Genomic DNA, 57,671 nt, shown 5'->3' with positions numbered 1-57,671 from the left:
ATGTTACTGTCGCATTTGTATTTTGGATAGAGTAGAAAACAAAAGAGCAGGAATTGGTTCTGGTTATCCAAGTCCTGCTCTTTTAAAACTACAGTTGTTAACTACTCTTTACTTTCTGAATCTGTGATAGCCTGATAAACAAGCTCCCGGAATTTATCCTCTAAGTCACCGTGGCTATTCGGGTACTTCTGTGTGTAGAGTAAAGCTACTATACCTTCTTTAGGATCAACCCAGTAGGTAGTGCCGAATATGCCACCCCAGCCAAATGTGCCAACCGAAACTGGCGATTTGGCAGCTCCTGCTTTGGTGGTAACAGAAAAGCCTAAACCGAATTTGTTGTCTCCCTGGTTTACCTCTCCAATTTGGTTTGAAGTCATGAGGCGGACAGTAGCTGGTTTCAGAATGCGTTGGCCGTTGTACTCCCCGCCATTTAGCAGCATCTGTAAGAATACAGCATAATCGTAAATAGTAGAAGATAAGCCTGCTCCGCCAGAAAAGTAAGTGCCTTTTGCTTTCGGGTACGCTGGTGTCATTTTACCTATGGCAGGCATAGGTACCATTTGTTTATTAGGACCTTCTGTATATAATTTAACCAGGCGATCCTGTTTTTCTGCTGGTAGGTAAAACCAGGTGTCGTTCATATCAAGGGGGGCAAAAATGCGGTTCCGGAAGTACTGGTCAAGCGGTTGGCCTGAAATAACTTCAATCAGGTAGCCTAATACATCCGTATTCAAACCATAAGTAAAACGTTCTCCTGGCTGGTGTACAAGTGGTTGCTTACCTAAAGCGGTGATAGCTTTGCCTAAGCTGCCCATAGGGGTGCCAATTCCACTCGGAATGTTACTCTTGGCATAAATAGCTACAATTTCGCGGTTTCCGATGGTGGCATAGCCAATGCCGGAAGTATGCGTAAGCAGGTCACGGATAGTGATTTCGCGTTTAGCTGGTTTAGTGGTATATGTTGTATCCTTTGGGTTAAATTTATCTAATACCTGCGGATTTTTAAAGCTTGGAATGTACTTGGATATCGGGTCTTCGAGTTGCAGCTTACCTTCTTCGTACAGCATCATAATGCCCACGCTGGTGATAGCCTTTGTCTGTGAAGCTATTCTAAAGATATCATCGCGTTGCAGCTTATCTTTAGCCTCTGCATCGTCATAGCCTATAGCCTTATAATAAACTATTTTTCCATTACGGGCGATCAAACCAACCGCACCAGGTACATAGCCTTTGTTTACATATTCCTGAAGTGTCTGATCAATGTTTTGCAGGCGTTTGCTACTCATTCCTGCTTTTTCAGGGTTTGCTTCTGCCAGAGTGGTAGAGGCAGAAGTAGTCTTCTGAGCTAAGGTGATAAAACTGAAGCATAAGCAAAGCAACAGTGTCAGCGTGTGTTTATATAACATACAGTAGTTCTTGGGTTTGTTTATTTTGCAGTAAGATAAATATTATATAGCACATTTTGAAAAACAGTTGATAGAACAAAAGGAAGAAAATATACTGATATATCTTATATATAATGTTTTATCCCGTAAGAATATCCTATATTTTAACTTCTGTATTTTAATATATGCTTAGTGGATAGTTCAGCTTCATGAGAGGTTCTGACAATATATCTTCTTTTAATATTACTGTAGCAACAACAAACCTGTAAGATCTTCGCCTATGCCTAAAACTACGCTGGAAAGACGCCTTGGCCTCAGGCAGGCTACTGCCATTAACATGATAGATATGGTAGGTATTGGTCCTTTTATAACATTGCCTATGGTAATAGGCATGATGAACGGACCTTACTTTCTGTATGCCTGGCTGGCAGGAGCTGCATTGTCTTTTGTAGATGCGATGATCTGGAGTGAATTGGGTGCTGCGTTTCCCAAAGCAGGCGGTAGCTACAACTTCCTGAAAGAAGCCTACGGGAAAAATGGTGCCGGCCGCTTTATGAGCTTTCTTTTTGTCTGGCAAACCATGATTCAGGCACCGCTTGTAATAGCGTCTGCTGCTATTGGCTTTGCGTCTTACTTCTCGTACCTGGTGCCTTTAACTCCTGTTACTTCTAAAATGGTAAGTGGCGCTGTGGTTATTTTAATCGTTATTCTCCTTTATCGTAAAATTGAAGCTATTGGTAAAATAAGTGTTCTGCTGTGGTGTGGTGTAATTGTTACCATGCTCTGGATTATTGGAGGCGGCATTGCATATGGTAATTTTGTACAGCCGGTTAGGGAGATGAATGATGGCCTTACCTTTAACTATGCCTTTGTAACAGCCATTGGCTTTGCCAGCGTAAAAAGTGTTTACAGTTACTTAGGTTATTACAATGTATGCCATCTGGGAGAGGAAATTATAAATCCGTCGAAGAATATTCCGCGCAGCATGTTTCTGTCTATTGCTGGTATTGCGGTGTTGTACCTGATGATGAACATTAGCGTGGTGAGTGTCATACCCTGGCAGGAAGCAAAAGAAAGTGAGTTTGTAGTGAGTGTCTTTATCCAACAATTAGCAGGAAGTACGGCAGCTAACATTGTGACATGCCTGATTCTATGGGTAGCCTTTGCTTCTGTTTTCTCTGCCACACTAGGCTATAGCCGTATACCTTATGCCGCTGCCGCAGACGGCGCTTTCTTTAAAATATTTGCCAGGTTGCACCCTACAAAACACTTTCCGCATGTTTCGCTTCTGTTTCTGGGAGGCGTGGCTTTTGTGTTCAGTATGTTGTTTAAACTTAGCGATGTAATTAGTGCCATTCTTGCCATGCGTATCCTGATTCAGTTTATAGGACAGGCTTTCGGCTTACTTTTACTTAGAAAGGCGAGGAGTGAGAGTCAGTTTCCTTACAAGATGCCTTTGTTCCCTTTGCCTGTTTACATTGCCATTGCCATGTGGGTTGGTATTATGGTATCGACAGGTATTACAATGGTTGTGTCTGGTTTAGTGGTAATTTCGCTAGGTACAGTGGTTTACTTTATCAAGGCAAAAGTGAATAATGAATGGCCGTATCGTAAGGTAGAGGCAAGTGAGGAAGAACTGTAAACTTTCTTAAACAGCTGCTCATCTATTTGCTTTTGCATCTCTAATGCCAGCTAAAGTATCTCCAGGGCTTTCAGAATTTGTTCTTAAAGCCCTGGAGATACGGCTTTCTACTACTTCAACTTGTTCTGAAAGAAAGCCAGTGTCATGGCCCACGCTTCTTTGGCGGCTTCCGGGTTGTAGCTGCCTCTTTCGTCGCAGTGGAAGCCATGGTCGGCGTATGATATTTCTACATTTATGTATTCCTTGCCTGCCTCTTTAACAGCACTTATGATAGATGTAATCTGTTCCTGCGGGATATGCTTGTCTTGTCCGCCCCAGAAAAATAAATGAGGTGCATGAAAATTTACTGCCTCATCCAGCAACGACTGAATTCCTCCTCCATAATAGGAAACAGCTGCTGATAGAGGTAAGATCGCATTGGCCAGGAAAGAAACTCTGCCGCCGAGGCAGAACCCGATGCTGCCTACCTTTTCGCGTACCACATTTTCCTGCTGTTGAAGCCAATCGTATGAAGCCTGCAAATCTGCCGTAAGCCCTTCTTTACTAATGGCCTGATAATGTGGCATGGCAGCGGAAAAATCATCATAAGGTATTTCGATACGCTTAGCTGTACGATGAAAGAGGTCTGGTGCAATAACTACGTAGCCCTCACCTGAAATGCGTTCAGCAACATTTCTGATATGATGATTTACACCAAATGCTTCCTGCAGTAAAATAATGCCAGGGTAAGATCCTTGCTTATCGGGCATGGCAATGTATGCCTCCATTTCAGACCCATCTGATGGTTGCAGTGGAATAAAGGTGTTGTTGTTCATGCGTGTTTTTGATGATTATTTAGTAGTTGCTAACTTTAAGATTTATCTACCATTTTCATAAGGGCTTCGTTGTAGCGGTTGCCTGTGTTCGGGTACTTAACGAGTAAGTCATCCAGCACCTGTAGGTCGGCAGTGGTTAACGCAACATCTACGGCACCTGCATTCTGTTCCAGATACTTTCGGCGTTTAGTGCCAGGTATCGGTATAATGTTGTCGCCTTGAGCCAGCACCCAGGCCAATGCCAGTTGGGCAGGCACACAGTCTTTAATGGCGGCATATTCAGAAAAGGCCTTTGCCAAGTTCTGGTTATTTTCCCAATGCTCGTCCGCAAAGCGAGGCAAAGACTTACGCATGTCGTTGTCTGGCAGACTGTCTTTATCTATGGTGTTCGTTACCAAGCCTCTGGCTAGCGGGCCGAACGGCACAAAGGCTATGCCTAACTCTTTGCAAAGCGGAAGAACTCCCTGCTCCACATCACGGGTAAGGAAAGAGTACTCCGACTGCACCGCTGCGATAGGGTGTACAGCATGTGCTTTGCGGATAGAGGCAGGTGCTGCTTCTGATAAACCGATGTGACGGACTTTCCCCTCTTTTACCAGTTCAGCCATAGCGCCAACCATTTCTTCTACAGGCACATTAGGATCAATCCGGTGGGCGTAATAGAGGTCTATTACATCTATGTTCAGTCTTTTCAAGCTGCCTTCCACAGCTTTTCGCATATAGGTAGGAGAACCGTTAAAGGCCATGTTCCCATTTTCGTCTCTGGTAAAGCCAAACTTGGTAGCAATGAATATTTTGTCGCGGTTCGGTACGAGCACTTTCGAGATAAGCTCCTCGTTATGATGCGGCCCATATACATCGGCGGTATCCCAGAAGTTAATACCCAGGTCTAAGGCTGCGTGTAAAGTAGCTGTGGATTCTTCGTCATCGCGGGTGCCATATGCCTGGCTCATGCCCATACAGCCTAAGCCAATGGCTGAAAGTTGTTCTTCGGTAGAGCCGAATTTTCTGTATTTCATAGGATTATGTTAGGTGTAATTGAATAAAGGTGATTACTTATTTACTGTAGTGCTTGTACTAATGTTTTTGTTATGTAATAAAGGTTGTACCAAAATAATGGTCACCTTTAGTGATTGATATTAATTAAATTGTTATTGTGTCTAAAGCAGGAACATAACCTGTGAAACTTTATTAAGGTAGGAGCCTCAGTTATTATATAAATCTAATTTATGGAAGAGAGAGAGGCGAGTGATATTTCTTTGATAAAACTCTTTTCCGGATGGCCGCTGCTGATACCAGTTCATATAGCCAAGCTCAAGAGCCATCTGCGGTGATAGGCCCCATTGCAAGCCTGCATAAATCCTGTTCTGATCAAAGGTGTTTAACTGCACATTTTTACCGGTATTTAACATCACTTCATCATTCAACACCATTTTAAGCTCATTTTTAGCAGTTTTAAATACATGAATTTCTCCCTGAAGCCTATACCTGAAGCGAAAGTTAAAAGTATAGGTCTTTGATAACTGTTCCCCATCGGCTTTTCTAATGAATCGCTCGTCCACCTGGTAACGATGTGAGAGGATAACTTTCCCAAGTGTTTGTTTAAGAGTAATATCCTGCTGTGGACGGAGTTCCGGCACGACAAGGTCACTTTCAGAATCAGGATTCTGAGGGTGCTGTAAAGCATAGGTAAGCCCCGCGCCAAGTGTTACAGCCGGGTTTAATGCATATCTTGCCTGTGCCCTTGTTACCAGGTGGTGTTCCTTTACCGGAGACAGAAACATTCGATTGTCCACTTCAGACTGTATAATCCATTTCTGGTTTAATATAAGTTGATTGTTATACCGCATCCAGAATAAGTTCTGATGGATAACTTGTTTGCCCGACTGAGCTTTTGATAAAAATGGAAACAGAAGAAACAGTATTAATGCTTTTCTCATTATGATATCTCATAAATTTCTGTAAATATATGGAGTCTATAGGTTTAATATATATTAATTAAATCTACGTTAAGATAAAATCATTTATAACTCCCTGAACTCCTAAACTAGTCTAACATTTACCTCTTTCCTCTCAAATTCGTAGCTTTGCTATCAGTCTATGTTGGGCTGAAAGGCAGAGAAAAGAATGAATCATCCGAATATACCGCTGGCCGAGCGAATGCGGCCACATACCCTCAATCAGTATTATGGACAGAAGCACCTGGTGGGGCCAACAGGTATTTTGCGGCGCTATATTGAAGGCGGAGTTATACCTAGTATGATCTTGTGGGGGCCCCCGGGTGTAGGGAAAACCACCTTGGCTAATATTATTGCCAATCAACTAAAAGTGCCTTTTGTCGCGCTAAGTGCCATTAATTCTGGTGTAAAAGACATACGGGAAGTGATAGACCAGGCAAAGAAACGCCTGGGTACTGTATTATTTATTGATGAGATTCACCGCTTCAACAAATCGCAGCAGGATGCCCTGCTGGGGGCTGTGGAAAAAGGTACTGTAACGCTGGTGGGAGCCACCACAGAGAATCCTTCTTTTGAGGTAATCTCAGCTTTGCTGTCGCGTTGCCAGGTATACATACTCAAGCACTTAAGCAAAGACGAACTGATAGAGTTAGTTGATAAGGCTCTAACAGAAGATGAATGGATGCGTCACAGAAAAGTGAGGATACAGGATTATGAAGCATTGTTGACCATATCAGGAGGTGATGCCCGTAAACTCCTAAACCTGTTAGAGATAGTAGCGGAGGGTGTGCAAGCCGATGAAGTGGTTGTTACCAATGAACTGGTGAAACAGGTAGCGCAGCAGAACATAGTTATGTACGACAAATCCGGTGAAATGCATTATGATTTGGTGTCTGCCTACATTAAATCGATCAGAGGCTCTGATCCGAATGCCGCAGTATACTGGCTTGCCCGTATGATTGAGGGTGGCGAAGATCCTAAATTTATTGCACGGAGGCTGCTGATTTCTGCTTCAGAAGATATTGGCCTGGCAAACTCCAATGCACTGCTTATGGCTACTTCCTGCTTTCAGGCAGTACAGATGATAGGTTACCCTGAGGCAGAAATAATACTTTCGCAGGCTACTGTTTACCTGGCCACATCTCCAAAGAGCAATGCTTCGTACAAGGCCATCAAACAGGCGAGACAACTGGTGCAGCAAACAGGTAACCTGCCAGTGCCATTGCATATCCGTAATGCGCCTACCAAACTCATGAAAGAAATTGGCTACGGAAACAATTACAAATATGCCCACGATTATGAAGGAAACTTTGTGCAGCAAGAATTTATGCCTGATGGCCTTAAAACAACTATCTTGTATGAACCTGGTCAGAATGCTCGTGAAAATGAGATGCGGAAGCAACTGAAAGGGCAGTGGGGAGATAAGTATCGTTATTAGCTTTCGAAAGTTTCGGGATCTATACCCGAAGGCTATTGATGTTATATAATTAGCTGTTATGTGGCAACACTTAATGTACTAACCATTGGTCTATAAAAAGGGGGTATTAGTCGAGAAGTAGTTAAACAGGTGAACTTTAAGCTTTAACTTTGTTATTAATTAGCGGAGTTAGTAAAATTTCCGCATAGTCATTTAAAACAACCCATAATTCTATATGTTAAATTTTCTAAAGTATGTGCTTGCCACCATTGTTGGTCTGCTCATATTCTCTTTCATCAGTATACTGCTGCTGGTTGGTATTGCCGCCAGTTCAGCGTCAAAAGAGGAAGTAACTGTTACTGATCATTCTATCCTTGAACTAAAGTTTGATAAACCCATTGCAGAACGTGAGCCGGAAAACCCATTTGGAGACCTTGGCTTTTCTTTTGGTACCTTCTCCAATGCCGATGGCTTAGATAAGATTAAAGCCTCTATCCGTAAAGCAAAAACTGACGATCACATTGAAGGAATTTTCCTGAACTTAGGTTTTGTAGATGCAGGGATGGGTAAACTGGAAGAGATTCGCAAGGAATTAATCTCTTTTAAAGAGTCTGGTAAGTTTGTTGTTGCTTATGGTGACGTAACAACAGAAAAGGCTTATTACCTGACTTCTGTAGCTGATAAAATCTTCCTGAACCCCATGGGAACACTGGAGTTTAACGGCATGAGTTCAGAAGTAATGTTTTTTAAAGGGCTTATGGATAAGCTGGACATTCAGGCGCAAATATTTAAAGTAGGAGACTACAAAAGTGCTGTAGAGCCATTCTTCCTGAAAGAAATGAGCGATGCGAACCGTGAGCAGCTTAACTCTTTTCTTAACTCTATTAATAATTACCAGTTGCAGAACATTGCTAAATCCAGAGGTAAGACATTTGAGGAACTGAAAAATATTTCTGATAATATGCTGGTGCATGATGCAGCGGGAGCAAAGCAGTATGGCCTGATTACCGACGTTGGTTACTTTGACGAAGCCATCAGTTATATGAAATCTCAGGTGGGACTTGGTGAAGATGAGGAGCTGGTCACGATAGGGCTTGATAAATATAAAAAAGTAGCTGATGATGTGGAAGGTGGTTCCTCCAGAAACCGTATTGCTGTTATTTATGCGGAAGGTGATATTGTAGATGGCGAAGGAGACGCAGGTAACATTGGCAGTACGCGCTTTGCCGAAGCTATACGCACGGCACGTCAGGATGAGAGAGTAAAAGCAGTGGTGTTGCGTATCAGCTCACCAGGCGGTAGCGCGCTGGCTTCTGACGTTATCTGGCGGGAGATTCAGCTTACTAAAAAAGAGAAACCAGTTATAGCCTCTATGTCTGATATGGCTGCTTCTGGCGGATATTATATTGCGATGGGCTGCGACACCATTGTAGCCCACCCGAACACGATTACAGGTAGCATTGGTGTATTTGGTATAATACCGAACTTCCAAGGGTTTCTGAATAATAAATTGGGTATTACAGTAGATCATGTCAATACTGGTAAATTCTCTGATGTGCCTACTGTAACACGCCCTATGACAGAGGCAGAGCAGCAGGTTATTCAACGCGAGATAAACCAGATTTACGAAACTTTCACAGGCAAAGCTGCACAGGGCCGTAACATGAGTCAGGATCAGCTGAAGCAGTATGCTTCAGGCCGTGTATGGTCTGGTGCTGAGGCAAAAGAACGTAACCTGATAGACATATATGGAGGCTTAGATAAAGCCATAGAAATTGCAGCTGCCAAGGCTGGTATCGAAGGAGACTACAGACTTAGGTCTCTTCCACAACAAAAGTCTTTCTTTGAGGAGATGTTTGAAGGGATGGGCACCCAGGTTAAAGAAAGTTCAATGAAGGCTGAGTTAGGTGAGTTTTACCCTTACTACAAACTTTACAAGAAAGTAGAAAACATACAAGGCTTACAGGCTCGTTTGCCTTACGAACTAAGTGTGCAATAGCAATATACCTGCACACCTCGAGCAAGAGTCTTAAGACAGTTTATAGGAAAGCCATTGCAGATACAGTACTGCAATGGCTTTTTGTTTTAAAGGCCGTCTATTTTTTGCAACTTTACCGCTGCACAGAATAAATGTATACTGACATACTCAGCATGTACATATTTATAATGTAGTGTTTCTGATTCGGCTATACATTTATCTGATGTTTAAAATTTATTCGCTTATTCACTCATTCAAAATTGGCAATTATTATGATGCAGCAATTACAGGACGCCACGGGGTATATTATAGATAAGACTGGTGGTTTTGCACCGGAGTTCGGTATTATATTAGGCACAGGTCTTGGTGCTCTTGTAAACGATATTCAAGTGCAGCATAGCCTTTCTTATGCTGATATTCCACATTTCCCGGTTTCTACGGTAGAGAGCCACTCCGGTAAGCTTATTTTCGGACAACTGGCAGGAAGGTCTGTTGTAGTAATGCAAGGTCGTTTCCATTATTATGAAGGCTATACCATGGAGCAGGTAGTGTTCCCGGTGCGTGTTATGAAGTTGCTGGGTGTGAAAAAGCTGTTCGTGTCTAATGCTGCCGGCGGGTTGAATCCTTTGTTCAGCACTAGTGAACTAATGGTGATTACAGACCATATTAACCTACAGCCAACCAACCCTTTGGTTGGTAAAAACCTGGATGACCTTGGGCCACGCTTCCCAGACATGAGTGATGTATATAATGAAGAACTGGTACGGCAGGCAATGGTTATTGCAGAGGATGCTGATTTTGACTTGCGGGAAGGAGTGTATGCTAGCTTACCTGGCCCTATGCTGGAAACGAAAGCAGAGTACCACTACCTGAGTGTAATAGGGGCCGATGCTGTTGGGATGTCTACTGTGCCGGAAGTAATTACGGCCCGACATATGGGTATGCCTGTATTTGCCGTGTCTGTTATCACAGATATGTGTACACCGGATCGCATCAAGAAAGTAGTGTTAGCAGAGATTCTGGAAGCTGCTGCTATAGCCGAACCTCGTATGACCATGCTGATCCGTGAGCTGATCAGGCAGCAATAAATTTGGAAAGGCAGATAAAGATTACAATAAAAGGGAGCTGTGGCACAATCATCGCTCCCTTTTCGTTTTGCTATTTAAGCATACAACCGTGTTTGCAGTACTATGTCTTACTCTAACTTAATTTGCTTTCTATCTAGTGCTAAGTTTGTAAAAATACCGATTCCGCCGGTTACAGAAGACTTAATACTAGTAGGTTGTGCAAAAGGATTACCGTTAGCATCCTTGGCGCTATAAGCTGAGTTTAAAAAATCATAGTATTGTTTTTCTATATTGAAAAGCGAAATAACAACGGTGTCATTTCTGTTAAATTCGTAAGAAGAGTTAAGTGAAATGCGTTTGCCATTATTAAGGTTATCGTCATGAATTTCGTCCTGCTCAGGGCTTGTATCCAAGTTATATGGGTTTGCCATATAGCGATAGTAATTAGCAGTACTGGCAACATCCTGAAAAGAAGTTATTAAAATTGCTTTTTCATTATCGTCGCTAAATCGCCATTCTACTGTATCAATTGGTACTACAGGAAGTATAGTTGTGGTACCTGTAACTTTTCGCCCCTGATTGTCTGTAACCTCCAGTGTATATATATCGCCTGGTTCTCCAGTCATTAAAACACTACTGGTGTGTGTATAAAACTTATTATTCAGTTTATTTACCCCAGGTTTATAAGTAAGCTCTACACGTTGATCTTTGAACATGATAAAAACTTTGGCATCAGGCACCAACGGAGGGTCTGGACTTGCAAAATAGCTGGCGCTTTCCAGTACTGTCAATCTAAAAGGCTGGCCCGGTTCCAGATAACATTCTACTACCAACTGTGGTGTGTGTGCAGGGAGGTCTATATAAATTTCCTTATCACGGTCACAGGCTGTAAACAGTAACAGGAGGATGATATATAGGTAAGACTTTAGTTTCATCAGAATTTAAAGTTATAAGTAACAGAGGGTACAACGGGGAATAGAGAAACCTGCTTTGCTCTAAAACCCAATGTTTCGTCACGGTCACTGTTCCTGACCTGCTCAAAGTAAACGAAATATGGGTTTCGCCGATTATAGACATTGTACACGCTGAAAGTCAGGTCTGATTCTCCATGTTTTGGCTTCAGTTTAAGCACTGCACCTAAGTCTAAGCGATGGTAAGAGGCAAGTCGAAAGCTGTTTCTATCAGCATAAATAGGAACAATAGTGGCAGCATCTCCTTCAATATCCTGAAAGGCGAACCTGGCTACTGGTAAAGAGTAAGCGTTTCCGGTACCGTAAACAAAGGCTGCTGTTAGGTGGAGGCGCTTGTTTAACTTGTGTAGCAACACAATACTCAGGTCATGGCGACGGTCGAAACTGGTAGGAAAGCGGCGACCGCCATTTATTCCTTCAAACTGCCGGTAAGCCCAAGACAGAGTGTAGCCTATCCAGCCGGTAGTGCGGCCTTTCAGCTTCTCCAGGTATATTTCATTGCCGTAACTTTCGCCTTTCCCAAAGAGGAATTCATTTTCGAGATTATCATTAATAAAAAGGTTTGCCCCGTCTTTAAAATCAATTTGCCGGTGCATCCATTTATAATACAGCTCATTTGAGAACAGGTACTTGCCGTGGCCGAAAATGTAGTTAACCCCTGCAGACGTTTGCTGTGAGCGCTGCGGCTTTGTGCCTTTAGTGGAAGGAAACCAGATATCGGTAGGCATAGAAGCTCCGGAGTTCGATACTAGGTGTAGATACTGCATCATGCTTGCATAGCTGGCTTTAACTGAAAGGTTCTCGTTTAAGCTGTATTTAGCTGAAGCACGTGGCTCTAATGCAAGATAAGTTTTGCCACTACTATTGAACCCTGAGAAACGCATGCCATAGTTAAACGATAACAGGGCGTTTACCTGGTAATCATCAGAAATATAAGTTCCGAATTCAGTAGCCTTATAATTACTGCCTCCTCCATAATCCTGGGTATCATCATCGCTGTCGTAGGTAACGCGCCCTACACTAAACGCATGCCGTGTAGCCATAGCTCCAAACTTGAGGCTGTGCTCTTTGCTCAATAGTAAGTCAAAATCAGTTTTAAATCCTACGTCTCTAATGCTGGAGCTAAGGCCGAGGCTATAACTGTCTATTTTGTTGGAAATGTTGTATTGGTAACTGGTGGTGTTGGCAGAGGTTCTCATATAGAAGTGAGAATTGAATTTATGCTGCCAGCTGATGTTAGCTATTCTGTTACCCCAATCGAACCCAAACCTGAAATCCTCGTCGTTAAAACCAAATGAGTCGTGGCCATAGTAACTGCTGACCGACAGTTCGTCCCGTTTATTTATTTTATAAGTAAGCTTACCGTTAAGATCATAAAAATAGTAGTCTGGTATGGGGTTGAAGTCAGCGTTGTCTGCCTCCATCTTATTTATCATTCTGGTAAACACATCGAGGTAGGTTCTCCTTCCTGAGAAAATAAAAGAGGCTTTATCTTTTGCGACAGGTCCCTCCACTGTAAGGCGAGAGGAAATAAGGCCTAAACCTCCGCTTACTTTTACTTCATCATAATTACCTTCCTGTAGCCTTACATCTACTACAGATGATAACCTGCCTCCAAACTCAGCCGGAAAACCGCCTTTGTAAAGTTCTACACTTTTAACAGCATCTGAGTTAAAAGTGCTGAAAAAGCCGAGCAGGTGAGAAGGGTTGTAGAGCAATGCATTATCTAAAAGCACCAGGTTCTGGTCTGCACTGCCGCCCCGGACAAATAAGCCGGAAGAACCCTCTGTTCCTGACTGAACCCCAGGCTTAAGTTGTAAAACCTTCATTAAATCTACTTCACCCATCAAAGCAGGCAGTAGTTTGGCATCGCGTGATGCCAGAAACTCTACGCCCATGCGGGTATCGTTTAATTTCTGCCTTGCAGAAAATGCCTCTACCTGCACCTCAGTCAACTCATTGGTTGCAGCATCGAGTATCAGGTTTACTTTTTTATCTGTATTTGTAATGGTAATTGTACGGCTTGTATTCTGGTAGCCAAGGTAAGAAGCCTCTAAGGTATGCTTACCTGGTGGCAAGCTCAGCGTGTAGAAACCTTCAGCGTCTGTAATTGTACCACTATTTTGTTCATGCACTGCCACAGTGGCTCCAACTAGGGGGCCGCTTTCTGAAGCATCTTTTATATAGCCACTAACATTAAAGGTTTGGGCATAAGCAGGTGCTGTGAATAACACTAGTAAAATTAAAACCCAACATGTACATGCAGGTATAAAGCGCATAGAGCCTCCCTCTGTTTTGTCCTAAAGTGAATATAAATAATAAAAAAATGTATTCTGGAAAAATATAGCTTTCGGGCTAACGCTGATTTGTATATAATGTTTACGTACTATATCTAAAAAAAGATATATAAATAACAAACCCACTCCTGTTTAAAGAAGTGGGTTTAGTATAATATGCTGGTTATTAGGCTTTAATGTTGTTTATTAAGTCTGTTTACAGCAATATAAGATTTTTTATTTTTAATATAGCTTATCCTTTCTTTGTGCCGTAACCTCTTCACCTTAGCTGGTGTAACTTTGAAACTTTTCTGCCAGCATTATGCAATACTGGATAACGCAGGCAGGTGACAGATCAAGCTCTTACTTATTCAGCCAGGCTGCACGGAGCTCTTTCTGCTGTTGCGTTGCCATAGGATCTACTTGCAGCACATGTGGCAGTTCTCGTTCAATCTGTGTTACCTGCCCTTTTAGCTTTTTCTCTTTTATTTTGCCCGATGCCTTTTTACGGCCTACTGTTATGGTAATTCTTTCGCCAGGCTCCATTTCCTGAAGTCTTTCCCCAATAATCTCCCGGATATTTATAGGTGTGATTTCCGTACCGTTGAAGGCCAGTAGTTGGTCTCCTTGTTTAAAGCCCATCTTTTTTCCGAAAGCATCCATGTCGGCTGTGTCTTCTACTATTATCTTTTCCTGTTCTCTGTCATAGCCTGGTATAAAACTACCGTAAGAATTTATTTTCTCTGTGGAAGAAGGTAAATAGCTGATGCCAACTTTCTGTAAAGTCTCCTGAAGCGGCAGAGGCTCGCTCCCTTCTACATAGCGGGTAAAGAATTCCCGAATTTCAGGGTAAGTTATTTCGGCAATTTTATCAAACAGTTCTTCGTCTTTAAAAGATTGTTCCTTGCCGTATGTTTTAGAGAGGTCCAGCATCAGATTACGCAACCCATATTGGCCATCAGACAGATCCCGCAGCTTTATATCCAGCACTAAGCCAATCAGAGCACCTTTTTGATATACGTTGCCATATTCTTTCTCATATTCATCCAGCACCTTAGCACTCATCTCTGTGAAAGGAAGTGTGTCGTTATAGTAGGACCTTGATGTAATAATGTACTCCCGCAGTTTTTCCAGGTATTCATCCAGATCATACAAGCCCTCGTAAATCTGTACATGGGAGGCAAAATACTCTGTCACGCCTTCGTACATCCACAGGTGTTCCGACATTTTAGGGTTAATATAGTCGAAATTACCTATCTCTTCAGAATGAATAGTAAGCGGGGTTATAATGTGGAAGAACTCATGCGCTGCTACATCGCGTACTGTACTGCTAAACTGAGCCTCCGGCATTTCAGGAAGGTAGTAAACAGAAGAATTTGAGTGCTCCAGTGCGCCAAAGGAACCGGATTTGCCCACTTTTGCAGGCACATAAATAATAAAGGCATATTTATCTACTGGTAAGCTCCCGCCAAGGTACCTTCGCTGTGCCTCCAGTATGTCTTTTACATTAGTGGCGGCAGGTTTTGAGGTAACGCGTCCTGAAGGATTATAAACCGATACCAGTACTTCTGTGTTACCAATGTATAGCATGGTGGTGTCTGGCTTATTATACATCAGGGGAGAATCTGCCAGTTCCATGTAATCAGCAACTGCATAAGTATCGGAGGTATCTGTAGAAGAAGTGGCTTTTAAGGGAGTGGAGCCGTAGAAGCCTGCGGGCTTGGTTACATGCAGGTTATAAGGCACGTTCTTCATACCTTCAAAATATCCTATAAAGCCAAACGTGTTCAGCAGGAAGTTCTGGTCTTGTTCAATGTTAGTGCCGCCCGGTTCGAACAATACATCTTCCTGTTTGGGTGTGTCAAAGCTGTCATCGGTCCAGTATGTAATTTTGTCTAGCGCAGTAGCATTACTGATTTTCCAGCGGTTTATATCTAGTGGCTCAACTTGCAACAGATTACCGCTGTTATCATACGCCTTAAAATCAGACACAAATTTACCAAAGTCAGAAACTGAGTAAGTGCCAGGCACAATTTTAGGCATAATATAGACTACCACATCCTGCTCAATAGCCGGAGCGTTTACAGTAACATTCACTTTATCATTTTCTACGCTGGTCAGATCAATAGTTACATTGTATTTTTCAGCAGTAGTTGTTTGTGCATAAGATGCAGAAACGAGAGGCAGGCAAAGGCCAAGTATAGTGAGTATTCTTTTCAGCATAGTTAAATTTAAAAATTCTGATTAAAGATAGGTCTCTGCCTGCAGAATAAGAACCTTTTTCGACCAGAAGGTAATATTTATAGATGAGACAGCAGCTTTGACTCTGATTCATCCAACTGATGCAGGCGACCATTCATCAACTGTGCATCCTGCTTTACAGAACGGTCTGCCAATATCTTACGCTTGTTCAAATATTCATACTCATCTTTAGCAGCTGCATACTCTTTCTGTGATATTACCTTTTCAGCAAACAGCATTTGGTTCCGCTCAAACTTTCGTTTTGCCAGGACCAGATTGTACTCTATCTCTGCCAGTTCATTCTGCTTTCGGATCAGGTCCTGTTTCATGGTGATCTCTGAGTTTTGGCGTTCGTTCATCAGATCATATAACTGCGTTTCACGCGTCATAAAATCTATTTGCAACGTAGTATTAGAGGGCTTTAATATGGTATCTCCTTTCTCAACGGGCTGGTCATCATCTGTATAGATTTTCTCCAAACGGCCACCTTCTGTTATATCAAGGTAAAAAGTATTAAGCGGATCTACAGAACCATCTATGGCAATAAATGCCTGAAAAGTACCTTGCTGCACATCGCCAATTGTTACCCGCTCCGTATCTACATTCAGTTTAGAAGTATGCTCTGCAAAAAGCATGTTGTAGATAACAAGAATAAGCGCCAGGGCCACAGCGGCTACTGTGATTATTTTGGCAGGAGATCTTTTCTTTTCAATTACCTTGTCTATGAGAATGTGGTGTAGTAATAAGTACAGTTTATTTTATAGTTCTTTTATTTGTTGCCAATAAATATGCCATTTTAATTAGGCGGCTGTTCGTGAGAGTGTTATGTTGGTATTAGGCTTAATGGCTGTATTCCCATTGTCCGTTTCCGTACAGTTGGTGTCTGCTACCGAACATTAAATGAACAGTATGTATGCTATGTATAATATGGCTGTTACTGTTTTTAAGTTATGCTTTCTAATTCATATCTTAGGCGAACACAAATGCTTTTCTACTATGGCTAAAATGTCTTGTAAAATACTGATTGTAGATGATGAAGAAGATATTTTGCTTGTTGGAAGATTGCTTCTGAAGCAGCACTTTGCCACAGTCATGACTGCATCAGACCCTTATAAAATTCCTGCCTTACCGTAAAGGTAAATGAACTGCTGCGCAGCGTGTACAGGTTATTGCAGCCTGACATGGAAGCTCATAGCATTAAGTTAGCTATGTATTTGCCTGACGATACGATACAACTATTGGCTGACCCGGAGATGCTGGAACAGGTACTCATTAATCTTATTCAAAATGGAATGGAAGCTTGTCAGCACGCAGCAGAGCCATGTATAGAAGTAATAGCTTATTTAGATTCAAATGAGAAAGATCGGCTTTGGGTTGATGTAACGGATAATGGAGCAGGTGTACCAGACGATGTGATAGACAAGATTTTCACACCTTTCTATACGACAAAAAAGCAAGGCTCAGGCATAGGTTAAGCCTGTCGAAGCAGATTTTGCGACAGCACGGAGGCAGCGTCAATACTAACAGCAAACCAGACGGACCAACTACATTTAGTCTGCAGCTAAAAACCATGTAATACAAAATCGGAGGTAACAAGCTACTAACATACCGCTCTTATACTCGCTGCTGGTAACAAGCTTTTTATTGATGAATACTTACTTATAAAGGTTACTTCTGCTTTAAAATTATCTTTTAAAAATTTGAAGATAAGTTTGGGAAGTTAAATGAGCGGTGGATGCAGGAACTTAAAGTTTAAAAAAGGACTACAGATTAATGAACAGGCCCAGCAACAATGAAGAAGCAGAAGTTGCACTGCTGAGGCATTGCAAAAATAAATTAAGTTTTTTTGTACATTATTAAATAAAACAGCTGAGATATTTGTTGCTACATGAAAGACGAATCTGAGGACTGCTTTTAAGGCATATAAGCTGTAAAATCGTTAAAACAGAATGGAACGCATCATACTAGTATTTACATTGGCAGCTTTCGTGTTGCTGGGTTGCCAGAATAAACCAGAAGCAAAGGAGTATCAAGGTACACTAAAGGAGAATAGCAGTACGGTAACAAACGGTAAAAACAATCTACAGAAAGAGAATCCCTATTACTCACGCACAGATACAACTAAACTTGACCTGCCTGATGAGGTGTGGAAAAAGGTTCTGTCTGAAGATGTGTATCAGGTAGCAAGAGGCAAAGCCACTGAACGGGCCTTTACAGGTAAATATTGGAATTACACTGGTGTTGGTACTTATTATTGTGCTGCTTGTGGTAATGCTTTGTTTCGCTCCGATGCTAAGTTTGCAAGCGACTGCGGTTGGCCCAGCTTTTTTGAAACAATAAGAAAAAATGGTGTAGTGTATGAAACAGACACTACTTATGGTATGGTAAGAACAGAAGTACTATGTGGACGTTGTGATGCGCATCTCGGGCATTTGTTTGATGATGGACCGCCACCCACAGGAAAACGTTTTTGCATGAATTCTCTCGTACTTGATTTTGAACCTGGTAAGCATCTGGGTTTTGAATAGTAAAAGAGAGGCTATCTTTCTTGGTTTAAAAGGCAGCCTCTCTTTTTATAATTTAAGTTTTATACAAGTTAGCTTACATACTGCTTAATTATTTGTGCGAGCTGGTGCCCAGGCAAAGCTCCTGACTGGCGCCAGACCTGCTGCCCTTTGTTGAACAGTACAAAAGTTGGCACCCCCTGCACCCGATACTGTGCTGCAGCGCCCTGGTTCTTATCCACATTTACTTTAATTACCTTAAGCTTTCCGGCAAACTCACCAGCTATTTGTTGTACAATGGGGCTCATCGTTTTACAAGGGCCACACCAGTCGGCGTAAAAGTCAACCAGTACGGGCATGTCTCGCGCATTTATAAGTTCTGCAAATGTTTTTTTAACCATGTTTATCTCGTCTTTACATCTCTTTTTACGCAGACTTAAATGAAAGGGTGAGCTACACATTTGGGAGCTTTCCAGCCTTGTTCTTTATCAGTTAAAGCTTTCTTCTGTTGCAATTTTGCTTTCAGGATGTAATTGTTTTATAACTAATTAGTAAGTGGGTTTTTATGGATTAATTAAGTAAGAATAACTATTGAATGTTCAATTAAATATATTGAATTCTTACTTAATTAAGAATTCAATATATTTGAGCTTTAACTTTTAAGCCAAAGAAGATAAATAATGCCAAAGTACGATGGAACGGAAGGAGCTCCAATAGAATTAGCCCAAGCTGCTAAATGGACCAAAAATTTCCGGGAAAAGATTAAAGATGCTGAAGAAAGTGAAAAGATAAAAGCACACTTTTTTGGTCGTGATATCCTTAAGAAAATTCTGGAGCAGGAGGATTGTATGGGTATTCGCATGTATTATGCGAAAGACGATGCCGGACAAAAACAACTTATTTTAGTAGGTGCAACAGCAGAGGGAGAGGACATGGTTAACGGAATAGTTGCAGACATGTCAAAAGTCTGCCCTCCTGACTGTGTGGTTAGTGAGCTGAATGATTAATGGAAATATTCCTTAGAAAGTACTATCCTTGGTTGGTAGAGCTATCTTCATATAGTATTGCTGTACCAATAGTGGCTGGCATGCTCTTGATCATTAAAAGAAGTAGCTTATTATTTAAGCTACTTCTTTTTTATTGTTGCTTTATTCTTCTTATAGAAGGTGCCTCCCAACTGACTGTTTATATGGGAACACAAAGTAATTTGTGGCTGGCCCACCTTTATGTACCAATACAATTCGTTTTATTAGCAGCAAATTATTTTGTTAGCTTCAAAAAGCCACTTCTTAAATGTGGAGTTGCCGTTGTGGTAGCAGGGCTTGTATTAGTTAGTATTGCAAATGCTTTTCTGGGGGAAGGTATAACACAGATGAACTCCATACCGCGTGTGTTAGAAAGTATTTTACTTATTGGTATGGCTGTTTTATATTTTTACCAAACCTTACAGAATTTCAACCATACTTACCTGGACCGTGACCCGATGTTTGTGTTAAGTTGTGGGGTTCTTATTTACTTTGCAGGTACTTCCATGGCCTATGCTATGTTTAATCAAGCCTTGGCTGAATCTTATGATGCTGCACGTATTTGCCTCACAATAAATTTGGTGCTGAATATTTTCTTCAATTCTGTACTAATGATGGCACTGACCAGAACTCCAGTAAGATGAGCATACTCAAACCTGTTCTTCTGATCACGCCTGTTTTATTGATTCTGGCGATGGGCATTATTCTGTTTGTGGTGCTATACCAGCGGCGAATGTTGCAGCACCAGGAGCATGTGCGCGACCTGCTGGATATAAAACAACGGCAATTATTGAAAGCAACTATACAGGCGGAGGAGGAGGAGCGTAGACGCATAGCCCGCGATCTTCACGATGAAGTAGGGGCTATGCTGTCGTTGGTAAAGTTGAATTTAAGTCAGCTAACCAGACAACAAGAGTTGGAGTTACCTGCTGTTGTTGCTGTTGGCCAAAAAGCAAAAGAACAACTAGATGAAGTGATCAGCAGTGTACGACGCATTGCGCATGACCTGATGCCTGTTGTGCTGGAAAAAATGGGCTTGCCCATTGCTATTGAAGGTATGAAGCATGCCTTACCTTATGAATCCGGAATTAAGATGGACGTGACCTATAACGACAAAAAGAGGCGTGTAGAACCAAAGCTTGAACTACTTTTATACCGGATAGTGCAGGAGCTTTTTAACAATACTTTGAAGCATGCAAAAGCTTCCCGTATCAGCATAAATCTTATATTTGAAGAGGACAAGGTAAAGCTAATTTACACTGACAATGGAGTTGGTTTTAATTATGAAGCTTTGCTTCAGGATAAAACAATGGCTGATGGTCTAGGGCTTGTAAACATTCAGAGTAGAATCGCCCTGCTCAATGGCTCTGTTGATTTTCAATCTAATGAAGGAGCTGGAACAAAAGCTGTTTTTATAATAAATATTTCTTAATTTAGTGATAAATAATCAGTTGCGGAATATGAAACTGAAGTCTTTAACCTTAGCCATTGCAGACGATCATACACTTTTTAGAAAAGGTGTAATCGAAATTCTCAGAACTTATGATGAAATTACTATTATAGCTGATGCTGTTAATGGTGTTGATTTGCTGGAAAAAATAGAAAATAACTTGCCTGATATTGTAATGCTCGACCTAGAGATGCCCGAAATGGATGGTATAGCCACGGCTCGTTACATCATGAGCAAATATTCCGATATCAGAATCCTGATAATGTCTATGTATGGAGAGGAGTCTTTAGTAGAAACACTTTTAGATGAGGGAGTACATGGTTATTTGCTGAAGAGTGCAGAACCAGACGAATTACGAAATGCTTTGCAGACGCTGTTTGAGGGCAAAAGTTATTTTCCTCATAGTGGAAAAAAAACTTTTTCTGTTAGATATATTTAAACTTGTTTCCTTTATACCACCATTCGTTTATTTTTTATCTGAAGGCCATCAGTACGACAAGCTAAACAGAAGATAATTTTGAAGAGCCTGTGGTACAAAACCATTCTACATTCTTTGAGCATAACATAGCATTTACAAACTATTGGCAGCTGAACTTTGTTTAAAGTAAGAGGATATTATACGATTATCTTACAATGAGGAGAAAGCAGCAGGAGTATGTGTGTGAATTATGTGGGCGCCAGGTAGCAGCAGTCAGCAAGCATCATCTCGTGCCAAGAGAGGAAGGAGGCCGTTATGGGGCAACTGCCGATTTGTGCCAGCCTTGCCATAGTACCTTACATCTTACTTTTAGTAACCGCGATTTAGCTACTCAATATAATTCTATTACAGTTCTCCAAAAGGCAGAAGCACTCCAGAAATATCTGAAGTGGGTAAAGAACAAGCGCCTGGAGCGTATTTCGAACAGGCGCAGCAAAAGCAGGAGCCGTTAACTGGCTTTTGATGTGTTAATGTAAAATAAGGTATCAAATATTATAGCTTCTTCACTTTACATTAACACATCATTTAAAAGGTTGGCATACTTACTTTGCTTGCTTTAACTTAAAGATCATATCAGACTTATATTGATGTAAGCTTTCCTCCAGACCAGCAGGGTAACTGTACGGGTTTAGATGACGACGTGTACTTTCGTGTAACTGGTTTAGTTCCTCTTTTGCTTTGCTTTGTATAGCAGTCAGAGTGGGCAACTCATATTCTAATTCACCTTTTCTGAAAATAGGCACCAGTAAATCAGAGTATTTTGTGTCTGTTGATATTTTTTTTCGGCGAGTGTTATCCAGCGGGTCCACTATAACCCGTTGTTCTGGTAGAGCCTCAGCTTCGTTAAATATCATATCAGCTATGTAGCCTTGTTCATTCAGGAAGCGTCGCACCTGTAGTATACCTGGGTTTGATGTTTTAGCCAACTGCTCAGAAAGCTTTACTTTATACTCCCATTTACCATCATTATTTCGGAGTGCGGCTAGTTTGTAAACTCCTCCCAGGGCAGGCTGATCATAGGCCGTCACCATTTTGGTGCCTATTCCCCACACATTAATCTTGGCGCCTTCCTGTTTTAATGTGGTAATAAAACGCTCATCCAGGTCATTGCTTGCTACTATGTTCGTATAAGTTAATCCGGCATCATCCAAGAGCTTTCGAGCCTCCTTACTCAGGTAAGACAAATCCCCAGAGTCTAAACGGATACCATTTAGCCGGAAGCCCTGAGGTTCTAGCTTTTTTGCTGCAGTAATTGCTTTACGCACTCCTTCTAGTGTATCATAGGTATCTACTAAAAATACCGAATCTTGTGGGAAAGCCTTGCCATAAGCCATAAAAGCGTCTTCCTCCTCATCAAAAGCCTGTACCCAGCTGTGAGCATGTGTACCACTAACCGGAATACCGAAAAGCTGCCCGGCAAGCACATTAGAGGTAGCACCTACACCTCCTATAAAGGATGCGCGTGTCGCCGCTAAAGCTCCGTCTATACCTTGTGAACGACGCATTCCGAATTCAATAACACGGTCTCCTTTGGCTGCATCAACAATACGGGCAGCTTTGGTGGCAATAAGTGTTTGAAAGTTTAGGATGGTAAGCAAAGGTGTTTCTATAAGCTGTGCCTGTAACAAAGGGCCACACACCCTGACAAGAGGCTCATTAGGAAACACAACAGTACCTTCTGGTATGGCATCCACATCGCAGCTAAAACGCATGTCCTGCAGGTACTCCAGAAAAGCCTGTTCAAACAGCGGCTGCCCTTGGCTACCTTTAAGACTAGCTAGATATTCTAAATCTTCTTCTCTAAACTTCAGATCCTGGAGGTATTGTACAGCATATTCCAGGCCTGCCGCCATTGTATAGCCGCCATCAAAAGGATTTTTGCGGAAGTATAAGTGAAACACAGCTTCTTGTTCAGCCATTCCTTGTTTCCAGTAGCCATAGGCCATCGTCAGCTGGTATAGGTCAGTAAGCAGCGAAAGGGAAGTAGCGTATATGTCTTTTGTAATGTTCATGATAATTAAAAAATGTCTTCGGAATACGAATAAGTGAGTAGACAAAGTTAAACGAAGTTTTTAGGATTGCAGATTTTAGTGCTTTCCATCCACAATCAGGATACTTACTACGAAGTCATACTTAAAATGAATAAGCTTCTTAACTTAGTCTGAATTCTGCTACACTTTTTTTACCTTTAGTCTGTGATAAAAAGAAGCTTTATACCTTTCTCCGAGATAAAAAAACACAAAGCCATCGTGGTGGACAGCACCCATGCCAATGGCTTTATGCTGTCGCACTGGCGTGGCGCGCCTACCCCACCTGAGGTTCGTGATGATACCAGTGCAGCCATGGTGTTAAATGCTATGAAGCTAGGGTTGCCAGAACTTGAATTACAATATGTGACTGCCAATCATTTTGATGTGGATGGCTTTGTTGGGGTATGGGCACTGCTGAACCCCGAAGAGGCTATGGAGCATGAAGAGTTACTGCGGCAAATGGCCCTGATAGGAGACTTCCGGGAACTGGACCTGAACCACCCGCTGGCAGGAGAGGCGTTGAAACTGGTATGCTGGATAAATGCAAAAGAGCGGGAATTGTTTTATCCGCCATTTGGAGCAGAACAGATGCCGGAGCCGGAAGTAACACTCTGCCCAAAAAAGTTTGACTACTTTTTGCGAGAGTTCAAACGGGTATTACAAGACCCTGAGTGGGAGCGGAGCGCATGGGAAGACGAAGCAGCAAGTGTGTTACTGGGCTACCGCGATATGTATAAGCCAGAGACTAAGCTTACGCGTTACCCTGAATTTGGCTTGATAATTATTGAAACGCCGCACCCGGTGCATTACTATGCATTGTTTAGTCGCACTATTGGTTATGATATAGTTTTGAGCTGTTATGAGCAGAACCGCTATGAATTGGAATATAAATACACAACATGGGTTGATATTGACTCAAGGCCTACGTTGCCTCGTTTAAGTATGGCTCCACTGGCAGAAAAGCTGAATCAGTTGGAAAAAAGCGGTCGTCGCTGGGCGTTTGATGCCGTGACTGACACCGGCCCCCTTCTTCGTCTTAATGGTGCTAAACTAACCCGGATGGAAGCTTATGATAACCCTACAGAACGCGGAATTTACACTTCTTCTATTGCAGTCGATCAACTAAAGGATGTTATAACAGATCATTTCCGAAAAGCTTATGCTGGTATAGAACCTCGCTATAACTGGACTTGGCAGGAAATAAAAGCAATGGCTAGGCAGTAGTAAGCTTATATACTTTGAGAAGTCTTATTTTAAGAATATGTAGTATTGGGTTTATATAAGGGCTTTATAATATCTTTTCAGAAAACAATCATTCAAAATGTTTCATTTTAGGTGAAAATTAAAAATTAACTTCTTCTTCATTTGTATAGTATAAACAGCATATATCTAAACACAATTCTTTGAGGAATACACAAAATGAAGAAAATACTATGTCCTGTAGATTTTTCGAAAACATCTACAAAGGCTATTGATTATGCCGTTCATATAGCGCAACGTGCTGGGGGGCACCTGTCGCTGATGCATGTTATTCATATACCTGTCGTTGATACTTCTGATACAGCCTTGGTGGCCAATGAGCTATTGGATGAACAGATGCATGATGCTGGAGAAAAACTAAAAGCACTGATACAATTTGTTGAAGAAAAACATGGTGCAAACCGTGGGGGCGGTTTTACATGTAATTATATACTGGAGGAAGGCCTACTTACTGATTTAGCTGAGCGCTTGTGCAAGGTCGATGGCTATGACTTAATTGTGATGGGAACAACAGGGCTAAGCAGCCCTCTAGAGGAACTGTTTGTTGGTAGTAATACAGAAGCTGTGGTAGAGGAGGTAAATTGTGCGGTGCTCTCTATACCTGCCAATGCGCAATTTGCTGATATAGAGAAAATTATATATGCCTCTGATTATAGCGCAGAGGATAAATATGCGCTGAATGAAGTTGTTGGGTTTGGCAGTTTGTTTGGGGCTCCTATAGATGTGGTGCATGTGGTAAAGGAGAGAACAGCAGCCAGCACGACAAAAGCGAATGAGTTCTGGCAAGAGCTTAATGAAGATTATCATGATGTGCCCATGCAGTTTCAGGAGGTTGTAAGTAAACACCGGGATGAAGGACTGAAGAACTACTACAAAGAAGCAAATGGAAGCGTACTGGCAGTTGTCAGAAAAGAAAAAGGCTTTTTGCAGGAGCTGTTTTCAAAGAGCCTTGCAGAGCGCATGACTTATCAGGCAGATGTGCCGTTGCTGGTACTTCATGGGAGAAAAAGCTGACATGGTAAGGTAAAGAGAAAGGCTACTTTAAAGTAGCCTTTCTCTTTACCTTACCATGTCTTTATCAAAAATATGATCTAAGTCTTTACTGCAGGTTTCGCAGTTGTAGCGGCCATAGGCCTCAATAGCCCGTGTAAGAGTTACATTTTTGAAAGTGCCATCAGTTTCATTGCACTGCGCCAGCACAGGGCAATCATGTTGTGTGTGAAAGATATCAGACGTACCGTTCTCACATATCCATACCCGCTTATCAGCTAGTTCCGGTGGAATGATAAAGAAATCAGGAGCTGGCCTTTTCTGGGTAGTATCTGCACCCGCCTGTGTTTCTGTGGGAGGGGTGGTCTCATTTACTGCATCCTTATTTTCTGCAGGTTGGCATGAAAACAAGGCAGTAGAAACGGAAACAACAATTAAAAGGCTTTTCAAAGCCTGAATGGGTTCTTTAATAAGGGATAAGTTCATTAAAATGTATAGCTTGTCTTATATAGCCAAAGATAGTAAAATAAACTATTTGCTACAGGTTTTGTCAGCTCTTCTGCCATACTGCCTGATAGCTTCAGCTTCGGTAACGGTCAGTACTTCGGCCTTACAACGCTTTAGCACCGAGCAATTGACTTTTACATGATAAACAGCTGATCCGGAACTGTTGCAAAGGTATACTGCTCGCTTGGTAGCACCCGCTGGCACAGGTGCTTTTGCCATTGTACTGGTTGTGCTTAAACTATCACCACTTCTTTTGTTTTTGCGGAAGTCCCAGGGCGCTGTAGGGTTTGGGTCCTGCCAAAGGCCACGTTTAAACCGGCGGGCATCTACCTCCAGGTTCGCCAGGTTCTGATCAGTAGAATAAGCTTTGTAATGCCAGGCGTACCCGTTTCTTACTAGCTCTTCATTCAGGCTGCGTCCATCCGGAAGTATAATAGTGCCTACAGTTCGGCCATAACGATCTTTGTTGTGTGCTATAAGCCGTACACTTTTGCTGAACACCAAGTCTGATGTAAACTGCTTTGCGCGCTGCCCGTAATCCTGATTCTTTTCCGGTGTATCTACCCCGTATAAGCGTACCGTTACAGGCTGCCCATTCTGAAGTAGCTCTATGGTGTCACCATCTTTTATAGCCACTACTTTATCGCCAGCTGTTGATGTGGGCTTGTCTTTTTCAGATACCGTGGCAGGTAATTGTTCAATAGTTATTTTGTCAGTTGATGATGCCGTTTCATCCTGGCCACCTGAATTTACCTCAGCCCGTTCAAAGATAGCTTGCTGCCTCTCCCGAAACTGTTCCTGCGCTTCTTCTTTGCTTTGCTGTTTACATGATAATACCGTGTAAACAGCAAATATTATAAGTAGTAATTGTTTTAAAGGTTTGGTCATGTTGGGGCGCTAATAGAGGTGCATAGGTAAGCAAAGTTGTGCAAAAGAGAAAGTCTGCGGCACTTAAGTCATGCTCATGTATAGTAAGCAGAAAACTTTAGTTTGAAACATTATAAACTTATATTAGCTTATCTTATGTCTATTTAAGGCTATAGGAGCACTACTTTTTGGCTTACGGACTGGCCTATAGGAACTGTAAATATAAAGGCACTCCCTTTGCCTGGCTCACTTTTAACGTTTATGTGTCCGTTGTTATAGGTTATAAGTTCTTTGCAAAGCGTTAGGCCTATACCGCTTCCTTTTTCATTTGCAGTACCTCTGGTCGTATAATTCTGGCTGCTGAACAATTGTGCTAACGTATCCTCAGACATACCTACACCCGAGTCTTTTACTGTAATAACCATATGTGTATTTACAGACACAGCTGTAATACGAATAACATCATTTGCATTGCAGAACTTAATCGCATTTGAAATAAGGTTTCGGAGGATAAGCTTTACCATTTCTTTGTCTGCGAATATGGTGGCTTCAGGTTTTACATCATTTTTAAGGGTGATTTCTTTCTGAACCGCTTGTGGCTGTAGTAGAGTAACGTTTTCTTGTACCAGCTTGTACAGTTGCAGTGTTTCAGGTTTAATCTCCATTCCCTGCATCTGAGACTTAGCCCATATTAGCAGGTTATCCAGTAAAGCAAGTGCATTTTGCTGGCTTGTTTCCAGCGTCGACATAAACCCTTTCAACTTATCCATCGGAACTGCTCCTGAAGCCACAATTCCGATGAGCCCTTTAAGAGATACTAAAGGGCCTCTTAAATCATGTGCAATAACAGAGAAAAGCCTGTCTTTTACAGTATTCAGCCGCTCTAACTCTTCTTTCTGCGTCTGTAGCAACGCTGCCTGGGTAGCAAGTTCCTCTTTCTGCTTACTTAAAACAGCACTGTGGTGTAATACTTCCTGGTTCTTTTGTAACAACAATTTATTTGCTACACGCAAACCCTGTCTGCCTTTAAAAAATATAAGAGCTATGAAACATGCCATTATAAATAAGGATACAGTAGAGTACAGTACTGCTTTTCTGCGCTCTAGCTCCTCTTCTTGTAGATTATGCTGGGCCTTCAGTAGTAGATTTTCCTGCTCGGTTTTCTCTTTTTCATAAGCCAGTTGTAGTTCTGCTATTTTTAAATCCACCTCGGTATTATGTAAGCTGTCTTTGTACTGGTTTTGCAGTGTCAGGTACTCATGTGCATTTTCGTAATCTCCTAGTTCTATGTATATGTTATTAAGTAGTTCAGCTGCAATTTGTATTTCATTCTTTGAGTTGATGGCCTGTACAACTTTAAGGTTCTGTAAGGCATAAGGCAGAGCAAGGTCAGGCCTTTTCCCAAACATATACGCCTGTGCCATACCATATAAGGCGTAGGCTTTCTCCAGCGAATTGCCTTCCGTCGTATTAAGTTTTAGTGCACGCCTATGATAATTAATAGCTTTTTCCCACTCTCCTGTTTCTGAATAAAGGAAACCAGCATTGTTAAGACTGATGAGTACGCCCGGTAAATCGTTTACTTGCTCTTTCAGCTGCAGCCCACGTAAAATATACGTTAAGGCTTTCTTCAGGTCTCCCTGTTGCTGATAGATGCTGCCCAGGTTGTTAATGGAACGGGCAGCGGAAGCTGTATCGTGTATGGATTCAGCAATGTGTAAAGACTTAATAAATAGTTCTGTAGCCTCAGGGTACTTTTGTTGTTCACTGTAAATGGAACCAATATTATTATAGCTGGCTGATATGCCGGATGAATCAGCAATAGCCTCACGGATACGGAGGGATTTGTAGTAGTAGTCAGTTGCCTTGCTATAGTCACCATACGTGTCATAAGCAATGCCTATACTATTATAAGCTAATGCTAGCCCAGCTTTATTGTCTTCTTCCTTAGCCAGTGCCGCAGCCTTTTTACCATAAGTTAATGAGGAGGAAAGAGATACATTACAACTAAGCTTACTTAGCTCGCATAAAAGCCTTACCTGTTGAGCAGGATCGGTAGATGCCTCCAGTTTAGCTTTCAGTTCTTTTTCATCAGACTGTTGGGCAATGATGCTGAAAGTAGAAAGAAAGCAAACAATAAGCAGTAGAAACTTCATTAAGTGTCAGAGGTTTTCCCCAAATATAAAAGGTAATATATTCTTTTCTAACATTTATTAGAGGTCCTTCTGGTAAACTATAAGTTATTATTAGCTAATATATTATTACAAATAGGTTCTCAAGGAGATAGAAACAAAAGCTATATCTTATTTGTGTATTATGTTGTCAGGCTGAATCAGCAGCAACTGCTTTATATGCTTTAGCAAAAACAGCTAACGTTCCGCAAACTGGGTGTTGGGCATTTGATGGCTCTTCAGTTTCCGGTTGCTGTTTATTTTATAAATGGCTATGGTGCCTGAATTTACAAGTTAATGCCCAATAACCTGTTTGCATTGTTGTAAGTCGTTTATTTTATTATCGTCCTTTTAAGCTATCCTTTCTTATTTGGTCCCAATTTTCATTAAAACTTCTTGATTTATCAATAAAACCTGCTTCATAAGGCGTCAAAACGATAAATGAACCGCATTTTTTTGACAAACTTGAAAGTAATTTCACCAAAATCCTTAGGTCACTTTTTATGGCAAGCAATATTTTTATCTCTTCATCAACTTTAAAGGATTGCGGATATTTTAAAGTAAAATCTGCTCCATATCCTATTTCACTGTCTTTTATACTAAACGAATGGATTGTTTCTTCTTTTCCTTTTTTTAATTCAATTTCGTCTAAGCTTATTGATTCGGATAAAATTTCTAAATCAGTGTTCTTTATCGAATCCTGTATTTCTAATAAAGTAGGAAACCTGCTTTCTTTTTCAATATTATCCAAATTCATTCTGCCTTGCATTTTTAATGAATTGATATGACTTTTCAAATCATCATCTGATTGAGCCAATCTTATTGGAAATATTGTATAGCTGACACCCATTAAACTTTGAATTATCTTATTGATTTCTTATTCTGGCGAGAGGGCATTTTAGAATGACTTACAACTATTTCCTTTACCAACCTACTACCTCTACCTTACTTACACCTCCTGCTTGTTTTTTTACCCGGATCTGTGTGCTTATTCGTTCTTTCAGTGCTTCAACGTGTGAGATTATACCTATCATTTTCCCGCTTGCCTGCAAGTTTTCCAAAGTAGAAATAGCAGCATCCAGTGTTTCAGCATCCAGCGTGCCGAAGCCTTCATCTATAAACAAAGAGTTAATTTGAGTGCGGCGGCCAGCCAGGTCGGAGAGGCCAAGTGCCAGCGCCAGGCTTACCAAAAAGCTTTCGCCGCCAGACAAGGTATTCATGGGCCTGACAGCTTCTGCCTGGTAAGTATCCACAATAAGCAACTCAAGGTCTTCTTCTGAAGATTTAAGGATGCGGTAGCGGTCGTTTAGCTTTTGCAAATGACGGTTTGCCAGTTCTACGAGGCGTGCCAGTGTTAGCCCCTGCGCAAAGCGGCTGAACTTATTGCCATCAGCTGAACCGATCAGGCTCGACAATTGCTCCCAGCGGTGGCACACCTGCTGTTGTGTTCGTAACTGCTCTGCCAGTTCCCTGTTTTTCTCACGTTGCTGAGTGTCCTGCTCCAGTAGCTGCTGATAGCGGGCACGTTGGGCAATCAGTTCGTGTTGCTGCTTTGTCTTTTCCTGATGCAGCTCCCGCAACGCTTCTCCAGTTTCTCCTGTCATATCTTTTGACTTTACCTGTGCGAGTTCGTGTTGTACATCGCTCAGGCTTTTGCGCAGCTCTGTCAGGTGCTTTTCTGCCTGGTTTTTAAGGTTAGCCAGGCGGGTGGCCTCATCTTTATTGATAAGCATTTGGCTAAGCGCCTCAATTGTTTCTATGCCTTGTTGTTGAAGCACACGTAGCAGCCCTTCACGCAACTCATCCAGTAAAGATTTATTTTGATGATGTGTTTGCTGGTACTCTTGCTGGCGCTGGCGGCTCTCCTGTAGTTCCTGTTGCTTTTTCAGTTGAGCAGTACGGGCCTCTTCGGCTTGTGATGCCTGGGCTTTTAATTCTTGATGTGCCCGTAGCCGCTCCTGCTGCGGGTCTTTCTCGCCAAACAGTTGTACCCGCTCTTCTTTTAGCTGAGAAAGTTTTAAATGTTCCTCTTTCAGATTCTCCTGCCTGGCTTTCAGTTCCTGTTGCTTCTCCTGTACTTTTAAATTCAGGCTTTTTACCTCGGCGTTCAACTCCACGTAGGCAGTGCGCATTTTTTCCAGGTTCTGCTGCTTTTGTACATAAGCTGCTGCCTGTTGCTCCAGCGTGTGCAGTAACTCCTGCCGCTTCTCAGCTTTATATAGCAAGCCAAATGTAGCAGCAATCGACTCGACCGTTTCTGTATGCGCCTGCTGCTGCTCCTTTTCATCTTCCAGGCTTACCGCTAACTTTTCCAGCTGTGTTTTTAGGTATTTCCTTGATTGCTCCAGTTGGTTCAGCTGAGACTGTAGCTGCAGTTGTGCTTCGCGTAATTGCTGGCCCTGCTGGTTCATGCTTTCCAGCTCCTTGCTGTAAGCCCTGGCTCTTACAAGCTTTTGCTGAAGCTGCCCTAGTTCCTGCTTTTGCTGTTGTATCAGCTGTTCTAAACGTTCCGCTTCCTCAATGCTTATGGTTATATCTACAGCATTGGCAGCAAAAGCCTGTTGCAAGCGTTTAACCTCTGTTTCGGCTTCAGCTCTGGCTGTGGAGGCTAACTGCTGCCTTTGCTGCAGCGTGCTAAGTTGCAGGTTTAAATTATGTATGCTTTGCTGCAGTTCAGTTACTAATGCCTGTTGTGTATCCCGTTTCTGTACTTCTTCCGGTAGGCTTATGTTATATTCACTTTCTACAAATGGGTGCTGCTCCGAGCCACAGAGTGGACACGGTTGGCCAGGCTGAAGCATATGCCGTGCCTCCTCGTATTTCTGGATTTGCTGTTGCAATAGCACCAGCTTCTGAATATATTTCAGGCGTTCTGTCGCATCAGTGTATTGCTGCTGTGTAGCCGTCAGGCTAAGCTGTTGCGCCTTTACTTCTGACTCCTGCTGGATGAGCTGTTGCGTAAGCCCCTGTACTTTTTGTTTCTGTTGCTGATTTTGCTTTGCCAGTTCCAGTAGCTTTTCGTAGCGAGCCAATAACAAAGGGTGTTCCTGTGCCGATTGTTCTAAATCGTCAATAGATCTGTCGGCGAGTAAAGTTTGCAGTTGTGCGATCTTTTCCTTCTTCTGCTTGTCGGCAATTTGCTTCTGATCAGTATTTTCCTGCTGCTTTTTTGTTAGTTGTACTTGCTGTAAAGTTTCCTGCTGTAGCTGTTTCTGTAGTTCCTGTTGCTCCTGTTGACATCGTTTTATCCGTAGCTCTACCTCTTGCAGGTCTTTTATGGACTGCTTTATAACATGCAGGTTCTCGCTTAAATCCTGCAGGCGCTCATGTTCCTGTAGCCAATTTTTAACATTGGTGGCTTCCTGTGTCAGCTTATCAAGACTTTGCTGCTTTGTTTCCAGCAATGTTTTTTCCTGTTGATGATTCTCCCCGAACTGCACATAAGCAGCTTTCTCCTTCTGGTACTGTTCACGTATGGTGTGTAACTGGTGGTCCAGCTTATTTACTTTTTCCAGTAAAGGCTCCAGCTTTTGCAGTGCTTCTTCCTGTTGATGGTGCACCTTACCTGCTTCGGAGGCTACTTTACCTGCTAATTCAAGCTCGGCTTCCAATACAGGTAACTGGTTTTTCAGCGTGTCTAACTGCGACTGTACCTGTACCAGTTGGCCATTAGCTAATTCAATACGGGTAAGCTGGCTTTCATATTGCTGTGCCTGCTCATGTTGTTGCAGCTTCTTAAAGTCAGGTTGCAAGCTTTCCAATTTTTGCTCCTGTGTTTGCAAAGCTATCAGGTGCTGTTGAGACTTTGCTTGTAACTGCTGTACCTGGGTAAGCCACTGTATCTGTTCCTGTAACCTGGCGGTTTCCTGCCCAAGTATACTTTCATGCCCCGTAAGCTCTGCAATGCTTGCTTCATAAGCTTTACGTTCCTCTTCTGGCAGAAGCTTGTTGTCCTGTAGCTTATGTTCCAGGTCTTCACGTTTTAGACGTTCAGCTTTTGCTTTCTCAAAAGCAAATTTTGAAATTTCAGAATAAATGCCGGTATCGGTAATTTTCTCTAACAGACTACTTCGCTCGTTTGGGTTAGCTTTAAGAAAACGGGCAAAGTCACCTTGTGAGAGCATGACTGAGCGCAGGAACTGGTTGTAATCTAACCCGCTAAGTTCCGCCACTTTATCCGGTACCTGACTGGGCTTTAGGTCAAGTAGGGCATCTTCAGCATAATCGTAAAGCTCCATGTGAACCGGTTGTATGTTACCGTCTGCTTTTCCCCGGCTACGGCGCAGGTGCCATTTAGAACGATAGCGTTTGCCCTTTGCCTCAAACTCTACTTCAGCATAGCTCTCTGCTGTATGGCGAGTCATTAGCTCCAGAGGCTTGTCTTGGTTGTGGCGGTGTACCAAGCCGTAGAGGCCTACTGTCATTGCATCCAGTATAGTCGTTTTGCCAGCACCTGTCGGGCCTGTAATAGCAAACAGACCGGCATCAGACAGAGGGCTTTGGTCGAAGCGAATTTCATGCTCTCCTTTCAGAGAGTTGAGGTTCTGGAAACGTACGGCTAAAATTTTCACGGTAAAAGATTTTAGAGCTTAGGGCAAAGATAAAGGTATGGGACTTACTTTCTCCGGGGGATTAGCTTTCTGAAAGCAGCCATATCCTCAGGAGAGACAAAAGCTTTTTTAGGAATATAGATAAACTGAGACCTGGCAATATAAAGCAGCCAGTACGATTTTCGTTCAATGGCATTGATAATATAGCTCAAAGGAAGTTCATTGTGCACATTGTCTTCACTCTGAGATACAATCTTTTCGGAATAAACGATGAGGCGGCGAGGAATGAAAAGGTTCTTGTTCTTACTGGAATTAGCTATAAAGTACAGGTAAATAAAGATGCCAACTAAGTATGCCAGCGCGATGCAAACATAAATGGTTGCCACAGGGTCTTCTCCAAATCGCTCTAAAAGCAGCAAGCTGAATGTTAGTGAAAGCAGGTACAGCCACCAGTAACGTCGCAGCCTGTTAACGGCCATTATCTTAAAGTAGCTTTTTGGGTCCAGTGAATAAGTGTTTGTGCGTATCACAGCTAATGCTCTTTCTGTTAAAGTTGAAACTGGCTTATGTAAGTTGTAAGTAAATAACCTTCTCAGCTTTCTTCCGCCTGCCCCATCAGTTCCAGAAGCTCTGAAAATGTTGATACCAGTTCTGTATGATCACCATCAGGCAAAGAGCTTTCACAGCGTTTTAAAAAAACGTCTTTTTCGCTTAAAATATGTAAGTCCGTTTCCTGTTGCACCTGTTGCTCCAGTGTCTGCCTATTAGCCTTTATAATGGGCGGGCGGTGAATAAGTACTTGCACTTCAGGCTTCAGGGCAAGTACTTCCTCCAGTTGCTGGTTTAGGTCGGGGAGGTGCGAGTCAAGTTCTACCTGTATTTCGGCCCAAGCAGGTAAGTGGTTTGCACTATTATCAAACAGCACGAGTTGTTGTTTTACTTTATCCAGAGAGCCTTTGAAGCGTACTAACTTACGGCAGCAGGGGATCTCCAGCTCACGCAGTTCTGTCAGTTTATCAGCATCAAAATCAAGTATAAATACTACTTTTTTGTCTGTTACTTCGCTGAAGCTAAGCGGAATAGGAGAGCCGGAGTAGCGGATGTGATGGGTATTGTTTACTTTCTGAGGGCGGTGCAAGTGCCCAAGTGCTACATAATCAAATTCCTTTGGAAACTGATCAGCCCCGATCTGCCCAAGGTTTCCAACGTGTATTTCTTTCTCACTGTCTGATGCGGAGCCTCCTGCAGCAAATAAATGCCCCATGGCTATAACAGGTACACTTTGTTGCTTGTATTGTTGCACATGTGGCACAAAGGCTTCATAATGAGCCGCTATGCCTTGTTTAATGCGCACCTCCCGCTCTTCGTATGTTTCCCCTGAAACAGACAGGCGTACATCCCGGTCACGGAGAAAAGGAACAGCACAGACAACTAACTGTAGCTTACCTGCTTTATCGTATAGCTCAATTAGTTCATCAAGCGGGTCGGTTGTGGCTCCCCCAATAACATGAATGTTGAAACATTCCAGTAGTTCTTTAGGAGCGCTTAAGGTAGATACAGAGTCGTGGTTGCCTCCGGTTATAATAATATGTCGGCAACAGGTGGTACATACCTTGCGCAGAAAATCATAGTAGAGTTTGAAAGCAGTATTGGAAGGAGAACCTGTGTCAAAGACATCACCAGACATTATTAGCACCTCAACCTGTTCATTTTCTAAAGTTTGTAGCAGCCAGTTGAGGAAATGCTGGTGTTCTTCGGTGCGTTCGAGGTTAACGAGCCTTTGGCCTAAATGCCAGTCTGAAGTGTGTAGTATGCGCATATCCCTTTTCCTTTCTCCTGATACAGCCTCCAAGATAAATTAAAATATAGGTATGTTACAAGCCGGCGCTTCTACTTTTTAGGGAAGAGTGGTTATTCGATTAGCAAGAGATACTTACTTTCAGTCTTGATCTGTATTATTTTTTGATTTGACAGTTGTACTACAAGTTATGACTCTCCAGTTGTATTGTATTTTTATCAACCTTTGTTTGCGTTGCTCTGCCATAACCTGTGCAAATATCGTAGGTGTTACTGTGACTAAAAGGGTATGTATAACTGTGCTGTATTTTGTGCGTTTTGTCCTGTAAGGAGAGGCTGAATGTACTTTATTTTTGCACAGAAATAACCGGAAAACAATTTTGCTATGAAGAGTTGGAAAGAGACTAAGTTATACAGCATCTTAACTGTTAAATGCCCTAGGTGCCATGAAGGAGATATGTTTCCTCCTAACACCTTGTATAAGCCTGGTAAATTTGATAAAATGAACGAGTTCTGCCCTTGTTGCAGGCAGCCTTTTGAGCCGGAGCCAGGGTATTATTATGGAGCTATGTTTGTAAGCTATGCTTTTAGTACAGCTATTTTTATAGCTGTCTGGATTGCGTTGAGTTTTCTGGTAGAGGAAGTATCAATAACGATGATGGTCATAGCCATTCTTGTTATTGTGGTAGGGCTGCTCCCAATCAACTTCAGGTTATCGAGGGCTATGTGGATAAACTTCTTTATTAGTTACAAAGGGCCCTGTGAGGAAATTAAGAAAGAGTAGCTCCCACTATTTTCTAAACAGATGCTTTTAACTTGCTTATCCAATTATAGTATATTGGGCTTATTAAAAAAAGCCGATATGCCACGAAAAGATTTACCTGTTTATCAGATTCAAAATTTTCAGCCTCAGGCTTATGCAAAAGCTAACTTTTATATAAAATATTTTGAAGAGCACTTGTTGGAGCACGCATTTATTCAAAAGCCGCACAAGCATGACTTTTATATTGTTCTTTTAGTAACTTATGGAACAGGTACACATACCATAGATTTCAAAACCTATCCTGTAAAACCAGGAACAGTGTTCTTTTTAAGTCCAGGTCAGGTACATTCCTGGCAGCTTTCGGTTGATGCAAAGGGAACGATTATATTTTTTAGTACTGATTTTTACCTCCTTGAGCAACCACAAAAGAAGCTCAGGATTTACCCTTTCTTCAACAATATGCTGCATAAACCCTTGGTTCAGCTTTCAGAACATGAAGTGATCTTTTTGCAGTCGATTTTTCAGCAGATGGAGCAGGAGTATATAGGGCAAAGGTGGAAGAAAGAGGATATTATTCGAAACTATCTGGACATCATCTTTATTCTGTTGACCAGAGTGTACCAGTCCCAGAATCCAGATGAGCAGAATAAGGCAAAAATATTATCGGAGTTAGAGCAGTTCGAAGATCTGCTAGAGCAGCATTATAAGCAACATCTTCCTGTTAGCTTTTATGCAGAGCAGTTACATGTAACAGTTAAGCAGCTGAACGACACATGTAAACGCGCTTTTGGGAAAACTGCTACAGAGTGTATACAGGATAGACTTGTTCTGGAGGCCAGCCGTTTACTGATTCATTCTGAAAACTCTGTTACGCAAATAGCAGCAGAACTAGGCTTTTTTGACAACTCATACTTTGCACGTTTCTTTAGAAAGCACACCGGATTTACGCCAAAGCAGTTTCGGGAATCTCATTGACATAAGAGTTCATTTGTTCTTAAATGTTCTGAAGTCAGTGTAAAGCAGGTGTGCAGCTTATAAGCAATGGTTCCCTTGCCTTTCTGTGTAGATTGATTACTTCTGCTTTGGGGATACTGTTGGCAGACCTGCTTCCTCTAAGGCTGTAAATCCGCCAATGTTGTATACCCGCTCAAAGCCTGCTTCCTGTAGCATCTGGGCTGCTTTACCACTTCTATTACCTGTGGCACAGTAGAGATAGTAAGTTTTTTTCTTGTCCCAGCTTTTCATGTCTTCTGCAAATGTGCCGCCGCGGTAGTCAGAGTTCTTAGCACCTTTTACATGAGCTTCTGTAAACTCCTCAGGGGTGCGTACATCCAGCAGAACCGGTTCTTTAGATGTTGCTTTCTGTGCCTTGTACTCTGTTGGTGTCAGGCGTTTAACTGCATCTGTATCTTGCTGGGATGAGCAAAAGTTTAGAGTTGCGGCAAGAGTAATAATAAGGAATACATTCATAGGGAGTAGAATTAATTAACAGGTTCAGGGGAAACAAAAATTTCTTTATAATTAGTCTGAAACTTTTTATAAAGAAATTTACTAATCTGTCTGCAAAAATAGCAAGCTTTGTACAGCACATCCAAGAAAAAGCAAAGCTGCTGCTAAAAAGTTTTGCTGCTATTTATGCACTCAATTATGTTCGTGATAGTTAAATCGGGAAGGGAGTAGTAAACGTTTTTGCCTTCTCGTTGCGTGAGTAAAATGCCTTTGTCGCGCATATTGGTTAAATGGTGCGAAAGCAGTGACTGTTCTATTTCCAGGGCTTCCTGCAACTGGCTTACGCTAAGGCGATCAGTTTGCTCCAGTAAATCTATTATGCTGATGCGTACAGGGTGTGCTACACATTTAAGCAAATAGGCTGCCCTTTCCAACTTCTTCTTATCAACCCTGACTTTTAAGGTACTCATTTTTATAACTCCTATGCTTGTATTCTTTTGTATAGATATGAACATCTTTTCATAGATGCTAAATTGGATACAATTGATATGAGTAAGAAGTTCCGCTTTGGCCAAGTTATACCTTCGAAACACAATTAAAACAAAAGAGCCGGCATTTGCCGGCTCTTTTGTTTTAATTGTGTTTTAATTATTCTTAGTTCGCATGCAGCGTATCAGAGTAAGCACTTATGTCTACTCCTAAACCTTGTGCAACACCTAAGCCTAACGCTATGTCAGCCCGGAAGAAGTGGCACAACTGTCTGTTAATTATCTCTAATCTTTTAGGTCCGTCAATGCCTTTCATGGCTCCAACAATATTGCTGATGGTATTCTTCTTTTCTTCGGGAGTCATTAAGCGGAACAAATCACCAGGTTGTGTGTAGTGGTCGTTCTCGTTTTCGCCATTGCGGTCGTACCAGTCAGCTACTACATTGCCCAGGTTTTGTGCAGGCTCTTTGTAAATTGGGTCAGGCTGCACATTGCTGAAGCTGTTCGGGAAGTAATTTGGAGCTTTGCCTCCGTTACCATCTACACGCATAGCACCGTCACGCTGATAATTATTTGTCGCAAATGGGCATCTGTTTACCGGAATCTGCTCGTAGTTCGCACCCAATCGGTAACGTTGTGCATCAGGGTAACCAAGTATACGGCCCTGCAGCATTTTATCTGGTGAGAAGCTGATGCCGTCTACAATATGCGCAGGGGCAAAAGCTGCCTGCTCTACATGTGCAAAGTAGTTATCAGGGTTTTCGTTAAGCTCCAGTACACCTACATCTATAAGAGGGAAATCTTTCTGAGACCATACTTTGGTAACATCAAACGGATTCCACTTATAATTTGTGGCCTCTTCTTCGGTCATTATCTGCACTTTTACTGCCCATCTAGGAAAGTCGCCTCTGTCAATAGCCTCTACGAGGTCGCGCTGGGCCTGGTCAGGGTCTAAACCTTTCATGGCCGTAGCTTCTGCATCTACAAAGTTTTTGATTCCCTGTAAGGTTTTGAAATGGAACTTTACAAAGTGGCGCTCATTATTTTTATTGATAAAAGAGAACGTGTGACTACCGAAACCATGCATGTGGCGGTAAGAGTACGGAGTACCCCGGTCACTCATCAGTATGAGCACCTGGTGTAAGCTTTCCGGGTTAAGAGACCAGAAGTCCCACACCATGGTTGCACTTTTGCAATTCGTGTAAGGGTCGCGCTTTTGTGTGTGTATAAAGTCAGGGAACTTCTTAGGATCTTTAATAAAGAACACAGGTGTGTTGTTTCCTACTAAGTCCCAGTTGCCGTCTTCTGTATAGAATTTCAGTGCAAAGCCACGAGGGTCACGCTCACTGTCTGCACTTCCTTTTTCACCACCTACTGTTGAGAAACGCAGAAACACGCGTGTCTCTTTACCTATCTCACTAAATAGTTTGGCTTTGGTGTATTTTGTGATGTCGTGGGTAACGGTGAAGGTACCATAAGCTCCACTACCTTTTGCATGTACCACGCGCTCTGGTATTCGCTCTCGGTTGAAATGTGCCAGTTTCTCATGCAGAATATAGTCTTCCAGTAACACAGGTCCTCGGGGGCCTGCTGTTAAACTGTTTTCATGCTCATAATAAGGTCTACCTGAAGCTGTGGTTAGTTTTACTGTTTTTTCTTGTTCGCTCATGGCTATATACTTTAAACTGATGTTGTGATTGCGATCAATCATTAAGGTTGTTCAAAAGTATAGCAATGGGCTATATTTATCAAATCGATAATTGTTATAATATTATAGTTTGTGTTTATAATTATTATGATTTATTTAAAAAGCCTCTCCAATTCCAACAAACACTGCAATACCCTCACGGCCTAAACCAATATCGAGACGGCTATTTAGCTTTTCCTGAGGCAATACACTGTAGCGAAACCCTGTACCAATGGAGTATTTAAGCGTTGAGAGGCTTATGTCAGAAGGTTTATCGAAAACGTCGCCAACGCCTGCGAAGGCAACCATGCCTACCTTCCTGAAGAGCGGGAAACGGTATTCTGCCTGTGTGCCGGCAAAGTGATCATCGAAGAAACGATTACGGGCGTAACTCCTGAGTATGCGTTCACCACCGGAAGTAGCCAGGCGCTGGACAGGTACATTCCCACTATTCAGGTTAAGAACTGTATTTGTACCCAGCACGTGGTCAGGCTTTAATTCATAATAACTGCTGAAGATAAAATTGTAGTTATTGTAGTCAAAGTCTCCGCCAAAAGTGCTCCCGAAATGGTAAGCTGAGAGCTCTAAATAGTAACCTTTGCTAGGGAAAGCGACATTATTCCGTGCATCGATAAGGAATATAGCCCCAAGGCCGCTGTTTATGCCCCCTTTATAACCCGGTATCTGGTTTGCGCGTAGTTGGCTGTCTCTTTGTGCATCCAGTGAGTCAAGCTTAATATTGTAGTAATTTTCAATCTGGAAATCAGGACCGAAGAAAACGTGCCGGCCAAGGCTTTTTAAACCAGCTATTCGGGCACTTACATAATTGTACCAGAATATCTCTTCGTCCTCGTCTTGTGACACATTTCCGATACCGTAAAAGCGGTCGCGGTAAATGCGGTTCCTGAGCTCTCCTCTCAGCAAGAATTTTTCGTCACGGGTAAAAATGTTCCAGGATAGCCACTGATATGTCTGCTTGTTCCATGTGTAGTCAGCAAACAGCCGGGCAACGGATAAACGGGTATAGGTAGTATCTGTCTTGCTTTTAAGTTTAAGGTAACCCAGTATGTTGGCGCCTATGGCAAAGCCTGTATTGGGTGTGTAGTACACCACAGGAGCCGGAATAACACCTTTTATTGTTTTAGTATTGGAAGACGTATCAGTTAATATTGCTATACTTTGTGCTTTACCAGACAGCGTAGTAAGAATCAGTAACAGAGGTAAATAGTAGTATCTATAAGAATGCATTTAGTTCTTGATTTAGTTTCTCTAAATTATTCTTACGGTATCTGTATATAACAGGATAAATTGTATTATGTCCTGTGAATATTTATTTTGGATCATGCTGTAGTATCTAAAAGTTTCATATTTTTTACTTTAAGCTATCTATTAAACAATACATGCTTGTTAAGATGAATCCTAAATTAAGATGTTATTATTAGTTAAGTGCCAATTTGTTGAGTGTAAAGCTGTAATAGTTTACCTGTTATGTCTATATTTGGTAACCTAAAACTAATCTACTAACTTAATTCAGAATCAATGAAGAAGAGGTTCTTAACCATTGCAGCTTGCCTGGCCTTGGGTGTAGCAGGCAATGTAGTGGCGCAGGAGACGTTTCCGCGTAATGGGGTGTATGATGAACGCCCGGGGCTTGTAGCTCTCACCAACGCTACTATACACACCGATTACAAAACCACTGTCAGCAATGCAACGCTCCTAATCAGAAATGGTCAGGTTGAGGCTGTAGGTACGAAAGTAAAAGTACCTGCCGGTGCTGTGGTGGTTGATGCCAAAGGCAAGCATATTTATCCGGGTTTGGTGGATATGTACTCTGACTACGGTTTGCCGGAAGTTAAAATAGAAAAACGCGGCTGGGGATCTCCTCCTCAAATGGAGTCTGAGAAAAAAGGAGCCTATAACTGGAACCAGGCCATCCGCCCGGAAACAAATGCAAGTGAGTTATTTACTGTAAATGGCAAGGAGGCTGAAGAACTACGCAAGCTGGGCTTTGGAGCAGTGCTGGCAGTGCATGAAGATGGTATTGCCCGTGGAACAGCTGCCCTTGTAACACTTGCTGATAAGCGCGAGAACGAAGTGGTTATCATGGATAAAGCTGCTGCTGCGTTGTCTTTCGATAAAGGCTCCTCCAAGCAGGACTATCCTAATTCTCCTATGGGTGCGGTAGCATTGCTGCGCCAGACTTACCTGGATGCACAGTGGAATGCCCAGAACCCAGGCAAAGAGCAGAACATATCGCTGGAAGCCTTCAACAATACTAATAAGTATCCTCAGATATTTGAGGCAGAAAACAAATTATATGTACTTCGGGCTGATAAAGTAGGCGATGAATTCGGCAAGCAGTACATCATTAAGGGTGCTGGTGATGAGTATCAGATGCTTAAAGAAGTAAAGGCGACAAATGCTCCACTCATTCTTACGGTTAGTTACCCTAATGCTTATAATGTAGAAGATCCTTTTGATGCACGTAGAGTGTCGATGCAGGATATGAAGCATTGGGAAATGGCGCCAGCAAATGCCGCTATGCTACAAAAGGCTGGTGTTACCTTTGCCTTTACTGCAGCAGATCTGAAGGATAAAAAAGATTTTTTCCCTAATGTACGCAAAGCTATACAGTACGGACTACCGGAAGAAGAAGCCCTAAAGGCGTTAACAGCTACTCCTGCTAAACTTCTGTATGCTGAAGATAAAGTAGGTACTCTTAAAGCAGGTGCTTTGGCAAACTTCCTGATCACGACAGATAATCTGTTTGCAGAGGATAATATAATTTTGGAAAACTGGGTGCAGGGTAATCGTTATAAGGTTAGCGAAGCGCCAACCGATTACAGAGGAGTTTATACCTTAAAAGTTGGCCGGCAACCAGCTAAAAAGCTTCTGATTTCTGGTACAGCAAGTAAACCAGAATTACAGGTGATAGGCGCGGATACCGTTAAAGGAAAAGTTGCTTTCAATGGTAATCTGGTAACGCTTTCTTTTAACAAGGATAAGAAAAGTAATGAGGCTATTCGTTTGAGTGGCTGGCTTTCAGGCAAAGACTTACAAGGCGAAGGACAATTGCCGGATGCCTCTGCTGTAAAATGGAATGCGGTTTTTTCTGAGGCTATGACCCAGCAAGCTAAAAACGATGCTGCAAAAGCTGCTAAAACAGTAGATGTTGGCCAGATGATTTATCCTTTTGTTGCCTACGGCCAGACAGAGCTACCTAAGCAGGAAACAGTATTAATCAAGAATGCCACTGTCTGGACAAATGAGAAAGAAGGCATACTAGAAAATGCAGACGTGCTTCTGAAAAATGGTAAAATAGCCAAAGTAGGAAAAGGGCTAAGCGAGTCTGGGGCTAAAGTTATAGATGGTACTGGTAAGCACGTAACTGCAGGTATTATTGATGAGCACTCTCACATTGCAATTGAAGCCTGGAACGAAGCTACTCAGTCTGTAACATCAGAGGTAAGAATGGCTGATGTTGTTACTTCTGAAGACATCAACATTTATCGTCAGTTGGCCGGAGGTGTTACAGCTTCTCAATTGTTGCACGGTTCAGCTAACCCTATCGGCGGCCAGTCTGCCATTATTAAACTGCGTTGGGGAAAGAGCCCGGATGAGTTATTGATTGAAGGGGCAGACCCATACATTAAGTTTGCTCTGGGTGAAAACGTTAAGCAGTCTAACCGTTCTAATGCAACTATTCGTTTCCCACAATCCAGAATGGGAGTGGAACAGGTTTATGTAGATGCCTTCACACGTGCCAAAGAATACGATCAGGCTTGGAAGAGCTACAATAGCTTGTCTAAAGCGAAGAAAGCTAAAACGTCTGCTCCTCGCCGTGATCTTGAACTGGAGACATTGGCTCAGATTCTTAACGGGGAACGCTTTATCACTTGCCACTCTTACGTGCAGTCAGAGATTAATATGATGATGAAAGTAGCTGACCAAATGGGTTTTAAAGTTAACACCTTTACACACATTCTGGAAGGTTATAAAGTAGCAGACAAGATGCGTGAGCGTAACATTGGCGCGGGTACCTTCTCAGACTGGTGGGCTTATAAAATGGAAGTGAAAGATGCTATTCCATACAATGCCGGTATCATGAACCAGGTGGGTATTGTAACTGCCATTAACTCTGATGACGCTGAAATGGCTCGTCGCCTGAACCAGGAAGCTGCCAAGAGTGTGAAATATACCGGCATGAGCGAAGAAGAAGCACTGAAAATGGTAACGCTTAATCCTGCCAAATTACTGCACCTCGACAACCGTATGGGAAGTATTAAAGCTGGTAAAGACGCAGATGTAGTACTCTGGAATAACCATCCGCTCTCGGTATATGCCAAAGCAGAAAAGACTTTTGTCGACGGTATTGCCTATTTTGACATAAAGCGTGATGAGCAGATGCGTACCGAGATGGAAAAAGAGCGTATGCGCCTTACTCAGAAAATGCTTAGCGCTAAAGCAAATGGTGCCAGAACACAGGCTGCTGTAAGTAAGCGTGAAAGCAAAAGAGCAAGCGAAGACCATTGTGTAGAAGCAGAATATAATGCTGAAGAACAGTATCTGGCTAACTAATTAACACTTTCAGAATCATGAAGAACAGAACAAAAAAATATATATCTGCATTTGTAGCTTTAATGTTAAGCGTGCCTGTGTTTGCGCAGGTACCTGCTCCGGCTCAGAAACAAAGCAAACCTATACTGCTGAAGGGAGCTACGCTGCATATCGGTAATGGTACAGTGGTAGAGAATGCCGCAGTAGGTTTTGATAATGGTAAGATTACGTATGCTGGTCCACAAAATGGTGCCGCTAGTTTAGCTGAGTACGAGGTGGTAGACGTAACCGGGCAGCATATTTATCCTGGCCTAATTCATTCAAACTCTACACTTGGACTAACAGAAATCAATAGTGTACGAGCCACCATAGATGTGCGTGAAGTCGGAGAATTTAATCCTAATGTTCGCTCTGTAGTAGCTTTTAATACTGACTCAGACATAATACCGACTATACGGGCAAATGGTGTTCTAATGACACAGGTAACTCCAGTTGGTGGTACTATTTCGGGGACTTCCTCTATCGTACAGTTAGATGCCTGGAACTGGGAAGATGCTGTTGTGAAAGCTGATGAAGGTATACACCTGAACTGGCCGAATATGCTCATCGAAACTGGCAGCGAAAGTCCAGATGCCAGCTTATCCAGAATGAAAGAAGCCCGCAAAAAGACTTTAGATGAACTGTCGTTGTTGATGCGTGATGCTGCAGTTTATAATAGCAGCAAGCATGACAAAGAAAACCTAAAGTTGGCTGCTCTAACTGGTCTTTTTGATGGTTCTAAGAAGTTGTACATTCATGCTAACTATGGCAAAGAAATTATTGAGAGTATAAACTTTGCGAAAGAGTATGGTGTGAAGAATGTCGTGATTGTCGGCGGCGGTGATGCACTGGCTGTTGCTGACTTTCTGAAGGTGAACAATATTCCGGTTATCTATTCTGGCGTACATGCTCTGCCTACCCGTGACGAGGAAGACGTTGATGCGCCTTACAAAACGCCTTATTTGCTACATAAAGCTGGATTAACCTTTGCGTTAGACTATGACCTGAGCATACACGGTATTCGTAATCTGCCTTTTATTGCAGGTACTGCCGCTGCTTATGGCTTGGATAAAGAGCAGGCATTGGCTTCTGTATCATTAAACGCAGCAAAAATTTTGGGTGTTGATAAGCAGTTAGGTTCTGTAGAGGTTGGTAAAGATGCTACTGTTGTTGTTTCTTCTGGTGACCTGCTGGACATGCGTACAAACAATGTAACGCTTGCTTTTATACAAGGCCGCCAGATCGACCTGAATAACAAGCAAAAATACTTATACGAGAAGTTTGACAACAAGTACAAGAAGCAGAAAGAGGCTGATGTACAAGCGGCTCCAACTACCATGAAAAACTAGTATTTACATTTGCTGTAAACTTCAAGGGAGCTGCCGGATTTCCGGCAGCTCCCTTTGTTTTTGTGCTGTCTTGATTTAATGAACAGACTTGTTATTTATGAGAAATGCCGGTTAGAAATTGTAAAAACAACATAATATCGGTTGTAGCTAAAACTGATTCTTAGCTACTTGTTTGACTGTATAAACCTTTTGTTATTTGTTTAGCTACAGTTTTAAAATGGAAAATGTAAAAAAGCAATTTGATGAAGTTTCTAAGAAGTACGATAGCCAGCGCCAATACCTTATTCCCTGCTACCAGGATTTTTACACAGCCTGCTATCCTTTAGTCAGAAAACTGTCAGGCGCCAAACGCTTACTGGATATAGGAGCAGGAACAGGTTTGTTTTCATACTTTATTTACCAGATCAATCCAAACCTGCATTATACGCTAGTAGACCTTTCTCCTGAAATGCTGCGTGTAGCAAAAGAGCGATTCAATGGCCTGGATAACTTTCAGTATGAGGAACTTGACTTTTCCGCCAGCAATTTACCCGGGAAGTATGATATTATTATATCTGCGCTGGCTATTCATCATCTTGAAGATAAAGAGAAAGAACAGCTTTACTATGCAGTTTACGAGGCTTTAAACCCAGGTGGGGTATTTATTAATGCAGATCAGGTACTGGGTAGAACACTTGGCTTTGACCATTACTATAGAACCAACTGGAGAGAAACAGTACTCGTGTCTGGTTTAGAGGAGGATGCTATACAAAAAGCTTTTGAACGGGTAAAACTTGATAAATTCGCAACGCTGGAAAGTCAGCTTCAAATACTTGAAGACGCAGGTTTTACAGATGTAGATTGCATCTATAAGAACCTTAATTTTGTCGTTTTTGGAGGAAGTAAAGGACTATTAAGTTATTAGCTATTACCTTAAAAAGCAAGCACTGAAACAGTATATTTCTGTTTCAGTGCTTGCTTTTTAAGGGGTTATCATGTTATGAGATTCTGCTATCAGCACATTTTCGAATAGCTCAGTTTCTGGCCATTCTTCCTTTAAAAGTATTTTTGCTTTAATTGTATTGTTGAGTTCGTCTGCAATAAGGTAGGGAGAGTTGTTGTCTCTGGTGTTTGCCAGAACTATAAAATTAAATTCATCATTAAGACGGGTTATAATAGCCGTAGTACCAGGCAAAGAGCCATAGTGGCTCCAGGTGCCATATTCAAAATAAGTGTTTTCAAACAAGCCACTGGCAATAAGGTCAGGTTTGCTGCTGTTTCTGTCAATTAAAGTTATAAAACGTGCCATGTCAGTGGCTGTGGCTATCCAGCCGCCATGTGAGTCCATGCGAGCCATGTTATAAGAGTAAGGCGAATACTCCTTTTGGTAATATTTTACTTCATTTAGTGCCTGTTGTTGCTCCGTGTCTCCTGCAATTTGCATATCATAAATACCGGCAGGTAGTAAGATATCTTCTTTTACGAATCCGGCATAAGTTTTACCGGATACTTTTTCTATGATCCTTCCAAGTATGCAGTATCCCAGGTTAGAATAATAATACGTGGAGCCAGGTACATATTCTAAAGCCCGATGGAGTACCTGATTTGTTATAATTTGCTGTGCCGTTAAGGAATAGCTGCCAAACATGGGGTCATCGGGAGTGTTAGTCCACCCTGACTTATGAGCTATAAGGTCTGCTACAGTTATTAAATCGATTTTTGAATCAGCAGGCGGAGCCGGATATTCGTTTTGCAGGATGCCATCCGGTCCGAACACATTATCTGATAAAGATATTTTGCGATCTTGTACTAGTTTTAAAATAGCGATACTTGTAACAGGTTTCGAAAGGCTGGCTATTCTAAATAGGCTTTTGTTGCTGGCTAACTCACCTGTTCTCTTATTGGCGTATCCATAAGCTTTAGAAAAAACAAGTTTATCGTTTTTAGTGATGGCCACTGATAAGGCAGGGATGTTATAGCGCTGCATGATAGTACTCAATGCCTCATCCATTTCTACAAAAGCTGAGTTTAGCTCTAATCGATAACTTATTGCTTGTCCATCTTCTGAAATGACTTTATAGACAATATCGTAAGAGCAGTTGTTAGTAGTAAAACGGCTGATTTGCTCTGTACTGCCAATATAAACCTTTGAATTTTCAGATCTGGTCTTAAAAGAGGCCACTAGTCTCTCTTTAGATATGTCTGGAGGAATTGTTGCTATTATCCTGCTGTCAGAAATAGCCGCAGAAATATCTGCAGATAGGTCTTTGTTATCCGCTTTCAGAAAGCTGAATGAAACTAAACCTTCTTCTAAAGAAGCTTGGGGGTTTACGAGTGCCTCGCCGTCGGCTTGGCATCCCAGTAAGAAAAACAGAAGCAAAGCTATACAAAGCTTTCCTGCACCTATCATAAACAAAGAGTATAATAATGACAAAGCTGGGCACCATTAAAAAGAATGTATCCTCTTTAGAATGGCATGTTTTTCATAGAATAAGAGAGAGATGCGCAACAACAGTATCTGTAGTAATTACTTCTACATATTTGGATGCTAATTAATACTATTTTTAAATATTAAACAAAATAAAAATTTTAAATTAATTGTATTTATTTAATAATATAGGCTGTTTATTGCTTTATTATAGGATTATTATTGCATGATAAAGTTTGTTTTTATTAAAAATTTTTATAATTATTTCTATAATATTTAATATCTATTTTAAAAGTAGGGCTTTTAAAATTTCGCTTTTTTGGTAGGATTTTGTTGGTGTTAAGAAAGGTAAATTGTTGGTGTATAATTAATTAAGTGTGGCTTTCTTATAGAAGAGGGCTGTAAAGCAGATATGATGAGAAATTATAGGACTTAAACATTATCGGTGCCTTGCTGGAAGATTTAAAATTTATTGCCATGCATCACATAAGACGTAAAAAAAGCCTCTTCGCTGATGAAGAGGCTTTGAAGCTCTAATTAAATGATAGTTCAGGTCCTTTGCAGGCTTCGGCAACTGGAGCCACTGAAAGTAGTGCTACTATGCCCAGTGCGGCGGTAAGTTTCTTCATAGATTGGAAGGCAAAAAATAATGCTGCCAATATATGCAATTGTTGCAATACGTTTAAGAAAAATAGATGAACAGTTTAAACTAATCGACGAGCTTTTAGCTGTAAAAGATACAAGCAGACAGCACTTAGAGATATAACAAAGCCCAGTATTAATGGTAGAAACACATAAAAAAGCCGACCGGCAATATTGCCGGTCGGCTTTTTTATGTATACTTTACTAAAGCTCTAATTAGTACGGTTTACCAGGATGTGATTTGTCCTGAGCTTCTTTCACGGCTTCTTCACCGGAAGTGTTACCCAAAGGTCCGTCTGTACCGGCTTCCTGTTTCATTTTCATCATTTTTTCACTTGCCATCTTTATTCCTTCCGCTACTCTGCGTCCATAATCTTCATCGGCTTGAGTGAAATATTCCACCATCTTGTCCTGAATGCGTTTATCGCAAGATGCCAGATCGTTAGATAAGTTGGAAATCAACTCGTCGCGCTCCCAATCTTCAAAGCCACGATAAGTTTCACCTGCTTGCTTAAATGGGTTAGTCCTGTCTATAGGTTGCTTTACCAGTTTAGCATCGTAACGGGGTGCATATTCTTTTTCCCGTTTCGGTGCTTCTTTTAAACCGCCTAAAACCGAAGGTTCATAGTTTACGTGTTTATTCTGGCCTGGAGCGAAATCTGTTCCAAAAGACATTGCGCCGCCACGTTGGTTAGTATAGACCTGTTTCTTCGGTGCATTGATCGGTAACTGCAGGTAATTGGCTCCCACTCGGTAACGCTGTGTATCTGAGTAAGAGAAAGTACGACCTTGCAGCATTTTGTCGTCTGAAAACTCAAGTCCGTCTACCAGTACGCCTGTTCCAAAAGCAGCAAGTTCTACTTCGTTAAAGTAATCTTCAGGGTTTTTATTTAGGGTCATTTTACCAACCGGATACCAAGGGAACTGTTCTTTTGGCCAGATTTTAGTATCATCCAGTGGGTCAAAATCTAACTCAGGGTGTTCATCATCGCTGATGATCTGCACGTTCAGCTCCCACTCAGGATAATCTCCCCGCTCTATAGCTTCATACAGATCTTGTGTAGCGTGGTTAAAGTTTTTGCTCTGTACTTCTTGTGCCTCCTTCGTTGTCAGGTTACGAATTCCCTGCTTTGGCTCCCAATGGTATTTTACTAATACGGCTTCATCATCTGCGTTCACCCACTTGTAAGTGTTTACCCCGGAACCTTGCATCTGGCGGTAGTTTGCCGGAATGCCCCAAGGTGAATACAGGAACGTTACCATGTGTGTTGCCTCCGGAGTGCCCGAAAAGAAGTCAAATATTCTTTCAGCACTTTGTATATTGGTGATCGGGTCTGGCTTCTGGGAGTGGATTAAGTCAGGGAATTTCATAGCATCCCTGATAAAGAATATTTTCAGGTTGTTACCTACTAAATCCCAGTTACCATCTTCAGTGTAAAACTTAACTGCGAAACCACGTGGGTCACGGAGTGTTTCTGGTGAGCCAGACGGATGGCCTACTGTAGAAAAGCGCACAAACACAGGTGTCTGTTTTCCTTTTTCCTGGAACAACTTTGCTCGGGTATATTTGGCAATAGGCTCATCACCAACTTTACCATAAGCTTCAAAAACTCCATGAGCACCGGCTCCTCTAGCATGTACCACGCGTTCCGGAACGCGTTCGCGGTCAAAGTGGGATATTTTTTCTATGAAGTGGTAATTCTCCATGGTGGCAGGCCCACGGTTACCCACTGTCCGTATGTTCTGGTTGTCTCGTACGGGATGGCCCTGGCGTGTCGTAAGGGTATTATCACCTTCTTTTTTTGAACCGTTGCCATTCATTGATGACTGCTGCCCATTTTTTTCGTTTTCTATCATGATGAACTTCGTTATTGTTAGTAAGGATATAGTGGCTTTATAGTTTTACTGCATAATAAGCCTAAATGGTTATAGATTGTTTCTATGATCTATAGATATCACCTATATCTTAAATCATAAATATATAGGTGTTTACAAAAGAACTGAGTATGCTGCTGCTTAGATTATCCCTAGAATGGTTTACGGTATAGTGCAGAAAACAGGTTAGGTGCAGGTCTAATGACTACTATGTATATATATTTTAGAATTTAGCCTAACACTCAAAGCTAAGCATCGTTAAAAGGTAAAGTTATGAACATAAAAAACATCTTTAACTATGGAAAGAGACGATAGATTCTTCGAAAACAGAAACCGCAATAGATATAACGACAATAATGAGAATGATGATAACAACAGCACCAGAAACCTGTCTACTTACTCAAGTCGTTATAGCGGACGTGGTAATTACTACGGTATGCCAGACACAAACCATGAATACAGAAACGTAACAAGCTCAGAAAGAGCTGACTTTGGAAATAACACCTCTGGCCCGGTAGGCGGCTATGGTGCAAGCAGCTACCGTGGTAACTTTGATGAACGAAATGGTAACGACAGAAACCGTTCTCATAGAAATGAGGGTGATCGTGACCGCGATAATTATAACTTTGGTTCCAGGTCTTCTTCTTACGGAAGTGGCAGAGGCAGCGACCTTAACGAGCGCTACCGGTATGGAGATCCAAACCCTTACATGGGCAACCAACGCAACCGTGGTGGGTATGAGCAAAGCAGAGGTACTGGTTGGGGCCAGAATGGCAATGGTTCAGACAGACGTAATTTAACTGATAACTCCGGTGATGATGACAGATATCGTTACAGGCACCAGGATAACAGCTATAACACTGGTGGCCAGGGTAGAAGATACAGCGATTTTGGACGTGATGAAAGTAACTTTAGCTATAACCACGGTGAAGTAAATATGCATGATGACCGCGGAGAGCATAAGCGTAGCCGCAGTCAGAATAACTACGATCCGAATGACAGCTTTGGAAACCGAGGCACCAGCCGTATAGATCAGAATTACCAGCAAAACGACCGTGGTCGCAACAGGGGAGACAACTATGCTACAGGCATGTACAGTTCTAACAGAGCTTACTTAGCCGATCATGGCCAGGATAGAGATGAAAACTTGTTTGATAATACTGATGACAACTATCCTAGCCGCAGCAATAGCACTAACCGTAGATCAGGCCCAGACTATTCTTCTGATTCACCATTAAGTAACTATAAAAGAGGTGAATACAGAGGATAGTAAATCCTTTATAAAAAAATAAGGAAAGCCCATGACTAAACATCATGGGCTTTCCTTATTTACACGCTGTAATGTTTTTTATACCAGATAACATGCTGTTGCGTACATATCAGCACAAATAATCATGTAAAAGATCAAATGAAAAATATCAACCAAATAGCACTTTTAGGTTTATTGTTGCTTTCTGTTTTCTCGTGTACCATCAAGAACAAGAATACCTCTGCAGAGGTGAATACTTTAGTTGATTCCTATTGGATGTTGCGGTCATTGGAGGGACAGAATATTCCTGAAACTGTTGACACTCGAACGGCTTATATTCGATTTGAAGAAAGAGACGACGAAGTAAAAGGCTACACCGGATGCAACAGACTCTCAGGTAAGTATGAATATAGTGAAGCAGTGTCGCCAACTGATGAGTCTCTTCAGATGCTGCGAATGACGGGTCTTAGCTCCACCAGAATGATGTGCACCAACATGAACCAGGAAAATAAGCTGATGGATATACTGAAGCGGGTAGATGCTTACAGGATATCAGATAACGTGCTTACACTTTATCAGGGCGATGAAGCCGTAGCAACCTTTATGACAGGAACATTTCGCAGCATTGATAATGAGGTAAACGATGAAGTGCACTAAGCTATAAGCCAAGGTGGGTCAATTTATGGGTAAAAGAATAGCTTAAAGCAGGTGCTTATTTTTCTGCTGTCTTTAGAAGAAGCTCATTAAACTTTTCCAGAAGCGTGATGTACTTGCGCTGCAGGGTAACAAGCTCAGATTCGCTCTCTTTTAAAGCGTTAGGGTTATTTTCTTTCTGGGGTGTTGTGCCGCCGTCAAAAGGTAAAAGAAGATTTCCGGTAGTGTTTTGTGCCTGAGGGTTTACATCTTTCTTTACATTCTTACTCAGATTCGGGAAGTCTTGTGAAAAATCATAATGAATAACTTCACCCAGGCGAAGAATAAAACTATAGGGTATATTGGCCTCCTTAAACTTATTATAAAGTGTTTTGCGGCTAACGCCTAGCTTTTCGGCTACAACGCCTATGGCCACCCCACTTGATTTTATGGCTTCCCGTATAACTTCTCCTTTATGTGTATTATTCTTCATTTTGTTGAATACCTCCTTTGTGCTTGTGTAATATAACTGCAAGTATACAAAGATAGGTAATAACTATGTATGAAGTGTGTATGTTTATTTTTTTACACGTTTTTGAGGATCTGCTTGTGTGAAAAAGCCCTGACATTAAGCCTTAGTTAAAGGGCAGAACATTAGGGCTTTTTAAGAGAAAAGTTATACTATCGTGCTGTTTCAAAAAAATCTCCTGGGTTCCAGCTAGGTCTCTCCGGGTTCTGTGCCACTTGGTATCCAATCAGGAAGTTGAGCTGCACATAGGTTTTACCGGCATCAAAATCAAAAGTGCCGTCAATGCTATCCTGTGGCTTATGGTAATACTTCTCGCGCCACACCTGTACCTGCTCATTCAGGTTATTTTTTCCGTCAGGTGTTTTGTTACCATATTTAATGTGTAAAGCAGGAATGCCCTGCGATACAAAGCTGTACTGGTCACTTCGTACAAAGCGGTTTTGTTCAGGTTCCGGATCTTCCTCTACGTCTAGGCCCAGGTAACTGGCAGCGTTGGCTACTGGCTTATCGAGGGTGGAATGTTCTGCACCCAGGGCTACCACTGAAAGTAGCGGCGCAATAATAGTTGGCATGTCTGTATTGATGTTAGCAACTATGTTTTGCTTAGGAACTGTAGGATATTTTGCAAAGTAAGAGGAGCCTAAAAGGCCCATTTCTTCTCCTGTCACCATCGCTATTAGTACTGTGCGCTTCGGCTTTGCATCTATTCTGGAATATATTCTGGCAATCTCCAACAGACTGGCTACACCAGAGGCATTGTCGTGCGCGCCATTGTAAATAGAGTCTCCGTTAACTGGTGCGCCTATGCCTACGTGGTCCAGGTGTGCACTGTGTATTACAAACTCATTTTTCAGGAGCGGGTCTGAACCGGTTATTTTTCCAATGACGTTATAGCTGTTAATGTCTTCATGAGAAGAACTGTAGCTTGCACGGATAGTTGTGTTTAGAGGGGCAGATACCGGAGTGGCATTTTTTAGAGATGTTAGCGAAGTGTTAAAGTCCAGGCCAGCTTTTGCCAAAAAGTTGGTAAGCGTCTCGCCGCTGATAAAGGAGAAAAGTTTCACATCGTCGGAAACATAATACCGCGAAACGGCAATTCCTCCGTCAGGCCCCAGAACGCTGTTAACCCCTCTGCTGATGTTTGGAACACCTGCCGTAGGGTTGGTGAAAGCCATTACAACGCCCACGGCTCCATGGTTTGCAGCTGTTTGTAGAATGTTACCTATATCCATGCTGGAGGCAGCTACTGTGGAGGTAAAGCTATCCGGTGCTCCCCGCATAACAACAACCACTTTTCCTGTAGCATCTATTCCTGCGTAATCATCATAACCTATTTCCGGAGCACTAATGCCAAAACCAGCAAATACCAGCGGAGCTTCTAAAGTAGTTTGCTTTTCAACAGCATTAGGGAAAATGACGAAGTCTTTTCCATGTATTAGTTCTGACTTATTGCCCAAGCTGTCTCTGCTGATGAACGTTGCATCGTTTCCGGTTACTGCTTTACGAATTGTTACATCTTGCAGATAGCTGCCGTTTTCACCAGCTGGCTCTATACCCATTGACTTAAATTTATCAATTACATAATCTGCAGCCATTTTATAGCCTTCAGTACCAGGCATACGGCCTAACAGCCGGTCATCTGCCAGGTACTCAATATGACCTTTGATATCTTTTGGTTTTACTTTCTTCAAGGATTTAGCGACTTCTTTGCTGACATCCAGCGATTGAGAGAAAGCACTCGCTGAAAACAAAAGACAGTATAAGCTGGTTAATATTATTCTGTTTGATATCATGAATAACTGGTAGTGTAGTTTAGCCTCTAAAGATAATCATTATCACCACAGCACAGGAAATTTAGATGCATGAAGCCAAACAATGGCATCTCTGAGTAAACAACTTTGAATAGTTATTCGTCCTTTAAAGATTTATAATAAAAGCTTGTAAATATAACTATATATGGTTGCTAACTATCAGTAGTTTCGTAGTTGTAAGGTAAACTTGCATTCTATTTAACTGCTCTGATCTTTTTATACGATATTTGCGTTTTCATTCTTTTCTAAAGAAAGATGACATATTCAGTTTTTCCAAAGAATAAACATTCTGGCCATGCTAACACGTGCTTTAGATACAAATATACCTAAGGGAGTTCACCGCTTAGCCGTTGGTAGCTTCTTCTTTCTGCAAGGCTTGTCCTTTGCCAGCTGGGGCTCGCGTATACCTACTGTTCAACAAAAGCTTGGCTTATCAGAGGCTGAGTTGGGAGGAGTACTCTTTTCTCTTCCGGTGGGCTTAATGGTGTCGCTACCTATTGCCGGATGGTTAATAGCTAAAGTCGGAAGCCGTAAAGTAGTTATATCTGCTCTGCTTGTGTATGCTGTTACACTGGTAACTATAGGCTTCTCGCAAAACACTTTACAGCTAATGGCTTGCTTATTTGTTTTTGGGCTTGCTGGTAATATGGTAAATATTTCAGTTAATACTCAAGCAGTAGGGGTAGAGACATTATATAGCAAGTCTATCATGGCTTCCTTTCATGGCTTATGGAGCCTTGCCGGTTTTATAGGTGCTGCTATCGGAACCATGATGATTGGCAATGAGGTAATGCCATCTCAGCACTTTCTTCTGATAATGGGCATTACCATAGTAGGTGTGCTGATAGGATCGCGTTATGTGTTGCGCGAAGATATAAGTACAGGCGAGGATACGCCTATTTTTGCCAAACCTGATAAATCTTTGCTGCTATTGGGTTTGGTTGCTTTCTGCGCTATGATTTGTGAGGGCGCTATGTTTGACTGGAGTGGCGTGTACTTTAAAAATGTGCTACAGGTGGATAAGAGTTTAATTGGCGCCGGCTACACAGCTTTTATGTTTACCATGGCGTCAGGCCGCTTTGTAGCTGACTGGTTTACGAGCCGCTTTGGTCTGAAAAGTATCTTACAGTTAAGTGGCGTGTTGATAGCCGTAGGCTTACTTATTTCTGTTGTTTTTCCACACCTGTTTACTGCTATTACCGGCTTTTTACTGGTTGGTGCAGGTGTATCGTCGGTGGTGCCTTTAATATATAGTGCAGCCGGAAAATCAAAAGTTATGTCTCCGGGCTCCGCTTTAGCTGCTGTTTCCTCAATCAGCTTTTTAGGATTTCTACTGGGCCCTCCGGTTATTGGTTTGGTGGCAGGTGCAACTAGCCTGAGAGTGTCGTTTACTATTATTGCTTTCATGGGGTTTTGCATTACCATACTAGCTTCTAAATCAAAGTCACTTGAGTCTTAATGTTAAAATGCTTTGCAAAGTAAAGGCTCTTATCTGTTAGAGATAAGAGCCTTTACTTTGCATGATATAACTATTATGCTAAACCTTTATTGTGTTGCTTTGCGCTTACATTAGATAAAAGCCTTCTGGGGCTAATGGTTCGGGCACATTAGGGCGATGTAAGATCTGCTTAATATTTATTTCAATGGTTCTGGCAATGGCTGTTACTGCTGTATCAGTTGGTTTGTTCTTGAATGGATCCTGCATATGTTTGGCAGTTTTTTCAATCAGGAAGAATGTAGAGGCAATCAGTGTCAGGATAGGAATCTCAAACCAGCCTACTGTTTCAACTAAAGCCAGGGACAAAATTATAAGGAACAGATAAATGAAGAAGTGAATAAAGATGCGATATGTGACCGGAAATACCGTGCTGTTAATCCTTTCTACCTTCCCCATAGAGTCGCAGAGGCGTGTAATGGTGCTGTTAATTTGTACCTGCTGAAAGGAGTTTATTGCTTCTGTCTCATAAAGCTCCTTAAGGTCGTCCATTTGCAACATTAAGAGTGCAAATGGCTTGTTATTTTGTGTTCTTATAAAGTCGACATTTTCAGGGCTAAGGTTGTTTTCGACATCAGCTGTAATAGGGTTGTTGCCTCTAAGCGATTGGCCCAGGCAGTAGCACCAGGCTATTTGCCTATGTGCCATTCTTTGTAAAATAGAAGCCGAATTTCCCTGCAGATCATGCTCATTATTTATAAATCCTTTCAGTTGTATAATAAGTGAGCGTGAATCGTTTACAATAGCACCCCACACTTTTCTGGCTTCCCACCAGCGGTCATAAGCCTGGTTTACATTGAAAGCAAGTAATAATGATATAGATGTACCCAGAACTGTAGGTAACTGAAATGGTATCTGGGGCAAATAGCTTGAAAAAAAGATCAGGATGATGTGGAATGTAATAGAGAATATTAGTACTCTGATTAAGTCCAGTTTGATTTTTCTGAAGATATATCTAAAAGGTATTGAAGTTTCTATTAACATTGTTTGTGTATGCTATCAGGTTGATAAATAGTGGTTTTATAAATATTATCTCACATAAAGAACCGATAATGGCTAAGTGTTTTTCGCTAACTACGGTAGCTTATAAATACTGTTAAATGCTTGCTGCATAAAGCTTTACTTTCAGGGCCTTTATCATCATATTGGTTATTAGAGCTATTTACAATAGTTAATATTATGTCACCAGCTTGAAGATACTTTAGTGTTATTAAAATGATATTAAAACAGCTTTTTTTTCGGTGTTTGGATTTAAGATTGAGTAATGTGGCAGCGTATGTTTTATTACATAATTTGGTACTTCTATAAGAGTAATGATA

49 protein-coding genes are annotated in these 57,671 nt (G+C 41.8%); 22 read left to right on the top strand and 27 right to left on the bottom strand.

Annotated elements, in window-relative coordinates:
- Positions 1-101: 101 nt before the first annotated feature.
- On the bottom strand, positions 102-1,406 hold the full coding sequence (locus LN995_RS03465) for a serine hydrolase domain-containing protein (RefSeq protein WP_229958401.1): 1,305 nt from the start codon (positions 1,404-1,406) through the stop codon (positions 102-104).
- Positions 1,407-1,665: 259 nt separating this feature from the next.
- Between LN995_RS03465 and LN995_RS03460 the strand changes: the two genes are divergently transcribed.
- The gene (locus LN995_RS03460; RefSeq protein ID WP_229958399.1) at positions 1,666-3,027 is read left to right on the top strand and encodes an APC family permease; all 1,362 of its coding nucleotides are present in this window, start codon (positions 1,666-1,668) and stop codon (positions 3,025-3,027) included.
- Positions 3,028-3,137: 110 nt separating this feature from the next.
- Here the strand turns inward: LN995_RS03460 and LN995_RS03455 are convergent, their stop codons facing one another.
- The 3 genes from LN995_RS03455 to LN995_RS03445 all read right to left on the bottom strand — a co-directional run bounded on the left by LN995_RS03455 (position 3,138) and on the right by LN995_RS03445 (position 5,782).
- Entirely contained in the window at positions 3,138-3,842 is a 705-nt protein-coding gene (locus LN995_RS03455) for a dienelactone hydrolase family protein (RefSeq protein WP_229958396.1), read from the bottom strand.
- A gap of 35 nt (positions 3,843-3,877) precedes the next feature.
- Positions 3,878-4,861 (bottom strand): aldo/keto reductase, encoded by a 984-nt coding sequence (locus LN995_RS03450; RefSeq protein ID WP_229958394.1) that lies wholly within the window; start codon positions 4,859-4,861, stop codon positions 3,878-3,880.
- Between the two features lie 186 nt (positions 4,862-5,047).
- A complete protein-coding gene (locus LN995_RS03445; RefSeq protein ID WP_229958392.1) occupies positions 5,048-5,782 on the bottom strand; it encodes a DUF2490 domain-containing protein in 735 nt (244 codons plus the stop codon).
- A 187-nt stretch (positions 5,783-5,969) separates the two neighbouring features.
- On the opposite strand from LN995_RS03445, the gene LN995_RS03440 reads away from it, so the two are divergent.
- The 3 genes from LN995_RS03440 (at position 5,970) to LN995_RS03430 (ending at position 10,283) form a co-directional block, all read left to right on the top strand.
- The gene (locus LN995_RS03440; RefSeq protein ID WP_229958390.1) at positions 5,970-7,238 is read left to right on the top strand and encodes a replication-associated recombination protein A; all 1,269 of its coding nucleotides are present in this window, start codon (positions 5,970-5,972) and stop codon (positions 7,236-7,238) included.
- A gap of 214 nt (positions 7,239-7,452) precedes the next feature.
- A complete protein-coding gene (gene sppA, locus LN995_RS03435) occupies positions 7,453-9,216 on the top strand; it encodes a signal peptide peptidase SppA (RefSeq protein ID WP_229958388.1) in 1,764 nt (587 codons plus the stop codon).
- Between the two features lie 251 nt (positions 9,217-9,467).
- Positions 9,468-10,283 carry a purine-nucleoside phosphorylase gene (locus LN995_RS03430; protein ID WP_229958386.1) on the top strand — a complete coding sequence of 272 codons (816 nt, stop codon included), beginning with the start codon at positions 9,468-9,470 and terminating at the stop codon, positions 10,281-10,283.
- A 107-nt stretch (positions 10,284-10,390) separates the two neighbouring features.
- Here the strand turns inward: LN995_RS03430 and LN995_RS03425 are convergent, their stop codons facing one another.
- The 4 genes from LN995_RS03425 to LN995_RS03410 form a co-directional block, all read right to left on the bottom strand.
- The gene (locus LN995_RS03425) at positions 10,391-11,197 is read right to left on the bottom strand and encodes a DUF4249 domain-containing protein (protein ID WP_229958384.1); all 807 of its coding nucleotides are present in this window, start codon (positions 11,195-11,197) and stop codon (positions 10,391-10,393) included.
- Positions 11,197-13,467 carry a TonB-dependent receptor gene (locus tag LN995_RS03420; protein ID WP_229958382.1) on the bottom strand — a complete coding sequence of 757 codons (2,271 nt, stop codon included), beginning with the start codon at positions 13,465-13,467 and terminating at the stop codon, positions 11,197-11,199. Before LN995_RS03420 ends, LN995_RS03425 begins: the two co-directional genes overlap by 1 nt.
- Positions 13,468-13,872: 405 nt before the next feature.
- Positions 13,873-15,732, bottom strand: a complete 1,860-nt coding sequence (locus LN995_RS03415) for a M61 family metallopeptidase (RefSeq protein WP_229958379.1) — start codon at positions 15,730-15,732, stop codon at positions 13,873-13,875.
- Positions 15,733-15,809: 77 nt separating this feature from the next.
- Complete coding sequence (locus LN995_RS03410; RefSeq protein ID WP_229958377.1) at positions 15,810-16,418, bottom strand: HlyD family secretion protein; 609 nt, start codon at positions 16,416-16,418, stop codon at positions 15,810-15,812.
- Positions 16,419-16,746: 328 nt separating this feature from the next.
- On the opposite strand from LN995_RS03410, the gene LN995_RS03405 reads away from it, so the two are divergent.
- The 3 genes from LN995_RS03405 (at position 16,747) to msrB (ending at position 18,278) form a co-directional block, all read left to right on the top strand.
- Positions 16,747-16,884, top strand: a complete 138-nt coding sequence (locus LN995_RS03405) for a response regulator (protein ID WP_229958375.1) — start codon at positions 16,747-16,749, stop codon at positions 16,882-16,884.
- Positions 16,885-16,931: 47 nt separating this feature from the next.
- Entirely contained in the window at positions 16,932-17,225 is a 294-nt protein-coding gene (locus LN995_RS03400; RefSeq protein ID WP_229958373.1) for an ATP-binding protein, read from the top strand.
- Between the two features lie 474 nt (positions 17,226-17,699).
- Positions 17,700-18,278: a peptide-methionine (R)-S-oxide reductase MsrB gene (gene msrB, locus LN995_RS03395; protein WP_229958371.1), complete on the top strand. Its 579-nt coding sequence runs from the start codon at positions 17,700-17,702 to the stop codon at positions 18,276-18,278.
- A gap of 68 nt (positions 18,279-18,346) precedes the next feature.
- On the opposite strand, the gene trxA is transcribed toward msrB, so the two are convergent.
- Complete coding sequence (gene trxA, locus LN995_RS03390) at positions 18,347-18,715, bottom strand: thioredoxin (RefSeq protein WP_377470090.1); 369 nt, start codon at positions 18,713-18,715, stop codon at positions 18,347-18,349.
- Between the two features lie 219 nt (positions 18,716-18,934).
- Between trxA and LN995_RS03385 the strand changes: the two genes are divergently transcribed.
- The 5 genes from LN995_RS03385 to LN995_RS03365 all read left to right on the top strand — a co-directional run bounded on the left by LN995_RS03385 (position 18,935) and on the right by LN995_RS03365 (position 21,659).
- A complete protein-coding gene (locus LN995_RS03385) occupies positions 18,935-19,261 on the top strand; it encodes a hypothetical protein (protein ID WP_229958368.1) in 327 nt (108 codons plus the stop codon).
- A gap of 32 nt (positions 19,262-19,293) precedes the next feature.
- Entirely contained in the window at positions 19,294-19,923 is a 630-nt protein-coding gene (locus LN995_RS03380; protein WP_229958366.1) for a hypothetical protein, read from the top strand.
- Positions 19,920-20,711 (top strand): sensor histidine kinase, encoded by a 792-nt coding sequence (locus LN995_RS03375; RefSeq protein ID WP_229958364.1) that lies wholly within the window; start codon positions 19,920-19,922, stop codon positions 20,709-20,711. Before LN995_RS03380 ends, LN995_RS03375 begins: the two co-directional genes overlap by 4 nt.
- A gap of 28 nt (positions 20,712-20,739) precedes the next feature.
- A complete protein-coding gene (locus LN995_RS03370) occupies positions 20,740-21,168 on the top strand; it encodes a response regulator (RefSeq protein ID WP_229958362.1) in 429 nt (142 codons plus the stop codon).
- A gap of 194 nt (positions 21,169-21,362) precedes the next feature.
- Positions 21,363-21,659, top strand: coding sequence for an HNH endonuclease (locus LN995_RS03365; protein WP_229958360.1), 297 nt, complete (start codon positions 21,363-21,365; stop codon positions 21,657-21,659).
- A 90-nt stretch (positions 21,660-21,749) separates the two neighbouring features.
- Here the strand turns inward: LN995_RS03365 and LN995_RS03360 are convergent, their stop codons facing one another.
- Entirely contained in the window at positions 21,750-23,219 is a 1,470-nt protein-coding gene (locus LN995_RS03360) for a nicotinate phosphoribosyltransferase (protein ID WP_229958358.1), read from the bottom strand.
- Positions 23,220-23,402: 183 nt separating this feature from the next.
- Between LN995_RS03360 and LN995_RS03355 the strand changes: the two genes are divergently transcribed.
- Positions 23,403-24,461: a DUF6687 family protein gene (locus tag LN995_RS03355; RefSeq protein WP_229958357.1), complete on the top strand. Its 1,059-nt coding sequence runs from the start codon at positions 23,403-23,405 to the stop codon at positions 24,459-24,461.
- Between the two features lie 195 nt (positions 24,462-24,656).
- Positions 24,657-25,511, top strand: coding sequence for a universal stress protein (locus tag LN995_RS03350; RefSeq protein ID WP_229958356.1), 855 nt, complete (start codon positions 24,657-24,659; stop codon positions 25,509-25,511).
- 45 nt (positions 25,512-25,556) lie between these two features.
- On the opposite strand, the gene LN995_RS03345 is transcribed toward LN995_RS03350, so the two are convergent.
- From LN995_RS03345 to LN995_RS03315, 7 genes are all read right to left on the bottom strand, one after another.
- A complete protein-coding gene (locus LN995_RS03345; RefSeq protein WP_229958354.1) occupies positions 25,557-25,973 on the bottom strand; it encodes a hypothetical protein in 417 nt (138 codons plus the stop codon).
- Positions 25,974-26,018: 45 nt separating this feature from the next.
- Positions 26,019-26,882 (bottom strand): thermonuclease family protein, encoded by an 864-nt coding sequence (locus LN995_RS03340; protein ID WP_229958352.1) that lies wholly within the window; start codon positions 26,880-26,882, stop codon positions 26,019-26,021.
- A gap of 149 nt (positions 26,883-27,031) precedes the next feature.
- Complete coding sequence (locus LN995_RS03335; protein ID WP_229958350.1) at positions 27,032-29,017, bottom strand: tetratricopeptide repeat-containing sensor histidine kinase; 1,986 nt, start codon at positions 29,015-29,017, stop codon at positions 27,032-27,034.
- A 355-nt stretch (positions 29,018-29,372) separates the two neighbouring features.
- Positions 29,373-29,849, bottom strand: a complete 477-nt coding sequence (locus LN995_RS03330; RefSeq protein WP_229958348.1) for a hypothetical protein — start codon at positions 29,847-29,849, stop codon at positions 29,373-29,375.
- 106 nt (positions 29,850-29,955) lie between these two features.
- Positions 29,956-33,603: an AAA family ATPase gene (locus LN995_RS22005; protein ID WP_229958346.1), complete on the bottom strand. Its 3,648-nt coding sequence runs from the start codon at positions 33,601-33,603 to the stop codon at positions 29,956-29,958.
- A 44-nt stretch (positions 33,604-33,647) separates the two neighbouring features.
- A complete protein-coding gene (locus LN995_RS03320; RefSeq protein WP_229958345.1) occupies positions 33,648-34,112 on the bottom strand; it encodes a YcxB family protein in 465 nt (154 codons plus the stop codon).
- Between the two features lie 62 nt (positions 34,113-34,174).
- A complete protein-coding gene (locus LN995_RS03315) occupies positions 34,175-35,401 on the bottom strand; it encodes an exonuclease SbcCD subunit D C-terminal domain-containing protein (RefSeq protein WP_229958344.1) in 1,227 nt (408 codons plus the stop codon).
- A gap of 363 nt (positions 35,402-35,764) precedes the next feature.
- On the opposite strand from LN995_RS03315, the gene LN995_RS03310 reads away from it, so the two are divergent.
- Together LN995_RS03310 and LN995_RS03305 are read left to right on the top strand one after the other, a co-directional pair.
- A complete protein-coding gene (locus LN995_RS03310; protein ID WP_229958343.1) occupies positions 35,765-36,163 on the top strand; it encodes a DUF983 domain-containing protein in 399 nt (132 codons plus the stop codon).
- Positions 36,164-36,241: 78 nt separating this feature from the next.
- Positions 36,242-37,117, top strand: coding sequence for a helix-turn-helix domain-containing protein (locus LN995_RS03305; RefSeq protein ID WP_229958342.1), 876 nt, complete (start codon positions 36,242-36,244; stop codon positions 37,115-37,117).
- Between the two features lie 96 nt (positions 37,118-37,213).
- On the opposite strand, the gene LN995_RS03300 is transcribed toward LN995_RS03305, so the two are convergent.
- From LN995_RS03300 to LN995_RS03285, 4 genes are all read right to left on the bottom strand, one after another.
- Entirely contained in the window at positions 37,214-37,612 is a 399-nt protein-coding gene (locus LN995_RS03300; RefSeq protein WP_229958341.1) for a rhodanese-like domain-containing protein, read from the bottom strand.
- Between the two features lie 143 nt (positions 37,613-37,755).
- Positions 37,756-38,061, bottom strand: coding sequence for an ArsR/SmtB family transcription factor (locus LN995_RS03295; RefSeq protein WP_229958340.1), 306 nt, complete (start codon positions 38,059-38,061; stop codon positions 37,756-37,758).
- Positions 38,062-38,245: 184 nt separating this feature from the next.
- Positions 38,246-39,748 carry a catalase gene (locus LN995_RS03290; protein ID WP_229958339.1) on the bottom strand — a complete coding sequence of 501 codons (1,503 nt, stop codon included), beginning with the start codon at positions 39,746-39,748 and terminating at the stop codon, positions 38,246-38,248.
- Between the two features lie 135 nt (positions 39,749-39,883).
- A complete protein-coding gene (locus tag LN995_RS03285; RefSeq protein ID WP_229958338.1) occupies positions 39,884-41,014 on the bottom strand; it encodes a BamA/TamA family outer membrane protein in 1,131 nt (376 codons plus the stop codon).
- A 291-nt stretch (positions 41,015-41,305) separates the two neighbouring features.
- Between LN995_RS03285 and LN995_RS03280 the strand changes: the two genes are divergently transcribed.
- The 3 genes from LN995_RS03280 (at position 41,306) to LN995_RS03270 (ending at position 46,615) form a co-directional block, all read left to right on the top strand.
- Complete coding sequence (locus LN995_RS03280) at positions 41,306-44,344, top strand: amidohydrolase family protein (protein ID WP_229958337.1); 3,039 nt, start codon at positions 41,306-41,308, stop codon at positions 44,342-44,344.
- A gap of 17 nt (positions 44,345-44,361) precedes the next feature.
- Positions 44,362-45,711, top strand: a complete 1,350-nt coding sequence (locus LN995_RS03275) for an amidohydrolase family protein (RefSeq protein ID WP_229958336.1) — start codon at positions 44,362-44,364, stop codon at positions 45,709-45,711.
- Positions 45,712-45,928: 217 nt separating this feature from the next.
- Entirely contained in the window at positions 45,929-46,615 is a 687-nt protein-coding gene (locus LN995_RS03270) for a class I SAM-dependent methyltransferase (RefSeq protein ID WP_229958335.1), read from the top strand.
- A gap of 57 nt (positions 46,616-46,672) precedes the next feature.
- Here the strand turns inward: LN995_RS03270 and LN995_RS03265 are convergent, their stop codons facing one another.
- Positions 46,673-48,070 (bottom strand): serine hydrolase domain-containing protein, encoded by a 1,398-nt coding sequence (locus LN995_RS03265; RefSeq protein WP_229958334.1) that lies wholly within the window; start codon positions 48,068-48,070, stop codon positions 46,673-46,675.
- A gap of 906 nt (positions 48,071-48,976) precedes the next feature.
- Complete coding sequence (locus LN995_RS03260; protein WP_229958779.1) at positions 48,977-50,581, bottom strand: catalase; 1,605 nt, start codon at positions 50,579-50,581, stop codon at positions 48,977-48,979.
- Positions 50,582-50,933: 352 nt separating this feature from the next.
- On the opposite strand from LN995_RS03260, the gene LN995_RS03255 reads away from it, so the two are divergent.
- Both LN995_RS03255 and LN995_RS03250 read left to right on the top strand, forming a co-directional pair.
- Positions 50,934-51,905 (top strand): hypothetical protein, encoded by a 972-nt coding sequence (locus LN995_RS03255; protein ID WP_229958333.1) that lies wholly within the window; start codon positions 50,934-50,936, stop codon positions 51,903-51,905.
- Positions 51,906-52,043: 138 nt separating this feature from the next.
- Entirely contained in the window at positions 52,044-52,541 is a 498-nt protein-coding gene (locus LN995_RS03250) for an META domain-containing protein (protein ID WP_229958331.1), read from the top strand.
- Positions 52,542-52,596: 55 nt separating this feature from the next.
- On the opposite strand, the gene LN995_RS03245 is transcribed toward LN995_RS03250, so the two are convergent.
- Positions 52,597-53,010, bottom strand: coding sequence for a helix-turn-helix domain-containing protein (locus LN995_RS03245; protein WP_229958329.1), 414 nt, complete (start codon positions 53,008-53,010; stop codon positions 52,597-52,599).
- A gap of 188 nt (positions 53,011-53,198) precedes the next feature.
- Positions 53,199-54,797, bottom strand: a complete 1,599-nt coding sequence (locus tag LN995_RS03240) for a M28 family peptidase (protein WP_229958327.1) — start codon at positions 54,795-54,797, stop codon at positions 53,199-53,201.
- A 355-nt stretch (positions 54,798-55,152) separates the two neighbouring features.
- Here LN995_RS03240 and LN995_RS03235 point away from each other — a divergent pair, with 355 nt between their 5' ends.
- A complete protein-coding gene (locus tag LN995_RS03235) occupies positions 55,153-56,316 on the top strand; it encodes an MFS transporter (RefSeq protein WP_229958325.1) in 1,164 nt (387 codons plus the stop codon).
- A 105-nt stretch (positions 56,317-56,421) separates the two neighbouring features.
- On the opposite strand, the gene LN995_RS03230 is transcribed toward LN995_RS03235, so the two are convergent.
- Together LN995_RS03230 and LN995_RS03225 are read right to left on the bottom strand one after the other, a co-directional pair.
- Complete coding sequence (locus LN995_RS03230) at positions 56,422-57,336, bottom strand: bestrophin family protein (RefSeq protein ID WP_262910398.1); 915 nt, start codon at positions 57,334-57,336, stop codon at positions 56,422-56,424.
- 86 nt (positions 57,337-57,422) lie between these two features.
- The coding region (locus LN995_RS03225; RefSeq protein ID WP_229958321.1) for a hypothetical protein at positions 57,423-57,671 on the bottom strand (249 nt) is incomplete at its 5' end.

Origin of the sequence: Pontibacter silvestris (assembly GCF_020907275.1) — a bacterium.
GTDB classification, from domain to species: Bacteria; Bacteroidota; Bacteroidia; order Cytophagales; family Hymenobacteraceae; genus Pontibacter; species Pontibacter silvestris.
Note: the sequence above shows the minus strand (reverse complement) of the source record. Positions and strands in the feature narration are given on the sequence as shown.

Bases quoted from the DNA above. Each gene is read 5' to 3' on its own strand.
- LN995_RS03465 (WP_229958401.1), bottom strand. From the start codon at position 1,406: ATGTTATATAAACACACGCTGACACTGTTGCTTTGCTTATGCTTCAGT.
- LN995_RS03460 (WP_229958399.1), top strand. From the start codon at position 1,666: ATGCCTAAAACTACGCTGGAAAGACGCCTTGGCCTCAGGCAGGCTACT.
- LN995_RS03455 (WP_229958396.1), bottom strand. From the start codon at position 3,842: ATGAACAACAACACCTTTATTCCACTGCAACCATCAGATGGGTCTGAA.
- LN995_RS03450 (WP_229958394.1), bottom strand. From the start codon at position 4,861: ATGAAATACAGAAAATTCGGCTCTACCGAAGAACAACTTTCAGCCATT.
- LN995_RS03445 (WP_229958392.1), bottom strand. From the start codon at position 5,782: ATGAGAAAAGCATTAATACTGTTTCTTCTGTTTCCATTTTTATCAAAA.
- LN995_RS03440 (WP_229958390.1), top strand. From the start codon at position 5,970: ATGAATCATCCGAATATACCGCTGGCCGAGCGAATGCGGCCACATACC.
- sppA (WP_229958388.1), top strand. From the start codon at position 7,453: ATGTTAAATTTTCTAAAGTATGTGCTTGCCACCATTGTTGGTCTGCTC.
- LN995_RS03430 (WP_229958386.1), top strand. From the start codon at position 9,468: ATGATGCAGCAATTACAGGACGCCACGGGGTATATTATAGATAAGACT.
- LN995_RS03425 (WP_229958384.1), bottom strand. From the start codon at position 11,197: ATGAAACTAAAGTCTTACCTATATATCATCCTCCTGTTACTGTTTACA.
- LN995_RS03415 (WP_229958379.1), bottom strand. From the start codon at position 15,732: ATGCTGAAAAGAATACTCACTATACTTGGCCTTTGCCTGCCTCTCGTT.
- LN995_RS03405 (WP_229958375.1), top strand. From the start codon at position 16,747: ATGGCTAAAATGTCTTGTAAAATACTGATTGTAGATGATGAAGAAGAT.
- LN995_RS03400 (WP_229958373.1), top strand. From the start codon at position 16,932: ATGGAAGCTCATAGCATTAAGTTAGCTATGTATTTGCCTGACGATACG.
- msrB (WP_229958371.1), top strand. From the start codon at position 17,700: ATGGAACGCATCATACTAGTATTTACATTGGCAGCTTTCGTGTTGCTG.
- trxA (WP_377470090.1), bottom strand. From the start codon at position 18,715: ATGTGTAGCTCACCCTTTCATTTAAGTCTGCGTAAAAAGAGATGTAAA.
- LN995_RS03385 (WP_229958368.1), top strand. From the start codon at position 18,935: ATGCCAAAGTACGATGGAACGGAAGGAGCTCCAATAGAATTAGCCCAA.
- LN995_RS03375 (WP_229958364.1), top strand. From the start codon at position 19,920: ATGAGCATACTCAAACCTGTTCTTCTGATCACGCCTGTTTTATTGATT.
- LN995_RS03370 (WP_229958362.1), top strand. From the start codon at position 20,740: ATGAAACTGAAGTCTTTAACCTTAGCCATTGCAGACGATCATACACTT.
- LN995_RS03365 (WP_229958360.1), top strand. From the start codon at position 21,363: ATGAGGAGAAAGCAGCAGGAGTATGTGTGTGAATTATGTGGGCGCCAG.
- LN995_RS03360 (WP_229958358.1), bottom strand. From the start codon at position 23,219: ATGAACATTACAAAAGACATATACGCTACTTCCCTTTCGCTGCTTACT.
- LN995_RS03350 (WP_229958356.1), top strand. From the start codon at position 24,657: ATGAAGAAAATACTATGTCCTGTAGATTTTTCGAAAACATCTACAAAG.
- LN995_RS03345 (WP_229958354.1), bottom strand. From the start codon at position 25,973: ATGAACTTATCCCTTATTAAAGAACCCATTCAGGCTTTGAAAAGCCTT.
- LN995_RS03340 (WP_229958352.1), bottom strand. From the start codon at position 26,882: ATGACCAAACCTTTAAAACAATTACTACTTATAATATTTGCTGTTTAC.
- LN995_RS03335 (WP_229958350.1), bottom strand. From the start codon at position 29,017: ATGAAGTTTCTACTGCTTATTGTTTGCTTTCTTTCTACTTTCAGCATC.
- LN995_RS03315 (WP_229958344.1), bottom strand. From the start codon at position 35,401: ATGCGCATACTACACACTTCAGACTGGCATTTAGGCCAAAGGCTCGTT.
- LN995_RS03310 (WP_229958343.1), top strand. From the start codon at position 35,765: ATGAAGAGTTGGAAAGAGACTAAGTTATACAGCATCTTAACTGTTAAA.
- LN995_RS03305 (WP_229958342.1), top strand. From the start codon at position 36,242: ATGCCACGAAAAGATTTACCTGTTTATCAGATTCAAAATTTTCAGCCT.
- LN995_RS03300 (WP_229958341.1), bottom strand. From the start codon at position 37,612: ATGAATGTATTCCTTATTATTACTCTTGCCGCAACTCTAAACTTTTGC.
- LN995_RS03295 (WP_229958340.1), bottom strand. From the start codon at position 38,061: ATGAGTACCTTAAAAGTCAGGGTTGATAAGAAGAAGTTGGAAAGGGCA.
- LN995_RS03290 (WP_229958339.1), bottom strand. From the start codon at position 39,748: ATGAGCGAACAAGAAAAAACAGTAAAACTAACCACAGCTTCAGGTAGA.
- LN995_RS03285 (WP_229958338.1), bottom strand. From the start codon at position 41,014: ATGCATTCTTATAGATACTACTATTTACCTCTGTTACTGATTCTTACT.
- LN995_RS03280 (WP_229958337.1), top strand. From the start codon at position 41,306: ATGAAGAAGAGGTTCTTAACCATTGCAGCTTGCCTGGCCTTGGGTGTA.
- LN995_RS03275 (WP_229958336.1), top strand. From the start codon at position 44,362: ATGAAGAACAGAACAAAAAAATATATATCTGCATTTGTAGCTTTAATG.
- LN995_RS03270 (WP_229958335.1), top strand. From the start codon at position 45,929: ATGGAAAATGTAAAAAAGCAATTTGATGAAGTTTCTAAGAAGTACGAT.
- LN995_RS03260 (WP_229958779.1), bottom strand. From the start codon at position 50,581: ATGAATGGCAACGGTTCAAAAAAAGAAGGTGATAATACCCTTACGACA.
- LN995_RS03255 (WP_229958333.1), top strand. From the start codon at position 50,934: ATGGAAAGAGACGATAGATTCTTCGAAAACAGAAACCGCAATAGATAT.
- LN995_RS03250 (WP_229958331.1), top strand. From the start codon at position 52,044: ATGAAAAATATCAACCAAATAGCACTTTTAGGTTTATTGTTGCTTTCT.
- LN995_RS03245 (WP_229958329.1), bottom strand. From the start codon at position 53,010: ATGAAGAATAATACACATAAAGGAGAAGTTATACGGGAAGCCATAAAA.
- LN995_RS03235 (WP_229958325.1), top strand. From the start codon at position 55,153: ATGCTAACACGTGCTTTAGATACAAATATACCTAAGGGAGTTCACCGC.
- LN995_RS03230 (WP_262910398.1), bottom strand. From the start codon at position 57,336: ATGTTAATAGAAACTTCAATACCTTTTAGATATATCTTCAGAAAAATC.